This window comes from Streptomyces griseoflavus (assembly GCF_014649995.1).
GTDB lineage: Bacteria > Actinomycetota > Actinomycetes > Streptomycetales > Streptomycetaceae > Streptomyces > Streptomyces griseoflavus.
This window is the reverse complement of sequence record NZ_BMUC01000017.1, coordinates 1-55250: the sequence shown is the minus strand read 5'-3', so window position 1 is coordinate 55250 and position 55250 is coordinate 1. Positions and strand designations below refer to the sequence as shown.

General features: G+C 72.0%; 60 protein-coding genes (1 of these 60 running past the window's edge). 29 read left to right on the top strand and 31 right to left on the bottom strand.

Annotation, left to right across the window (positions count from 1 at the left end):
• Nucleotides 1-654, bottom strand: the 5' portion of a protein-coding gene (locus IE172_RS28565; protein WP_190100209.1) for a GntR family transcriptional regulator. 261 nt of this gene lie to the left of the window's left edge; only the first 654 of its 915 coding nucleotides appear in the window; the start codon lies at nucleotides 652-654; the stop codon falls past the left edge of the window.
• Nucleotides 655-827: 173 nt separating this feature from the next.
• Here IE172_RS28565 and IE172_RS28560 point away from each other — a divergent pair, with 173 nt between their 5' ends.
• The gene (locus IE172_RS28560; RefSeq protein WP_190100208.1) at nucleotides 828-1013 is read left to right on the top strand and encodes a hypothetical protein; all 186 of its coding nucleotides are present in this window, start codon (nucleotides 828-830) and stop codon (nucleotides 1011-1013) included.
• Nucleotides 1014-1202: 189 nt separating this feature from the next.
• On the opposite strand, the gene IE172_RS28555 is transcribed toward IE172_RS28560, so the two are convergent.
• Together IE172_RS28555 and IE172_RS28550 are read right to left on the bottom strand one after the other, a co-directional pair.
• The gene (locus tag IE172_RS28555) at nucleotides 1203-2459 is read right to left on the bottom strand and encodes a GNAT family N-acetyltransferase (RefSeq protein WP_190100207.1); all 1257 of its coding nucleotides are present in this window, start codon (nucleotides 2457-2459) and stop codon (nucleotides 1203-1205) included.
• Between the two features lie 69 nt (nucleotides 2460-2528).
• Nucleotides 2529-3161 carry an RsiG family protein gene (locus IE172_RS28550; protein WP_190100206.1) on the bottom strand — a complete coding sequence of 211 codons (633 nt, stop codon included), beginning with the start codon at nucleotides 3159-3161 and terminating at the stop codon, nucleotides 2529-2531.
• 177 nt (nucleotides 3162-3338) lie between these two features.
• On the opposite strand from IE172_RS28550, the gene dtd reads away from it, so the two are divergent.
• A complete protein-coding gene (gene dtd, locus IE172_RS28545; protein WP_190100205.1) occupies nucleotides 3339-3764 on the top strand; it encodes a D-aminoacyl-tRNA deacylase in 426 nt (141 codons plus the stop codon).
• Nucleotides 3765-3770: 6 nt separating this feature from the next.
• Here dtd and ygfZ read toward each other — a convergent pair whose 3' ends face one another.
• The 6 genes from ygfZ to IE172_RS28515 all read right to left on the bottom strand — a co-directional run bounded on the left by ygfZ (nucleotide 3771) and on the right by IE172_RS28515 (nucleotide 8612).
• The gene (gene ygfZ / locus IE172_RS28540; protein ID WP_190100204.1) at nucleotides 3771-4736 is read right to left on the bottom strand and encodes a CAF17-like 4Fe-4S cluster assembly/insertion protein YgfZ; all 966 of its coding nucleotides are present in this window, start codon (nucleotides 4734-4736) and stop codon (nucleotides 3771-3773) included.
• A 9-nt stretch (nucleotides 4737-4745) separates the two neighbouring features.
• On the bottom strand, nucleotides 4746-5183 hold the full coding sequence (locus IE172_RS28535) for a Fur family transcriptional regulator (RefSeq protein ID WP_190100203.1): 438 nt from the start codon (nucleotides 5181-5183) through the stop codon (nucleotides 4746-4748).
• Nucleotides 5184-5227: 44 nt separating this feature from the next.
• Nucleotides 5228-5803: a heme-binding beta-barrel domain-containing protein gene (locus tag IE172_RS28530; RefSeq protein ID WP_189561038.1), complete on the bottom strand. Its 576-nt coding sequence runs from the start codon at nucleotides 5801-5803 to the stop codon at nucleotides 5228-5230.
• Nucleotides 5804-6028: 225 nt separating this feature from the next.
• The gene (locus IE172_RS28525; RefSeq protein WP_190100202.1) at nucleotides 6029-6922 is read right to left on the bottom strand and encodes a hypothetical protein; all 894 of its coding nucleotides are present in this window, start codon (nucleotides 6920-6922) and stop codon (nucleotides 6029-6031) included.
• Entirely contained in the window at nucleotides 6919-7767 is an 849-nt protein-coding gene (locus IE172_RS28520) for a hypothetical protein (RefSeq protein ID WP_229886504.1), read from the bottom strand. The genes IE172_RS28525 and IE172_RS28520 overlap by 4 nt, the downstream gene beginning before the upstream one ends.
• Complete coding sequence (locus IE172_RS28515; RefSeq protein ID WP_229886502.1) at nucleotides 7764-8612, bottom strand: hypothetical protein; 849 nt, start codon at nucleotides 8610-8612, stop codon at nucleotides 7764-7766. The genes IE172_RS28520 and IE172_RS28515 overlap by 4 nt, the downstream gene beginning before the upstream one ends.
• Nucleotides 8613-8713: 101 nt before the next feature.
• On the opposite strand from IE172_RS28515, the gene IE172_RS28510 reads away from it, so the two are divergent.
• Complete coding sequence (locus IE172_RS28510; protein WP_190100200.1) at nucleotides 8714-9076, top strand: DsrE family protein; 363 nt, start codon at nucleotides 8714-8716, stop codon at nucleotides 9074-9076.
• Here IE172_RS28510 and IE172_RS28505 read toward each other — a convergent pair.
• The 9 genes from IE172_RS28505 to IE172_RS28470 all read right to left on the bottom strand — a co-directional run bounded on the left by IE172_RS28505 (nucleotide 9070) and on the right by IE172_RS28470 (nucleotide 14706).
• On the bottom strand, nucleotides 9070-9456 hold the full coding sequence (locus IE172_RS28505; protein ID WP_190100199.1) for a VOC family protein: 387 nt from the start codon (nucleotides 9454-9456) through the stop codon (nucleotides 9070-9072). The two genes, IE172_RS28510 and IE172_RS28505, sit on opposite strands and share 7 nt — an antisense overlap.
• A 10-nt stretch (nucleotides 9457-9466) precedes the next feature.
• Complete coding sequence (locus tag IE172_RS28500) at nucleotides 9467-9727, bottom strand: DUF3099 domain-containing protein (RefSeq protein ID WP_190100198.1); 261 nt, start codon at nucleotides 9725-9727, stop codon at nucleotides 9467-9469.
• A gap of 94 nt (nucleotides 9728-9821) precedes the next feature.
• Nucleotides 9822-10109, bottom strand: coding sequence for a DUF1416 domain-containing protein (locus tag IE172_RS28495; RefSeq protein WP_190100197.1), 288 nt, complete (start codon nucleotides 10107-10109; stop codon nucleotides 9822-9824).
• 42 nt (nucleotides 10110-10151) lie between these two features.
• Nucleotides 10152-10997 (bottom strand): sulfurtransferase, encoded by an 846-nt coding sequence (locus IE172_RS28490; RefSeq protein ID WP_190100196.1) that lies wholly within the window; start codon nucleotides 10995-10997, stop codon nucleotides 10152-10154.
• Nucleotides 10998-11120: 123 nt separating this feature from the next.
• Nucleotides 11121-11228 carry a putative leader peptide gene (locus tag IE172_RS35370; RefSeq protein WP_351803474.1) on the bottom strand — a complete coding sequence of 36 codons (108 nt, stop codon included), beginning with the start codon at nucleotides 11226-11228 and terminating at the stop codon, nucleotides 11121-11123.
• 203 nt (nucleotides 11229-11431) lie between these two features.
• The gene (locus IE172_RS28485) at nucleotides 11432-12172 is read right to left on the bottom strand and encodes an LmeA family phospholipid-binding protein (RefSeq protein WP_190100195.1); all 741 of its coding nucleotides are present in this window, start codon (nucleotides 12170-12172) and stop codon (nucleotides 11432-11434) included.
• 177 nt (nucleotides 12173-12349) lie between these two features.
• Entirely contained in the window at nucleotides 12350-13555 is a 1206-nt protein-coding gene (locus IE172_RS28480; protein ID WP_190100194.1) for a hypothetical protein, read from the bottom strand.
• A complete protein-coding gene (locus IE172_RS28475) occupies nucleotides 13552-13812 on the bottom strand; it encodes a MoaD/ThiS family protein (protein WP_190100193.1) in 261 nt (86 codons plus the stop codon). The genes IE172_RS28480 and IE172_RS28475 overlap by 4 nt, the downstream gene beginning before the upstream one ends.
• A gap of 48 nt (nucleotides 13813-13860) precedes the next feature.
• Complete coding sequence (locus IE172_RS28470; protein ID WP_190100192.1) at nucleotides 13861-14706, bottom strand: alpha/beta hydrolase; 846 nt, start codon at nucleotides 14704-14706, stop codon at nucleotides 13861-13863.
• Between the two features lie 248 nt (nucleotides 14707-14954).
• Here IE172_RS28470 and IE172_RS28465 point away from each other — a divergent pair, with 248 nt between their 5' ends.
• The 6 genes from IE172_RS28465 to IE172_RS28440 all read left to right on the top strand — a co-directional run bounded on the left by IE172_RS28465 (nucleotide 14955) and on the right by IE172_RS28440 (nucleotide 20536).
• The gene (locus IE172_RS28465) at nucleotides 14955-15734 is read left to right on the top strand and encodes a winged helix-turn-helix transcriptional regulator (RefSeq protein WP_190100191.1); all 780 of its coding nucleotides are present in this window, start codon (nucleotides 14955-14957) and stop codon (nucleotides 15732-15734) included.
• Nucleotides 15735-15841: 107 nt separating this feature from the next.
• The gene (locus IE172_RS28460; protein ID WP_190100190.1) at nucleotides 15842-16864 is read left to right on the top strand and encodes a LacI family DNA-binding transcriptional regulator; all 1023 of its coding nucleotides are present in this window, start codon (nucleotides 15842-15844) and stop codon (nucleotides 16862-16864) included.
• Between the two features lie 117 nt (nucleotides 16865-16981).
• Nucleotides 16982-17971, top strand: a complete 990-nt coding sequence (locus tag IE172_RS28455) for a S1C family serine protease (protein ID WP_190100189.1) — start codon at nucleotides 16982-16984, stop codon at nucleotides 17969-17971.
• 92 nt (nucleotides 17972-18063) lie between these two features.
• Nucleotides 18064-18798 (top strand): response regulator transcription factor, encoded by a 735-nt coding sequence (locus tag IE172_RS28450; protein WP_190100188.1) that lies wholly within the window; start codon nucleotides 18064-18066, stop codon nucleotides 18796-18798.
• A complete protein-coding gene (locus IE172_RS28445; protein WP_190100187.1) occupies nucleotides 18795-20243 on the top strand; it encodes a sensor histidine kinase in 1449 nt (482 codons plus the stop codon). Before IE172_RS28450 ends, IE172_RS28445 begins: the two co-directional genes overlap by 4 nt.
• Before the next feature lie 113 nt (nucleotides 20244-20356).
• Nucleotides 20357-20536, top strand: coding sequence for a DUF1737 domain-containing protein (locus IE172_RS28440; RefSeq protein ID WP_190100186.1), 180 nt, complete (start codon nucleotides 20357-20359; stop codon nucleotides 20534-20536).
• A gap of 66 nt (nucleotides 20537-20602) precedes the next feature.
• Here the strand turns inward: IE172_RS28440 and IE172_RS28435 are convergent, their stop codons facing one another.
• Nucleotides 20603-22423 carry a bifunctional metallophosphatase/5'-nucleotidase gene (locus IE172_RS28435; protein WP_190100185.1) on the bottom strand — a complete coding sequence of 607 codons (1821 nt, stop codon included), beginning with the start codon at nucleotides 22421-22423 and terminating at the stop codon, nucleotides 20603-20605.
• Between the two features lie 158 nt (nucleotides 22424-22581).
• Here IE172_RS28435 and mshD point away from each other — a divergent pair, with 158 nt between their 5' ends.
• Nucleotides 22582-23529, top strand: coding sequence for a mycothiol synthase (mshD, locus tag IE172_RS28430; RefSeq protein WP_190100184.1), 948 nt, complete (start codon nucleotides 22582-22584; stop codon nucleotides 23527-23529).
• On the opposite strand, the gene IE172_RS28425 is transcribed toward mshD, so the two are convergent.
• The 5 genes from IE172_RS28425 to IE172_RS28405 all read right to left on the bottom strand — a co-directional run bounded on the left by IE172_RS28425 (nucleotide 23489) and on the right by IE172_RS28405 (nucleotide 28260).
• The gene (locus IE172_RS28425) at nucleotides 23489-24184 is read right to left on the bottom strand and encodes an ABC transporter (RefSeq protein WP_229886500.1); all 696 of its coding nucleotides are present in this window, start codon (nucleotides 24182-24184) and stop codon (nucleotides 23489-23491) included. The two genes, mshD and IE172_RS28425, sit on opposite strands and share 41 nt — an antisense overlap.
• 35 nt (nucleotides 24185-24219) lie before the next feature.
• Nucleotides 24220-25746: an ABC transporter permease gene (locus tag IE172_RS28420; RefSeq protein ID WP_190100183.1), complete on the bottom strand. Its 1527-nt coding sequence runs from the start codon at nucleotides 25744-25746 to the stop codon at nucleotides 24220-24222.
• Nucleotides 25743-26603 (bottom strand): ABC transporter ATP-binding protein, encoded by an 861-nt coding sequence (locus IE172_RS28415; protein WP_190100182.1) that lies wholly within the window; start codon nucleotides 26601-26603, stop codon nucleotides 25743-25745. The genes IE172_RS28420 and IE172_RS28415 overlap by 4 nt, the downstream gene beginning before the upstream one ends.
• Nucleotides 26604-26857: 254 nt before the next feature.
• Nucleotides 26858-27712: a cupin domain-containing protein gene (locus IE172_RS28410; RefSeq protein WP_190100181.1), complete on the bottom strand. Its 855-nt coding sequence runs from the start codon at nucleotides 27710-27712 to the stop codon at nucleotides 26858-26860.
• Nucleotides 27709-28260 (bottom strand): RNA polymerase sigma factor, encoded by a 552-nt coding sequence (locus IE172_RS28405; RefSeq protein ID WP_190100180.1) that lies wholly within the window; start codon nucleotides 28258-28260, stop codon nucleotides 27709-27711. Before IE172_RS28405 ends, IE172_RS28410 begins: the two co-directional genes overlap by 4 nt.
• 118 nt (nucleotides 28261-28378) lie before the next feature.
• Here IE172_RS28405 and IE172_RS28400 point away from each other — a divergent pair, with 118 nt between their 5' ends.
• The 10 genes from IE172_RS28400 (at nucleotide 28379) to pstB (ending at nucleotide 39219) form a co-directional block, all read left to right on the top strand.
• Nucleotides 28379-28834 (top strand): GntR family transcriptional regulator, encoded by a 456-nt coding sequence (locus IE172_RS28400; protein ID WP_190100179.1) that lies wholly within the window; start codon nucleotides 28379-28381, stop codon nucleotides 28832-28834.
• Complete coding sequence (locus IE172_RS28395) at nucleotides 28831-29721, top strand: ABC transporter ATP-binding protein (protein WP_190100178.1); 891 nt, start codon at nucleotides 28831-28833, stop codon at nucleotides 29719-29721. The genes IE172_RS28400 and IE172_RS28395 overlap by 4 nt, the downstream gene beginning before the upstream one ends.
• The gene (locus IE172_RS28390) at nucleotides 29718-30713 is read left to right on the top strand and encodes an ABC-2 membrane transporter-related protein (protein WP_229886498.1); all 996 of its coding nucleotides are present in this window, start codon (nucleotides 29718-29720) and stop codon (nucleotides 30711-30713) included. Before IE172_RS28395 ends, IE172_RS28390 begins: the two co-directional genes overlap by 4 nt.
• Nucleotides 30714-30898: 185 nt before the next feature.
• The gene (locus tag IE172_RS28385; protein ID WP_190100177.1) at nucleotides 30899-33265 is read left to right on the top strand and encodes an RNA degradosome polyphosphate kinase; all 2367 of its coding nucleotides are present in this window, start codon (nucleotides 30899-30901) and stop codon (nucleotides 33263-33265) included.
• Nucleotides 33246-34412, top strand: coding sequence for a CHAD domain-containing protein (locus IE172_RS28380; protein ID WP_190100176.1), 1167 nt, complete (start codon nucleotides 33246-33248; stop codon nucleotides 34410-34412). Before IE172_RS28385 ends, IE172_RS28380 begins: the two co-directional genes overlap by 20 nt.
• An 11-nt stretch (nucleotides 34413-34423) precedes the next feature.
• On the top strand, nucleotides 34424-34858 hold the full coding sequence (locus IE172_RS28375; RefSeq protein ID WP_229886496.1) for an NUDIX hydrolase: 435 nt from the start codon (nucleotides 34424-34426) through the stop codon (nucleotides 34856-34858).
• Nucleotides 34859-35081: 223 nt separating this feature from the next.
• A complete protein-coding gene (gene pstS, locus IE172_RS28370; protein ID WP_190100175.1) occupies nucleotides 35082-36212 on the top strand; it encodes a phosphate ABC transporter substrate-binding protein PstS in 1131 nt (376 codons plus the stop codon).
• A gap of 132 nt (nucleotides 36213-36344) precedes the next feature.
• Nucleotides 36345-37352 (top strand): phosphate ABC transporter permease subunit PstC, encoded by a 1008-nt coding sequence (pstC, locus tag IE172_RS28365; RefSeq protein WP_190100174.1) that lies wholly within the window; start codon nucleotides 36345-36347, stop codon nucleotides 37350-37352.
• Nucleotides 37349-38410, top strand: a complete 1062-nt coding sequence (gene pstA, locus IE172_RS28360; protein WP_190100173.1) for a phosphate ABC transporter permease PstA — start codon at nucleotides 37349-37351, stop codon at nucleotides 38408-38410. Before pstC ends, pstA begins: the two co-directional genes overlap by 4 nt.
• Before the next feature lie 32 nt (nucleotides 38411-38442).
• Nucleotides 38443-39219, top strand: a complete 777-nt coding sequence (gene pstB / locus IE172_RS28355; RefSeq protein ID WP_190100172.1) for a phosphate ABC transporter ATP-binding protein PstB — start codon at nucleotides 38443-38445, stop codon at nucleotides 39217-39219.
• A 104-nt stretch (nucleotides 39220-39323) separates the two neighbouring features.
• Here the strand turns inward: pstB and IE172_RS28350 are convergent, their stop codons facing one another.
• Both IE172_RS28350 and IE172_RS28345 read right to left on the bottom strand, forming a co-directional pair.
• Entirely contained in the window at nucleotides 39324-40322 is a 999-nt protein-coding gene (locus IE172_RS28350; RefSeq protein ID WP_190100171.1) for an inorganic phosphate transporter, read from the bottom strand.
• A gap of 7 nt (nucleotides 40323-40329) precedes the next feature.
• Nucleotides 40330-40950, bottom strand: coding sequence for a DUF47 domain-containing protein (locus IE172_RS28345; RefSeq protein WP_037930976.1), 621 nt, complete (start codon nucleotides 40948-40950; stop codon nucleotides 40330-40332).
• 239 nt (nucleotides 40951-41189) lie between these two features.
• On the opposite strand from IE172_RS28345, the gene IE172_RS28340 reads away from it, so the two are divergent.
• Nucleotides 41190-41537, top strand: coding sequence for a metal-sensitive transcriptional regulator (locus IE172_RS28340; RefSeq protein ID WP_190100170.1), 348 nt, complete (start codon nucleotides 41190-41192; stop codon nucleotides 41535-41537).
• An 8-nt stretch (nucleotides 41538-41545) separates the two neighbouring features.
• On the opposite strand, the gene IE172_RS28335 is transcribed toward IE172_RS28340, so the two are convergent.
• The 4 genes from IE172_RS28335 to IE172_RS28320 form a co-directional block, all read right to left on the bottom strand.
• A complete protein-coding gene (locus tag IE172_RS28335) occupies nucleotides 41546-41725 on the bottom strand; it encodes a hypothetical protein (protein WP_190100169.1) in 180 nt (59 codons plus the stop codon).
• Between the two features lie 96 nt (nucleotides 41726-41821).
• Entirely contained in the window at nucleotides 41822-42673 is an 852-nt protein-coding gene (locus tag IE172_RS28330; protein ID WP_190100168.1) for an SCO4651 family lipoprotein, read from the bottom strand.
• A gap of 393 nt (nucleotides 42674-43066) precedes the next feature.
• Nucleotides 43067-43759 (bottom strand): phosphatase PAP2 family protein, encoded by a 693-nt coding sequence (locus IE172_RS28325; RefSeq protein WP_190100167.1) that lies wholly within the window; start codon nucleotides 43757-43759, stop codon nucleotides 43067-43069.
• 213 nt (nucleotides 43760-43972) lie between these two features.
• Nucleotides 43973-44920: an NlpC/P60 family protein gene (locus tag IE172_RS28320; RefSeq protein WP_229886526.1), complete on the bottom strand. Its 948-nt coding sequence runs from the start codon at nucleotides 44918-44920 to the stop codon at nucleotides 43973-43975.
• Between the two features lie 446 nt (nucleotides 44921-45366).
• On the opposite strand from IE172_RS28320, the gene IE172_RS28315 reads away from it, so the two are divergent.
• From IE172_RS28315 to IE172_RS28290, 6 genes are all read left to right on the top strand, one after another.
• A complete protein-coding gene (locus IE172_RS28315) occupies nucleotides 45367-45675 on the top strand; it encodes a DUF8827 family protein (RefSeq protein WP_030829533.1) in 309 nt (102 codons plus the stop codon).
• A 199-nt stretch (nucleotides 45676-45874) separates the two neighbouring features.
• Entirely contained in the window at nucleotides 45875-46681 is an 807-nt protein-coding gene (locus IE172_RS28310) for a DUF8175 domain-containg protein (RefSeq protein ID WP_190100166.1), read from the top strand.
• Nucleotides 46671-47990, top strand: coding sequence for a hypothetical protein (locus IE172_RS28305; RefSeq protein ID WP_190100165.1), 1320 nt, complete (start codon nucleotides 46671-46673; stop codon nucleotides 47988-47990). The genes IE172_RS28310 and IE172_RS28305 overlap by 11 nt, the downstream gene beginning before the upstream one ends.
• Entirely contained in the window at nucleotides 47987-49546 is a 1560-nt protein-coding gene (locus IE172_RS28300) for an SCO6880 family protein (RefSeq protein WP_190100164.1), read from the top strand. The genes IE172_RS28305 and IE172_RS28300 overlap by 4 nt, the downstream gene beginning before the upstream one ends.
• Before the next feature lie 13 nt (nucleotides 49547-49559).
• Complete coding sequence (locus IE172_RS28295) at nucleotides 49560-50969, top strand: ATP-binding protein (RefSeq protein ID WP_190100163.1); 1410 nt, start codon at nucleotides 49560-49562, stop codon at nucleotides 50967-50969.
• A gap of 11 nt (nucleotides 50970-50980) precedes the next feature.
• Nucleotides 50981-52528, top strand: a complete 1548-nt coding sequence (locus tag IE172_RS28290; protein WP_190100162.1) for a type IV secretory system conjugative DNA transfer family protein — start codon at nucleotides 50981-50983, stop codon at nucleotides 52526-52528.
• Here the strand turns inward: IE172_RS28290 and IE172_RS28285 are convergent.
• Complete coding sequence (locus IE172_RS28285; RefSeq protein WP_190100161.1) at nucleotides 52517-53098, bottom strand: GNAT family N-acetyltransferase; 582 nt, start codon at nucleotides 53096-53098, stop codon at nucleotides 52517-52519. The two genes, IE172_RS28290 and IE172_RS28285, sit on opposite strands and share 12 nt — an antisense overlap.
• A gap of 130 nt (nucleotides 53099-53228) precedes the next feature.
• On the opposite strand from IE172_RS28285, the gene IE172_RS28280 reads away from it, so the two are divergent.
• Both IE172_RS28280 and IE172_RS28275 read left to right on the top strand, forming a co-directional pair.
• Nucleotides 53229-54503, top strand: a complete 1275-nt coding sequence (locus IE172_RS28280; protein ID WP_229886524.1) for a sensor histidine kinase — start codon at nucleotides 53229-53231, stop codon at nucleotides 54501-54503.
• Entirely contained in the window at nucleotides 54500-55174 is a 675-nt protein-coding gene (locus IE172_RS28275; RefSeq protein WP_190100159.1) for a response regulator, read from the top strand. Before IE172_RS28280 ends, IE172_RS28275 begins: the two co-directional genes overlap by 4 nt.
• Nucleotides 55175-55250: the final 76 nt, after the last annotated feature.

The following is a 55250-nucleotide window of genomic DNA, read 5'->3' as shown; positions in this document are numbered from 1 at the left end:
CCGGAACGAGACGCTCACGTCGATGCCGTGGGTGGCGCGCAGGGCGAGGAGATTGTGGCGGAGCACCTGGCCCTGGGCGTTGCGCATCGACAGCCACCGCTCGTGCACCGGGTCGTCCGCGCCCCCGCGCCCCTCGACCGGCACCGGGAAGGCGAGGTCGATGTGCCGGCTGGGCAGCAGGACCCGGACGTCGACCTTGGCCGGTTTCAGTCGTCCCGCGTGGATCCGGCGCAACGGCTCCCCCATGGCGAGCGTGAGGGAGATGGAGGTCAGGCAGACGGCGTCGATCTCGACGTGCTCGGCCTCGAAGGCGGCGGCGATCCGCGGCGCGAGGCCCACCGTGGTGGGCAGCGGCGGCGCGGTGGGGCCGGCCGGGACCCCGCGGGGCCGGGCCGCGACGGTCGCCGGGGCTCCCTTGGAGACATTGGTGAGCAACTGCTCGGACTGCAGGATGCGCAGCGCCCGGCGTATCGCGGGGCGCTCCACACCGAACTCTGCGGCCAGCCGGGCCTGGGTGGGCATGCGCTCGCCCGGCCGCAGCGCGCCGGTCCGGATCCGCGCGCGCAGCTCGTCGGCCACCTCGCGATGCGTCCTCCGTGGCCGCTGCGACGTCTCCCGACCCTTGACGGGGGCATGTTCCGGGTCCACAGCCACACAGTACAACTTCTCGCCATCTTGGGGCAGTTCAGCGAAGGATGGTTATAAGCCTCGTCCAAGTGGAGATAACTGAAGACAAGTTGGTCACCAACTTGCGCAACCTGGTCGCTCGGCTGAGAGGTTGGCCACCGGGGGTGACGATTGGGGGCCATGGACACAGGGGGACCGTCATGCCGTTCATCGCCATCGCCCTCGCGGCCCTGGCCATGGGATTCGAGCAGCTCGTCCAGTGGAGGTACGGGCCGATGGGGCTCATCGCCTTCGTCGCCCTCACCGTGGGCATCAAGGCGAGGAACACCGTGATCAGCGGCATCGGCGCGGTCATCCTCGTGATGCTGTTCGCCCAGTCCGGCTGACGGCACCGTACGGACCGCCGGCCGGGTTCCCTTCCGGAGGGGAGCCGGGATCCCGCCGGCGGAGCACCACCCGCACCACGCACCACCCGCACGACCACCACAACCACAACTGAACAGCTCGCTACGGATGAGCGCTCACCCGTCGTCGGCGGAAGGAGACAGCAGCAAAAGCGCGTACGGAGACCGCGCTCAGAAGATGTCCGGGCACCACGGTCGCCTGGACGTACGCAGCAGGGCGTCGGCCTGACGGGCGGCGCCCGCTCGTTCTTCCCGCACCCGGCCCAGCGCCGCCAGCCGCACCGCGGACTCGTCGCCCAGCCACAGCGCCGCCAACTCCGCCACGTCCAGGGACAGATCGGCACTCTCGGTGGTGCGCACACAGGACCCGGCCCCGTCCGCCGACGCCTCCAGCCGGAACCGTCCGCCGGTCAGTCCCGCCCCGTCGGCGACCTCCAGCACCAGTGACCCCGCCGCCTGGTACGTCCGCGCCTCCAGTGCCCGCACGACGTCCAGGATCCGCACCCACAGCCAGTCCGCCTGAGTGGTGACGGCCGCGGCGCGCGGGTCCGGCAGCAGGTGCGGAAGCAGGTCGTCGGGGGCCCGCCAGCCGCTGCGCACCGCCACCACCCAGTCGATCGAGCACAGGTAGTGCCACAGCGCCCGCTCCGCGGCCGGGGTCACCCCGATCAGCCACTTCACCCGCGCCGTGTTCAACGGCTGCTTCGCGTCACCCCAGTTGTCGTCCGCCGTGTAGGCGGCCATGCCCTCGACCTCGCCGCCGGCCGAGCGGTACACCGCGTGGAACGGCTCGTGGAACGTCGCGTGGAAGCGCACCGCCCCGGTGGCGGTCCTCCACCACAGCTCGTCCCGGGTCACCGCCCCCGGCTGCTGCCGGCGCAGCCGCTCGTGGAGCTCCGGGCCGAGCTTGCGCACGTCCTCCCCGTCCACCAGGTCGATCCGCCCGCCGTCCCCGGGCCCGGACCGGCGCGGGTCGAGACCGGTGCGCGGCACGTCGACCGTCCACTCGGTCGCCGAGGTGGCCGGACCGAAGCCGTAGCGCCCGTAGATGGGGTACTCGGCGGCGATCAGCGTGGCGACGACGTCCCCGCGCTCCTTCGCCGCGGCGAGGTCCCGCTCCATCATGCGGGTGAGCAGCCCGCGCCGCCGGTGGGTGGGGGCGACGGTGACGTTGGTGACCGCGTCGGCGGGGACCGTCGCCCCGCCGACCACGGTGAGCTCCTGCGCGAAGGAACGGAACGTCGCCACACAGCGCCCGCCGTCGAACGCCCCGGTCGACCGGCCGGGCGTGAACTGCTCCCGGCGCGCTTCCAGCATCTCCTCGGACAGGGTGGGTTCGCGCAGGAACCCGATGTTCATGGCCCGTTGCCAGTCGGCGAACTCGGACTCGGTGACGGTGCGGACGTCGAGGGCGGGGCGGGAGGTCATGGGCACACGGTAGGTCGGCCGCGCGCCGGGTGTCGACGGGATTCTTCCCTCCCCCGCCCCGTCCGGGACTCACACCAGCAGGTCGTCCACCTGCGCCTCCCCCTCCCGGTACCGGCGTGTGATCTCCGCGCCGCACGCGTCGGCCGTACGCTGCAGCCGCTGCCGCCGCCGGGACACCTGCTGCTCGTACCGCACCAGCCGTCCCATCGCCGTCTTCAGCTCGCCGTCCGTGCGGGCCCCGAGGTCGGACAGCTCCACCTCGCCGAGCATCTCGGCCGCCAGCCGCCGGTACTCCTCGCTCCGCGGCGTCCCCAGCGTCACGTGGCGGGCGGAGGAACGGTGCCGGGCCGGGCCGTCCCGCAGGATCTCCGACAGCCGCTCCACGACCGACGCGTCCCCCGACGCGAGAACCGGCGGCACGCCCCGCGGAACCCGCCGGGCCAGCTCCGCCCGCAGGATGTCGATGCGGCCCTGGAGCAGCCGCCGCACATAGCTGAGGTCGGCCTCGTCCCGCTGTGCGTCACGGCGCACCGCGCGCAGCTCCGGCAGACCCAGCACGTGCAACCCGGCCGCCCGCTCCTCCTCGGGCAGCACCGGACTGTCGGTGCGCTGTGTGGGCGGCCGGTGGAACTCCCGCTCCCCGATGCCCGCTTCGGCGGGCGGAACGGCCGTGACCGGCCGTCCGATTCCCGGTGTGCTCATGTGCCTCAACCGTCCCCTCGACCGGCATGTGCCAGCATCGTGCCACCCCGACCGGCCGCTATGTGAGCGAGTGTCCCCGATCCGCCCCAGATGGGCGCTAAGGAGTAAAAATAGCCCGACCGGGGTCGTGCGCGGGCCGCCGTCGGCCGACTGTTCGCCGACCGGCATCATGGTCGTATGCGAGCGGTGGTGCAGAGGGTCGACGGCGCGAGCGTCGAGGTGGACGGCGAGACGGTGGGCTCGATCGAGGGCGAGGGACTGTGCGTCCTCGTCGGCGTCACCCACGAGGACACCGAGGAGGACGCGGCCCGGCTCGCCCGCAAACTGTGGTCGGTGCGGATGCTCCAGGACGAGAAGTCCTGCAGCGACATCGGCGCCCCGCTCCTGGTGATCAGCCAGTTCACTCTTTACGGCGACGCCCGCAAGGGCCGCCGCCCCACCTGGAACGCCGCCGCCCCGGGTGACCTCGCCGAGCCGCTGGTCGACGAGGTGGTCACGCAGCTGCGCGCGCTGGGCGCGACGGTGGCGACGGGCCGCTTCGGCGCGAGGATGCGGGTGTCGCTGACCAACGACGGCCCGTTCACCGTCCTGCTGGAGATCTGACCGGGCTCAGGGTTCGACGACCGTCTCCTGCGCGGCCGCCGTGTCCCCGGCGATCAGCCGCGCGTCCACCGGCACGTTCCGCTTCACCAGGGCCAGGGCGACCGGCCCCAGCTCGTGATGGCGCACGGACGTCGTGACGAACCCGATCTTCCGCCCGTCCGGACCGTCGTCGGCCAGCCGGATCTCCGTCCCCGCGACGGGCAGATGGACCTCGCTGCCGTCCAGGTGCAGGAACACCAGCCGCCGCGGCGGCTTGCCGAGGTTCTGCACCCGGGCGACCGTCTCCTGCCCCCGGTAGCAGCCCTTCTGCAGGTGCACGGCGCCGCCGATCCAGCCCAGCTCGTGCGGGATGGTGCGGTGGTCGGTCTCGAACCCCAGCCGCGGCCGCTGCTGCTCGACCCGCAGCGCCTCGTACGCGAGGAGCCCGGCGGGCGGTCCCGCCTTCTCCACGTACGACTCCAGCTCGCCCCGGGGCAGGAACAGGTCCCGTCCGAACGGCGTCTCACGGACGACGGCCTCCTCGGGCGCCTCCGCGATGGACCCGGCCGGCAGGTGCACGACCGCGATGTCGGCGGTGCGGTCGGCGACCTCGACCCGGTAGAAGAACTTCATCGACTCCAGGTACGCGACCAGCGCCTCCTGGGTGCCGGGCTCGACGTGCGCCCAGACCGTCCCGCCGTCGTCGACGAGGTACAGGGCGTGCTCGATGTGGCCGTTGGCGGAGAGGATCAGGGCCTCGGTGGCCTGGTGCGGCGGCAGGTCGCTGACGTGCTGGGTGAGCAGCAGATGCAGCCAGCCGAGCCGCTCCGGTCCGGTGACGGTGACGACCCCGCGGTGGGACAGGTCGACGAAACCGGTGCCGTCCGCGAGGGCGCGCTGCTCGCGGAACAGGTCGCCGTAGTGCGCGGCCACGCCTTCGTCCACGCCCTCGGCGGGGACGGCGCCGGGCAGGGTCAGCAGGGGGCTCTTCATACGCCAAGCCTACGACTCGGCGGCCGCGGCCTTCCCGGCGCAGTCCTCGCACCGGCCGAAGATCGCGAAGTGCTTCATGTCGGTGTCGAAACCGAAGGTGTCCCGCAGTTTCGCGGTGAACTCGGCGGCCACCTCCACGTCCGCCTCGATGACGTTCGTGCAGTCACGGCAGACCAGGTGCAGATGGTGGTGCCGGTCCGCGAGGTGGTACGTCGGGGCGCCGTGCCCGAGGTGGGCGTGGCTGACCAGGCCCAGCTCCTCCAGCAGCTCCAGTGTGCGGTAGACCGTGGAGATGTTGACCCCCGACGCCGTCTTCCGCACTTCGCCGAGGATGTCGTCGGGGGTCGCGTGCTCCAGGGTGTCCACGGCTTCGAGCACGAGTTGGCGCTGCGGCGTCAGCCGGTAGCCGCGCTGCCTGAGATCGCTCTTCCAGTCGGTGCTCACCACACCACGAGTCTAGGGGGTGCGGTCGGGACCGGGCCGGAGCCGGCCTACTTGAAGAAGGCGATCCCGTCGTCCGGCATGTCGTCGGGCAGGGCCTTGGCCCAGCGCTCGACCTCCTCCGGGGTGACGACCTTCTTCAGGTGCGCCGACATGTAGGGGCGCAGCTCGACCTCGGGGGTCTGCTTCTCGCCCACCCACATCAGGTCGCTCTTGACGTAGCCGTAGAGCCGCTTGCCGCCGCTGTAGGGGCCCGAGGCGGCGGTGCGGGCCACCGCGTCCGTGACCAGGTCGATCTGCGGCTTGCCCTCGGCCATCTCGCCGTACCAGATCTCGATGACGCCGTCGTCGCGGGTCATCGTCACCTCGACCTTGCGGCCGGCGTCGATGCGCCAGAAGCCGTGCTCGGACTCCAGCGGCCGCACCTTGTTGCCCTCGCCGTCCAGCACCCAGGTGTGGGAGCTGTACTCGAGGAAGTCCCGGCCGTCGTGGGCGAAGGTGACCTCCTGGCCGAAGTTGCACTTCTCGGAGCCGGGGAAGTCGTGCACGCCCGCGCCCGCCCAGTTGCCGAGCAGGAAGGCGAGGGGGACGAGGTCCTTGTGCAGGTCGGACGGGATCTCGATCATGAGCGGAACTTCCTGGCGTCGGTGATCAGCGCTGGCCCTGGTACAGCTTCTTCACGGTCAGCCCGGCGAAGGCGAGAACGCCGACGGCGACGAGGACCAGCAGAATTTCGAAGAAGAGGATCACAGGGTGCTCCTTGAGCGGGGTGCGGTGGTGTACGCAGGGCCGCGCCCCAGCTTACGCGGTCGGGGCACGGCCCTGTCGTGCGAGGTCGCGCCTGCCGCGCCTCAGCCCAGCAGCTGGCTCTGCAGCACCACCGTCTGCTGGAAGGGCACGGCGTGCGCGGTCCCCTTCCGGGACTGCAGCACCACGGCGAGCACGTCGCCGGCGGCGAGGTAGGCCTGCCGGTCGTGCTCGGCGCCGCGCGGCGCGGTCTCGTCGTAGACGGACCGCTGCACCCCCGGCACGGCCGCCTTCTCCTCCGGGAAGGAGGCGTCGTCCTCGACCTGCTCGGCGCCCCGCAGGGGCCGGGCGGGGTCCTTGTAGGAGAAGTACGGCAGGAAGAGTCTGGTCTCCACCACCGCCGCGGTGTCGAAGTGCAGCAGGTAGATCCGGGTGCGGGTGCCGTCCCCGGTCGTCCAGCCGCGGGCCGCGATGTGCCGCAGACCGCTGTCGGTGAGGTGCTGCCCGAAGTCCTCCCGGTCCTCCTTCTCCGCGTACTCCTTCAGGAATTCCCCGGTCGGCAGCCAGCCGTCGGTGCCGCGCAGTGCCTTGTTCTCCTTCGCGCCCTTCGGGAGCGGCAGCAGGAGGGCGCGCAGGTCGGCGTGGTGGGTGCCGGCCGGGTTGGACTCCGCCGCGGGGCCGGGGCTGCCGGACGGCAGGGGCGGCTTGGCCAGCGGGGGGTAGTCCCATCGTCCGTCGGACTGTGTCGCGAGGCCGGGTACGTCGGTGCGTTCCATCCGGGTGATGCCGTACGCCGTCCCCGCGCCCGCCACGGCGAACACCGCGACGGCGGCCGTCCAGCGCAGGGCGGCGCGCAGCACCCTCCGGTCCTTGGGCGCGGGCGGCTCCTGGGCCGGCTCCTGGGCGGCCGACTCCTGGGCGGGCGGCTCCTGAGCGGGCGGCTCCTGGGCCGGACCCTCCGTCGTGTCGGCGGCGAGGGCCTGCTGGTGCTCGGTCATACGGCCTTCCCGGGTTCGTCGATACGGTCGAGCTGCCGGCCGAGCAGCACGGCGACACTCTTGGTGTCGAGCGGCTTCCCGCCGTCCGCGGTGAGGGTGACGAGGACGTTTCCGGCATGAGCCGTGCAGCGCATCGCGTCGAGATCGGACGCCTCGTCCTTGGGTGGCAGGAAGCACCTGGCGTTCTTGTGCCCCTTGACCCGAGGGCCCTTGCGGAAGCCGTCGACGGCGTCGAGCAGCCCGGTCTGGAACTTCGCCAGATCCCGCACGGCACCCCGGTCCTCCATACGGGTGAGCACGATGCTCACCGAGAAGGCGTCCTCCTCGCTGTAGAGGCTGACCGATCCGCTGACGTAGCTGCGCATCGCCATGCCCTCGACGCGCCATCCGTCGATTTCCTTCTCCAGCCGCTTGCGTTGGGTGCGCGGCAGGTCGCTCAGCGTCTTCTTGAGCAGCGCTGCGGCGTCGGCACCGTCGAGCTGCGCGTCCGGGCCGAACTCCGCGAGGTCGGGCCCGCGGAGCCAACCGTCCTCTCCGTACGGCATGAGCGTCGCGGCCAGTCCTTGCGCCTTCGGCGCCTTTCCCTCGGCGGCCGCCTTGGGGATCTTCCACAGGGGTGCGCCCGCGTCCCGGTCCGCGTCCTTCACCGTCACGACGGTGTAGCCGGCTGCGGCGACGACGGCCCCGGCCAGCAGCACGGAGCCGACGGCGGCGGCGACCCGCCCCCGCCGCGCGGTCCGCTTCCCGGCCGGCTCATCGGACGCGGCCGGGACCTCGGGAGCCTCCTCCACCTCGGGGGTGACCGGATCGGACGGCTCGGGCGCCCGCATCTCCGCCTCGCTCACAGTCGCTCCATCTGCCGTTCGGCCAGGTCCATGATCAGCTTCTTGCTGATGCGCTTGCTCCCGTACACCCAGATCTCCATCGCGACGTCCCCCCGGGAGGCGAACGCCTCCGCGCTGTAGAGGGGCTCGTAGCCGGGTTCGGTCTCCGGACGGTTGTGGACGTACGCGCGGCCGTCCCCGGTGCCGGGCACGGCCCAGCTGTCCGTGTCCTCCGCGTCCGCCCAGTACTGGTTGTCGTCGACGGCGTCGCCGGCCGCCAGGGTCTCTTCCTGGCGGAACTGGACCAGCCGGATCTCCACGGTGTGGTCGTTCTCGGACCAGGCGGTGACGGCCGCACGACGGAACTCGTCCATGGTCAACTGGCCGAACATCTGATCGGACTCTTCGAAGTTCCCTGCGTACTCGGCGAGATCCATCCAGCCGTCGGCGCCCACCGGCCAGTCGGTCTCATCGGCCTGCTTCGCCCCGCGCGGCTTCTTGAGCAGCAGGGCGCGCAGGTCGCCGTCGGTCTTCACGCGCCGGTCCTGGGCGGCCGGCAAGGGGGCGGGCGCCTTGCCCGTCGCCTGGGGGAGCACCGGCTGTGACAGCGGCGGCAGCCGGGTGGGTTCGCGGTCGGCCTGGACGAGATAGCCGGTGCAGGTGCCGGCGATCAGGCCCAGCACCAGGGCGGTACCGATCAGCGCGGCGGTCCGGACCCGGCCGCGCCGCCCGGCCGGGTCCGGAGCCGGGTCCGGAGCCTGAGCCGGGTCCGGAGCCTGAGCCGGGTCCGGAGCCTGGGCCGTGTCCGGCACATCGGCCGAACTGGTCCCATCCGGCGCATCGTTGGCCTTATCGGGTTGTTCCAAGACGTCCCCCACAGAAGGTGAAGCGCGCATTCCGACTGCGCGCGCCCAGGAGACCCCCGGCCGCCGGACGAGGTTGTGGCGATCGTGATTACGATTCGGGCATGGCGAAAAAGCTCGTGATCAAGGTGACTGCCGGTACCGACGCCCCCGAACGCTGCTCGCAGGCGTTCACGGTGGCCGCGGTGGCCGCGGCCAGTGGCGTCGAGGTCTCCCTGTGGCTCACCGGGGAGTCCGCGTGGTTCGCCCTGCCGGACCGTGCCGCCGAGTTCGAGCTGCCGCACTCCGCGCCGCTGCCGGATCTGCTGGACTCGATCCTGGCGGGCGGGCGGGTCACCCTGTGCACGCAGTGCGCGGCCCGCCGCGACATCACGGAGAAGGACGTCCTGAAGGGCGTGCGCATCGCCGGCGCGCAGGTCTTCGTGCAGGAGGCGATGGCGGACGGCACCCAGGCGCTCGTCTACTGAGCGGACGGCACCCACAGGCAGAACGGATGCCCGGAGGGGTCGAACAGCACCCGCACGTCGTCCTGCGGCTGCTCCCCGGCGAGCGTCGCCCCCTCCGCCACCGCGCGGGCGGTCCCGGCCTCCAGGTCGTCGACCTCGATGTCGAGGTGCAGCATCATCTGCTGGTCGCCGGGGTTCCGCGTCGGCCAGACCGGCGGGACGTACTCCGGCTCGGTCTCGAAGGCGAGCGACGTGCCCGCGGCGCCGTCCGGCGGTCCGATCAGCACCCAGTGGGGTTCCTCGGCGCGCACCTCGTAGCCGAGGAGCCGGGTATAGAAGCGGGCCAGCTCGTGCGCGTCACGCGCGTCGAGCACGACGGTGGAGAGTTTCGCAGCGCACATGGCCCCCTTCCTACCGGGGGCCCTTCTTGCCGTCCAGCTCGTCCCACCACTCGTCGGACTTCGGGTCGCCGGAAGGGTCGTCCCACCAGCGGTCGTCGGGCCCGCGCCGGTTGGCGACGATCGCGGCGAGCGGCGGGATGACCATGGCGACCAGGCACATCGCGACGGCGGCCGGCACCGACCAGAGCCGTACGACGCCCCACGCCAGGACGAACAGTGCGATGCAGCTGCCCATCATGACGAAGTAGGTGTGCCGCCTGCGCGCGTACATGTCTCCAGCGTAGGTCCGCGGGTCCGGACGTGCCGGAGGGCCGCGTCCCGGGAGTCCAACCCGTGGGATGCGGCCCTCCGGCCCGACCGTGTCCTCAGACCGCGATCGCGACCTCGGCCAGACCGCCCGGCTGGGCGACGACCGTGCGGTCGGCGGTGCGGCCGGGCACCAGGGCGCGGACGGTCCAGGTGCCCTCCGCCGCGTAGAAGCGGAACTGTCCGGTGGCGGAGGTCGGGACCTCCGCGGTGAACTCTCCGGTCGAGTCCAGCAGACGGACGTAGCCCGTCACCGGCTCGCCGTCGCGGGTCACCTGGCCCTGGATGGTGGTCTCACCGGGCTTGATCGTCGAGGCGTCCGGGCCGCCGGCCTTCGCACCGCACATGTCGTACTCCTGAAGTGGTCTGGAAAGGTCGGTCGGGGGGACTTACTTGGCGGGGCCGAGCTCGATCGGCACGCCGACGAGGGAGCCGTACTCGGTCCAGGAGCCGTCGTAGTTCTTGACGTTCTCCACGCCGAGCAGCTCGTGCAGCACGAACCAGGTCAGCGCGGAACGCTCACCGATGCGGCACAGGGCGATGGTGTCCTTGGACAGGTCGACCTGCTCGTCCTCGTAGAGGGCCTTGAGCTCCTCGTCGGACTTGAAGGTGCCGTCGTCGTTGGCGTTCTTGGACCACGGGATGTTGCGGGAGGACGGCACGTGGCCGGGGCGCTGCGACTGCTCCTGCGGCAGGTGGGCCGGGGCGAGCAGCTTGCCGGAGAACTCGTCGGGGGAGCGCACGTCGACGATGTTCTGGTTGCCGATCGCGGCCACGACGTCGTCGCGGAAGGCGCGGATGGACGCGTCCTGCGGCTTGGCCTTGTAGTCGGTCTTCGGGCGCTCCGGCACCTCGTCGCCGGGGACCAGCTCGCGGGCGTCCAGCTCCCACTTCTTGCGGCCGCCGTCGAGGAGCTTGACGTTCTCGTGGCCGTGCAGCTTGAAGTACCAGTACGCGTACGAGGCGAACCAGTTGTTGTTGCCGCCGTAGAGGACGACCGTGTGGTCGTTGCCGATGCCCTTGTCCGACAGGAGCTTCTCGAAGCCGGCCTGGTCGACGAAGTCACGGCGGACCGGGTCCTGGAGGTCCTTGGTCCAGTCGATCCGGATGGCGTTCTTGATGTGGTTCTTCTCGTAGGCGGTGGTGTCCTCGTCCACCTCGACGAGGGCGATGGTGGGGTCGTCCAGGTGCTCCTGGAGCCAGTCGGCGTCGACCAGGACGTCGCTGCGGCTCATGTTTTCTCCTCCGGGGCAGTTGGCGGGGGGGGTACGAACAAGGGGTGCGCGGCGGCCGGGGCGGGCCGGCGCACGGGTGCCCTCGACGGGCGGGGGTGAGGATGCGGACGCCGACGCGTCCGCTCAGAAAGTGCGACAGAGCATGGCGGCGACACGGCACAGGTCCACTGCCCGCCGCTTCGTGAGATCCGCCCGTCCCCGCGACTGGGGGACGCTTGTCTGACACCGCATGGGGTCGATCGTAAGGAGGACAGGGCGGACATGTCACCGGCATGTCGCATGCTGAGACGAGATCGTCCACCCATCGAGACGCGAGCGCCCTCGAGTCACCCCGGGCCCTGCGCCGGGACCCGGACCGCCGCCGTCACATCTGCAGTGCGGACGCCCCCGTCTCGCCTGACGGACACCGGACCCCGCGGGACACTCCCCGGTCCTTACCCGACCAGACGGACGTCGGAACCCTTCACCACGATGTCCACGCCGCCTCGGCCCGCCTCGACCTTGTCCAGGCGGATCCCGCCGGGGAGGCCGTCGATCCTCTGCTCGAAGTCGGTGATCCGCCGCACCCGCGACTCGGCGAGCGCGACCCCGCCGAACTCGGGCAGCGCGTCGGCCTTCACCCGCACGGTGTTCCCGTCCACGACGGTCACCGAGCTGAGCACGGAGACCGGCTCGGGCAGCTTGGTGCCGAGCACGGTGGCCTCCACCGCGACCTTGATCTTCCCGTTGCCGCCGTCGGAGAGGCCGACGACCTCGGCCGTGACGCCGGGGGCGACCTGGGTGGACTCGGACTTGGCCTTCTTCAGCAGCTCGTCGTAGGCCACGGTCGCGGTGCCGGTGGCGCTGTCGGCGACGGCGGAGCTGAAGTCGCTGGAGAAGTCGACGCCCTTCATGTCGGCGCGCAGGTCGCCGATGCGGATCTTCTCGCCGCCGTCACCGGTGCTCGCCTCGTAGCCCTCGATGCCGACCCGCACCTCGTCGAGGGTGCCGCCGACGACCTGGGTCAGGAAGGGGAAGCCCTCGATGGACACGTCGGGGGTGGACGCGAGGTTCTCGTTCGCCTTCAGGCGGTCCGCGGCCTCGCCCTCGGCGAAGTTGACCGCGACACGGTCCACGATCACGAAGATCCCGCCCAGTATCACGACGACGATGAGCAGTATTCGCAGTGCGCGCATGCGGTGTTTCCCCCACCTGTACGGGTGACGACGGCGTTGCCCGACGACCGGCAGGCCGTCCAGCGCGAGGGTAACGCGCTGGTGTGCGGGGACCGGGCGATTGTCGATCACTTGTGACAGGTGCACGGCCGCCTCCCGCGAGCGTGTCCGCGGGAGGCCGGCCCCGTACCGGCTCGGTCAGGCGAACACGCGGCCCAGCACGTGAACCGCGGGCCCGGCCGCCGCCAGCGGCAGCGCGACACCCGCCGTGAAGTGCACGAACCGCGACGGGTAGTCGTAGGCGGCGACCCGGTGGCCGATCAGCGCGCAGACGGCCGCTCCGGCGCCCGTAGCCGCGCCGGACGCGTCCATGCCCCCGACCGCGAACCCGGCTCCCGCCGCGACCGCCAGCGCGGCCACCACGGACGCCGCGGTCGGCAGCGGCAGCGCCCGCGCCACCATCGCCACCGCCACGCCGACCGCTCCCACGGTCACCGCGTCGGCGTCCGCCGCCAGGTATCCGCCCGCCGCGATCGCCAGCGCCGCCGCGGCGACCGTCGCCATCAGGCCGTACATCCGCTCGTCGGGGTCCGCGTGCGACCGCAGCTGCAGCACCAGCGACAGCAGCACCCACACCCCCAGCGTCCCGAGGATCGCCGCGGGCGACCGGTCCGACGCCAGCAGCGCCACGTCCGCGGCCACCGCGCCGAGGAAGCCCAGCGCGATGCCCTGGCGGGCCGGCCACATCCCGTTCAGCCGGAACCAGCCCGCCGCCGTGACGGCCTGCAGCACCACCAGCGGCACCAGCAGCGCGTACGTGCCCAGCGCCGCGCCGCCCGCGAGCAGCAGTCCCAGCGCGGCGGTGAGCAGGGCGGGCTGCATGCCGGGGTCGATGATGGGCGACCGTCCCTCGGCCCGCGCCCGCTGCGCGTCGGTGACACGGGAGTTCCCCGCCAGGGTGGCCGGCCCGTACTCGGGTCCTGCCTCCTGACGCGGCGCGGGCCGCGGCTGCGGCCGGTGCGCCGGCTGCGGTTGCGGCAGCGGCTGTGCCTGGTGCGCCGGGGGCTGAGACTGTGGCGCCGGCTGCTGCGGGGGCAGGTACGAGGTCTCCTCGGCGGCCGCGGGCACCGGGGGCTGCATCTGCGTCTCCCAGGTCTGCCCCTGCCACTGCTGGGTGTACTGCTGATCGGCGTACGGGTCGTCGTACCCCTGCTGCTGCCCGGGCCAGGCCTGCGGCTGCTGATGCTCCGGCTGCTGCTGTCGATACGGCTGCTGTGCCTGATACGGCTGCGGCTGCGGCTGCTGTGCCTGATAGGGCTGCGGCTGATACGGCTGAGGCTCCTGCGGCGGGTACGGCCGAGGCTCCTGGTAGGGGTCGTATCCCCCGTACGGCTGGTTCGTCATCGACACCCTCCTGCGAACGGCGGAAGCACCTCGACCGTGCCGCCGTCGGCCAGCCGTACCGCGTCGTGCGCGCGCTTGCCCACGGGATCACCGTCGACCAGGAACGAGCAGCGCAGCAGCACGCGCGTCAGTTCGCCGGAGTGCCGCTCCCGCACGGAGTCGAGCGCCTCGGCGAGCGTGGCCGCCTCGTACGCCTCCTCGGCCACCCCGGCCGCGGCCTTGGCGGCGGCCCAGTACCGCACCGTGACCTTTGCCATCTGCTGGTTCCTCAATCGGAAATCGGTTTGACGGTGAACACCGTCAGGCTAGCCCGCCCGGGCGGCCACCCAGTCCCCGATCCGCCCGAGCAGCGGCTCCGGGGCCGCGTTCTCCGCGTGCCCCATGCCGGCCTCGACCCACAGTTCCCCGTGCTCGCCCGCGGCGGCCGCCAGCATCCGCGGGTGGTCGAGCGGGAAGTACCCGTCCTGGTCCCCGTGCACGATCAGCAGCGGGGTGGGCGCGATCCGCGGCACCGCCTCGACCGGCGACAGCGGCACCGGGTCCCACTGCCGGTGGTGGATCCGCGTGCGCAGCCCGTACCGGCCCACCAGCCTCCCGGACGGCCGGGTCACCAGCCAGTGCAGCCGCCGCATGGGCGCGGTCCCCCGGTAGAACCAGCGCGCGGGCGCGCTCACCGAGACCACGGCGTCCACGCCCGTCTCCCGGCTGATCGCGGCGTGCCGCAGCACCACGGAACCGCCCATGGAGAACCCGACGGTGGCCACCCGCGCGTACCCGAGTCCGCGCGCCCACCCCACGACCGCCGCGAGGTCGAGCACCTCCCGGTCGCCCACGGTCGACCGGCCGCCCGACGCCCCGTGTCCCCGGAACGAGAACGTGATGACGCTCCCGTGTCGGGCGAGGGCCCGCGCCGCCCGCCGTACGTGGGGCCGGTCCGCGTCCCCGGTGAAACCGTGCGCGATCACGAAAACGAGATCGCGGGAAGAATCGGTTCCCGGTTCGTATACGGAATCGATCGCCACGCCGTCCGCCGTGCGCAGGAACGCCCGCAATGACGCGCCGTTCCGTGTTACGCCGACCGTCCCGGAATTCGGACCCCTTGCGGATCGCCCCGTGGATCGCGCCACATGACCTGCCCCACCGGTGCTCATGTCGGCTATTCTGCTGCGAAGAGGACTCGGGCAGCGAAGCCCCCGGGTCCTTTTGTGCTTTCGGAAGCGTTGTATACGAACGCGGGAAACCGCCGCGTGTACGGGCCGTCGGACGCACGCAGCAATGCCGCATACGTCCTCGCAGGGACCGAGGAGGAACCAGACGTCATGGGCGAGCGAACCGTGCACGACAGCAGGACGGCCCCGCACCGGGCACCCCGGACGATTCCGGCAGGTGAGGAGACACGATGAGTTCACTGCTGCTCCTGACCAACGCACTCCAGCCGTCGACGGAGGTGCTCCCCGCCCTCGGTCTGCTCCTGCACACCGTGCGCGTGGCGCCCGCGGAGGGCCCGGCCCTGGTCGACACCCCCGGCGCGGACGTCATCCTCGTCGACGGCCGCCGTGACCTCCCCCAGGTGCGCAGCCTGTGCCAGCTGCTGCGCTCCACCGGCCCCGGCTGCCCGCTGGTCCTGGTCGTGACGGAGGGCGGCCTCGCGGCCGTCACCGCCGACTGGGGCATCGACGACGTGCTGCTGGACACCGCGGGCCCGGCCGAGGTCGAGGCCCGGCTGCGCCTGGCCATGGGACGCCAGCAGATCGTCAACGACGACTCCCCGATGGAGATCCGCAACGGCGACCTGTCCGTCGACGAGGCGACCTACTCCGCGAAACTCAAGGGCCGGGTCCTCGACCTGACCTTCAAGGAATTCGAACTCCTCAAATACCTCGCGCAGCATCCCGGCCGCGTCTTCACCCGCGCCCAGCTGCTCCAGGAGGTGTGGGGGTACGACTACTTCGGCGGCACCCGCACGGTCGACGTGCACGTACGGCGCCTGCGCGCCAAGCTCGGCCCCGAGCACGAGTCACTGATCGGCACCGTACGGAACGTCGGTTATCGATTCGTTACGCCTGAAAAGGCGGAGCGCGCGACCGACGACACGAAGGCCAGGAGCGACCGGCGAAACCCGGCGGATGCGGACGAGACGGCCACGAGGGAGCCGGCGGACGCGCCGACGCGGGCCTGACCGGCGCACGCATGAGCGTTGCGTTCGCACAGACGAGCCGTTTCCGTGCTGTTCGGAACCCTTTTCGCTCCCTGCCCGGACGGAATATATCCGCGTAGACTCCGCGCGTGGCCAAGGTAACCAGGGATGATGTGGCACGGCTGGCGGGTACGTCGACCGCCGTCGTCAGCTATGTCATCAACAACGGACCCCGGCCGGTCGCCCCGGCCACGCGCGAGCGCGTTCTCGCCGCGATCAAGGAGCTGGGGTACCGGCCCGACCGTGTCGCCCAGGCGATGGCGTCGCGGCGCACGGACCTCATAGGCCTGATCGTGCCGGACGCGCGCCAGCCCTTCTTCGGGGAGATGGCGCACGCCGTCGAACAGGCCGCGTCCGAGCGCGGGAAAATGGTGCTCGTCGGGAACTCCGACTACATCGGCGAGCGCGAGGTCCACTATCTGCGCGCGTTCCTCGGCATGCGCGTCTCCGGCCTGATCCTGGTCAGCCACGCGCTGAACGACCTGGCCGCCGCGGAGATCGAGGCGTGGGACGCCCGGGTCGTGCTGCTGCACGAGCGCCCGGAGGCGATCGACGACGTCGCGGTCGTCACGGACGACCTCGGCGGCGCCCAGCTCGCGGTGCGCCACCTGCTGGAGCACGGGAACGCGTACGTCGCCTGCGTCGGCGGCACCGCGGAGACCCCCGCCGTCGGCGACCCCGTCTCCGACCACGTCGAGGGCTGGCGGCGCGCGATGGACGAGGCCGGCATACCGACCGAGGGCCGCCTGTTCGAGGCCCCGTACAACCGCTACGACGCCTACCGCGTCGGCCTGGACATCCTCTCCGGCCCCGACCGCCCGCCGGCCGTCTTCTGCTCCACCGACGACCAGGCGATCGGCATCCTGCGCGCCGCGCGCGAACTGCGCATCGACGTGCCCGGGGAACTGGCGGTCGCCGGGTTCGACGACATCAAGGAGGCGGCGCTCGCCGATCCGCCGCTGACCACGGTCGCCTCCGACCGTCCGGCGATGGCCCGGGCCGCGGTCGACCTGGTCCTCGACGACGGTGTGCGGGTGGCGGGCTCCCGCCGCGAGCGCCTGAAGGTCTTCCCGTCCCGCCTGGTCGTCCGCCAGTCCTGCGGCTGCGCGTAACCGGACACCCCGGCGGCACATCCGGCGGCAGGTCTTTATATCGGGCATACGCGGTTCTGTCGGACTTCTCAGCGGTCCCTCAGGATGCTCTCATCGTCCGGCGCGAGGCTCATGAACATGACCGAGAGCCCCCGCCCCAGCGGCGCGTACGACAGCCCCCACCAGGTGAACCCCGAGTGGCCGCCCCCGCCGGCGTACGCGCCGACGCCCGCGGCGGCCCCCGCCGCGGGAAGGCGGAAGCGCACCCGCGGCCCCGCCGGCCTGCTCGCCGCCGTGGCGATCGTCGCGGCGGCCGTCGGCGGCGGCACCGCCTACGGCATCCAGGAGCTGACCGGCACCGCCACGGTCGCCTCGGCCGGCTCGACCAGCACCAACGTCGTGCCGTCCAGCCAGAAGGGCACGGTCTCCGGCGTCGCCCGGGCGGTCAGCCCGAGCATCGTCGAGATCAGCGCGGCCTCCGGCAGCGGCTCCTCCACCGGATCCGGCGTGATCATCACCGACGACGGTGAGATCATCACCAACAACCACGTCATCGCCGGGGCCTCCTCGGTCGAGGTGCGCACCGACGACGGCACGACCTACTCCGCGAAGGTCGTCGGCACCGACAGCTCCAAGGACCTGGCGTTGATCAAGCTGGAGAACGCCTCCGGCCTGAAGGCGGCCACCCTCGGCGACTCCGGCGGTGTGAGCGTCGGCGACCAGGTCGTGGCGATCGGCTCCCCCGAGGGCCTGACCGGCACGGTGACCAGCGGCATCGTCTCCGCTCTCGACCGGGACGTGACCGTCTCCACCGACCAGAGCCAGGGCCGTCAGCAGGAGCAGCAGGGCGGCTGGCCGTTCGAGTACGGCGGCCGGCAGTTCAACGGCGACACCGGCGGCTCGACGACCACGTACAAGGCGATCCAGACCGACGCCTCACTGAACCCCGGCAACTCCGGCGGCGCGCTGATCGACATGAACGGCGGCATCATCGGCATCAACTCCGCCATGTACGCGCCGAGCGGCGCGGACTCGTCCGCGGCGGGCAGCGTGGGCCTGGGCTTCGCCATCCCGGTCGACACCGTCAAGGCGGACCTGCCGGCCCTGCGCTCCGGTTCGATGAACTGACGCGCCGCCCGCGAAACGTGCGACGCTGAAGACCCGTACGACCGGCCCCCGCCGAGCCGCATCCCGTCGCAGCCGAAGGACCCCGCCTCCCCATGAGCCCCGCAGATGGTGACCGTGCCCCCCAGCGCATCCTGATCGTCGACGACGAACCGGCCGTGCGCGAGGCGCTCCAGCGCAGCCTGGCCTTCGAGGGGTACGGCACCGAGGTCGCCGTCGACGGCGCGGACGCCCTGGAGAAGACGGCGGCGTACCGGCCGGACCTGCTGGTCCTCGACATCCAGATGCCCCGCATGGACGGCCTGACCGCCGCCCGCCGCATCCGCGCCACCGGCGACACCACGCCCATCCTGATGCTGACGGCCCGGGACACCGTCGGCGACCGGGTGACGGGGCTGGACGCCGGGGCGGACGACTACCTGGTCAAACCGTTCGAGCTGGACGAGTTGTTCGCCCGTATCCGCGCGCTGCTGCGCCGCAGTTCGTACGCGGCGGCGGTGGCCGCCTCCGCCGAGTCCGACGACGTCCTCACCTTCGCCGACCTGCGCATGAACCTGGCCACCCGGGAGGTCGAGCGCGGCGGCCGGCACGTGGAGCTGACCCGCACCGAGTTCACCCTCCTGGAGATGTTCATGGCGCACCCGCGCCAGGTGCTCACCCGTGAGCAGATCCTGAAGGCGGTCTGGGGCTTCGACTTCGAGCCCTCCTCCAACTCGCTCGACGTGTACGTCATGTACCTGCGCCGCAAGACCGAGGCCGGCGGGGAGCCGCGCCTGGTGCACACGGTGCGGGGGGTGGGGTACGTACTGCGGCAGGGCGGCGCGGAGTGACGGGTCCGGTGCGCCGCTTCCGCGCGCTGCCCATCAGGGCGCGGCTGTCGCTGCTGGTGGCGGCGGCGGTGGCGTTCGCGGTGGCGGCGGTGTCGGTGACCTGCTGGTTCCTCGTGCGGGACAAGCTGTACGACGAACTCGACGACGATCTGCGCTCGTCGGTGCTCGAACTCCAGCGGGAGCAGTTCGAGCAGTTCACCGACACCTGTGTGCCGGAGCCGTCCGACACGGGCACGCGCAGCAATCAGTACGCCCAACTGGTGCGCGCCGACGGCCGCGTGTGCGTCCTGCCCTACTCGGCGGCCGCCGTCGACGTCACCGGCGCGGACAAGGCGGTGGCCGCCCACCCCGACCCGGAGAAGGGCACCGTCCGGGACGGGACCGACAGCGACGGCGAACGGGTACGGGTGCTGACGACGGCCGTCGTGATCAAGACCGGCCCGCTCAGCCGGGCCGTGGTGCAGGACTACGCCTTCGTCGTCGCCCTGCCGCTCGGCAACACCCAGTCCACGCTCAACGAACTGGCCCTGCTGCTGCTCCTCGTCTCCGGTGTGGGTGTCCTCGGCTCGGCCGCCGCGGGACTCGCCGTCGCCCGCACGGGCCTGCGCCCGGTCGACCGGCTCACCGAGGCCGTCGAGCACGTCGCCCGCACCGAGGACCTGGGCGTCCGCATCCCGGTGGAGGACGACTCCGAGGACGAGATCGCCCGCCTCTCCCGCTCCTTCAACTCCATGACGTCCGCCCTCGCCAGTTCCCGCGACCTCCAGCAGCAGCTCATCGCGGACGCCGGCCACGAACTGCGCACCCCGCTCACCTCGCTGCGCACCAACATCGAACTCCTCACCCGCAGCGAGGACACGGGCCGGCCCCTGCCCGCCGAGGACCGCAGGGCGCTGCTCGCCTCGGTCAAGGCCCAGATGACGGAACTCGCCTCACTCATCGGCGACCTGCAGGAACTGTCCCGTCCGGACACCGACCCGCACGCCGGCCGCACCCAGATCGTGGCGTGGCACGACACCGTCGAGTCGGCGCTGCGCCGCGCCCGGCTGCGCGGCCCGGAACTGACCCTCACGGCGGACCTCCGCCCCTGGTACGTACGGGCCGAACCGGCGGCGCTGGAACGGGCGGTCGTCAACGTCCTCGACAACGCGGTGAAGTTCAGCCCGCCCGCCGGCACCGTCGACGTCCGCCTCGCCGACGGCGTCCTCACCGTCCGCGACCACGGCCCCGGCATCGCCGCGGACGAACTGCCCCACGTCTTCGACCGGTTCTGGCGCTCCCCCACCGCCCGCGCCCTCCCCGGCTCCGGCCTCGGCCTGTCCATCGTCGCCCGCACGGTCCAGCAGGCGGGCGGTGACGTGGCCCTGACCCCGGCCGAGGACGGCGGCACCACGGCCACCATCCGACTGCCGGGCGCCCCCGACCCTCCCCCGGAGATGCCGTAGCGGCCGGACGGCAGCCAGGCGGCCGATCAGGAGAGCACCGGCTGGCCGGCGGGCTGGACCGCCACGGCGTCCTGACCCCCTCGCGGAAGAGGGGGTGTGACACGCTCCCGGGTATGTCGACACCACCGGACGGGCTGCCCGTCTACCGCGTCCTGACCGGTCCCGACGACCCGGCCTTCTGCCGCCGGGTGAGCGAGGCGCTGGAGAAGGGGTACCTGCTGCACGGAGGGCCGGCGGTCACCTTCGACGGTGAGCGGGTGATCGTCGCGCAGGCGGTCGTATGGCCCGGGTAGCGGGACGGACATGCGGCGGGGCCGGTACGGGGCGGTGAACACGCCTCGTACCGGCCCCGCCGGCGGTCACCTCACGATGGTGATGCGGTCCGCCTTCGGCGGGGCGATCGGGGTCGTGGGAGTCGAGTGGGCGGTCAGGTACTGCTCCAGGGCCGTCAGGTCGTCCTCGCCGACCAGGTCGTTGGTGCCCTGGCCCAGGGTCGGGAAGCCGTCGCCGCCGCCCGCGAGGAAGCTGTTGGTGGCGACGCGGTAGGTGGCGGAGGGGTCGATGGGCGAGCCGTTGAGCAGGATCGAGTCCGTGACGACGCGGTCCGCGCCCGACGTGGTCAGGTCCAGGGTGTAGGTCAGGCCGGAGGAGATCTGGAGGATCTTCGGGGCCGCCTCGTTCGGGCCGCTGACCTGCTCCTTCAGGGCCTGGATCAGCTGGGCGCCGGTGAAGTCCTGGAGGTTGACCGTGTTGGCGAACGGCTGGACGGTGAAGGCCTCGGCGAAGGTGACCACGCCGTCGCCCTCCTTGCCGCCGGCCGCGTGGGTGAGGGAGGCGCGGATGCCGCCGGGGTTCATCAGCGCCAGGTCGGTCTCCGCGTCCAGCGTCCTGCCGTACTCCAGTTGCGCGTCGGCGATCAGGTCGCCGAGCGGGGACTCCGTGCCGTCGCGCACGATGTCGCCGGAGATGTAGCCGATCGGGCGGCTGCCGATCGGGGTGGCAAGGGTGTTCCACTTGCGGATCAGACGGGTCATGTCGCGCGCCTCGCGGACGTCCCGGGTGACCACGTGGTTCACGGACTTCACGGCCGTACGGGCGATGTCACCCGTCCAGCGGTCGTACGTCAGCGTGGTGTCCGTGTAGAGGCGGCCGAAGGACGCGGCCGAGGTGACCGTGCGCGGCTTGCCGGACGGGTCCGGGATGGTGCAGGCGTACGCCGCGTGCGTGTGACCGGTGACCAGCGCGTCCACCTGCGGCGAGACGTTCTTCGCGATGTCCGCGATCGGGCCGGAGATGCCGTCGCCGGCGCCCGGGGAGTCGCAGTCGTAGTTGTAGGAGGACGAGGCCGGGAAGCCGCCCTCGTGAATCAGCGCCACGATCGACTTCACGCCCTGGCGCTGGAGCTCCTGGGCGTACTTGTTGATCGTCTCGACCTCGTCCTTGAAGGCGAGGCCCTTCACGCCCTCCGCCGAGACGATGTTCGGGGTGCTCTCCAGGGTCACGCCGATGAAGCCGACGTTGACGCCGTTCCGCTTCCACACCCAGTACGGCTTGAGGAGCGGCTTCTTCGTCTTCTCGTCGAGGACGTTCGCCGCCAGGTACGGGAAGTCGGCGCCCTTGAACTCCTGGTCCGTGTAGCAGCCGTCGACCGGGTGACAGCCGCCGTACTGCAGGCGGCGCAGTTCGGCGGCGCCCTCGTCGAACTCGTGGTTGCCGACGGAGGTGACGTCCAGGTCGAGCTTGTTCAGCGCCTCGATCGTGGGTTCGTCGTGGAAGAGGCCCGAAATCAGCGGGGACGCGCCGACCATGTCGCCGCCGGCCGCGGTGATGGAGTAGCGGTTGCCCTTGCGGGCCTTGCGCAGGTGGGTGGCGAGGTACTCGACGCCGCCCGCGTCGACGGACTTCGTCGTGCCGTCCGGCTGGATCTCGGTGACCCAGCCGGAGGAGCCCGTCGGCGGCTCCAGGTTGCCGTGCAGGTCGTTGAAGGACAGCAGCTGCACGTCCTGGTAGCGGCCGGGGTGGGTCCCGCCCTTGCTCCCGTGGTTCTCGCCCGCGGTCGCCGACCCCGGCAGGGCGGCCGCGGCCAGCGCGCCGGCGGTGAGCACACCGGCGGCGGTCGCGAGGAGACGGTTGGTGCGGCGGCTTCGGCGCGGGTGGTGCGCCGGGGATGTGGCTGGCATACGCCCCCCTGAGGGTCCGAGTGGGTACCGGCGCAGCCTAGGGTCAACGCGCGTAGCGCGACAGGGTCTTCAGGGTTACGAGCTGGTTTAGCTTTCGCCGACACCGTTGCCGTCCGTCGTACGGCCCCCTTCCGCACGGTCCCCTTACCCTCGTAGGCATGACCAGCGACGACTTCGTACGGCCCGGCCGCCCCCGCTCGCTCCAGACGTACACCGCGCTCTCCCCCGAGCAGACGGAGGCGGTCCTCGCCCTGCTCGCGGAGGCCGCCCGGGCCGACGGTCAGCAGGCGGTGTCCGAACAGGGGCGGCTGCAACTGCGCGGCGGGGAGCGCGAAGGGGTGTCGCACCTGCTGCTGTCCGTGGGCGACGAACTAGTCGGGTACGCCCAGCTGGAGGACACCGATCCCGTGGAGCCGCCGGCCGCCGAACTGGTCGTGCACCCGTCCCACCGGGGCAACGGGCACGGACGGGCGCTCGGGTCCGCGCTGCTCGCCGCCTCCGGCAAGCGGCTGCGGGTGTGGGCGCACGGCGGACACTCCGCCGCCCGGCACCTGGCGCAGGTGCTGGGGTTGACGCTGTTCCGGGAACTGCGCCAGATGCGACGCCCGTTGACCGGGCTCGACCTGCCGGACCCGGTCCTGCCGGACGGCGTACGCGTCCGGACCTTCGAACCCGGCCGGGACGACGCCGCCTGGCTCGCGGTGAACGCCGCCGCCTTCGCCCACCACCCGGAACAGGGCTCACTCACCCAGCGCGACCTCGACGACCGCAAGGCCGAACCGTGGTTCGACCCGCAGGGGTTCTTCCTCGCCGAGCGCGGTGAGGGCGACGGGGACGGCGACGGCCGGCTCGTCGGCTTCCACTGGACCAAGGTGCACGAGGCGGACGGGCTGGGCGAGGTGTACGTCCTCGGGGTGAGCCCCGACGCCCAGGGCGGCGGCCTCGGCAGGTCCCTCACCACGATCGGGCTGCGGCACCTGGCGGACAGGGGACTGCCGACGGCCATGCTGTACGTAGACGCCGACAACAAGGCCGCCGTCTCCGTCTACGAGCGGCTGGGGTTCGTCACCCACGAGACGGACCTGATGTACCGGACGGAGACCTGAGCCCCCGTCGCCCGTAGCGCCGTGCCGGCTCGGTGAGGCAGAGCGCGCCCGCCAGGAGCAGCGCGCCCAGCAGCACGGTCCAGCGGTCGTGGGCGACCGCCCACGACTCGTCCTCCGGGGTCACGAACAGGGCCCAGTCCTCGGGGCACAGCAGCGGGGCCAGGACCGCGGTGACCAGCAGGAACCCGGCGACCGCCTGCCCCGGCCGGGCGGCCTCCCGGCGGTGGACCGCGAACGCGGCCCCGGTCAGGGCGAGGGCCAGGGCCGTCGCCGCCTCGACGGTGACGCCGGCGGCCGGGGGGCGCAGCGGCCGCGGGACCAGGAGCAGGGCCGCGGTCCACCACAGGGCGGCGACCGGGGCGAGGAGGGCGAGGCGCAGGCCGTGGCGGAGGGCGCGCCGGGCGGGGACGACGGCCGTGGTGTGCCGGGCCGGGTCGTCCAGCCAGAAGGCCGCCCCCAGGGCGAAGGCGAGGGCACCGGCGCGCAGCGCGGTCAGCGCCGGCCAGCCGCCCGCGTCGCCGCCCGTCAGCCTGGGGACCGCGGCGATCAGCAGGCCCAGCCCGCCCCCTGCCGCGAGGGCCCGCCAGGGCACGGTCCGCGCCACCGCCCGCACCAGCTCCGCCACCGGCACACCGCCGGCCGTCGCCCCGGTCACGGGCACTCGTCCTCCTCCTCCGGCCGTCGCGCCGTTCACTGGCACTCGTCCTCCCCCTCCGGCGCGCCCAGGCCCAGCACCTGCGCCACCCGTCGCGTCGTCACCTCCGGCGCGGTCAGCTCGGCCCAGTTGCCCTTCACCCTGGCGGCGGCCTCGTCCCTGGGCAGGTCCAGCAGCGCGCGCAGCACTTCCGTGTGCGCAGCCGTCATCTGCAGCGTCTCCGTCTGCGAGAGGACGACCGCCCCTCCCGTGGCGCTGTCGTCCAGCCGCACCCGCCGCAGGTCCGTCACCGGGTCGGGCCGGCCGGCGAGCGCCGTCCACATCACGGTGACGATCCGGCCGTCGCACATCGCGCCCGCCGCCTCCTCCCGTCCGGTGACCAGGACCACGGCGACGGCGACGGCGAACTCGGGGGTCCGGTTGCCGCCCCAGGAGGTGCCGACGGTCACCTCACCCGGGCGGGGGGACGCGGCGAGCGCCGCGTCGCCGTCGAGGCCGTGGCGCGCCTCGATCCGCTGGCGCACGGTCAGCGGCCGCTTCTCCGCGCCGCCTCCGGCCAGGGAGCGCACGTCGTCCACGACCGCCGCCCACTCACCGGTGCGCGGTTCCCACTCGGGGAAGGCGCAGTACACCGTGGCGTCCCGTGCGACGCACCGCTGCGTCTTCTCGGGGGCGACCGTGGCACGGACGCGCGCCTCGGCCGTCTCCTCCGGCACGCCCCGCGACTGGCCCACCGCGCCGACCAGCGTCAGCGCCACCGCCGCGGCGGCCCCCGCCCGGACGCTCCACAGCCGGGCACCGCCGGAGAACAGCAGCGCCGCCAGGGCCACGCTCAGCGCGAGGCCCGCGAGGTAGAGGGCGTGCCAGGCGGCGGGGCGGCCGATCAGGTCGGAGGGGAGGGTGGCGAAGCTGTTCTCGCCGACCGACGGCACCAGCCACCGCGACCAGCCCGCCGCCCCCGGGGGCCCCGAGGCGAACACGGAGAACAGGAGCAGGGAGACGATCAGCAGCGGGGCCGCGAGGGGCACGGGCAGCAGCCGGCCCAGCAGTACCCCGAACGCGCCGAACAGCAGGACGGACAGCGGCCCGACGAGGAGTTCGGCCGGGGAACCGTGCCCGACGGCGGTGGGCTTGAGCGCCTGCCAGGCGAACTGGGCGCCCACGCACACCGCGACGAGCAGCGCCACCGGTACGACGGACAGCAGGTGCGCGGCCGTACGGCGCCACGGCTGCACCACCAGCACGGACAGGTGCCGGTCGGTGTCGTACCGGCGGGAGCGCAGCACGGCCTGGTGGACGCCGAGCAGCACCGCGAGACCGACGAGGACGGGTGGGCCCTGGGTGGCGCGGTCGACGTCCTGCAGCGCCGGATGGCCGTCGTACGCGCCGTGGGTGCGCCACACGGTCCAGACCAGGTAGACCGCGAAGGCGACGAGGACCGGCACCCGGCACAGGAGTCTGCGTCCCTCGAAGGCGGCGAGGGCGAACACGGCCGTCCAGGAAGCGCGGGGCCCGTGCGTCGTCACGGCCGGGGACGGCGGCGCGGTCGTCGTGGCGGTCACGCCGTCACCTCCGCACCGGCGCCGTCGAGGGTGAGCAGGTAGCCGTCCTCCAGGGTGGGTGCGAGCAGCTCGGCGCCGGCGGGCGGGTCGCCGACGTTGCGGAAGGAACCCGTCCCGGTACGCCAGCCGGCCTTCGCGCCCGTCTCCCGCTCCGTGCTGCTCCACACCCGGCCGGCGGCCCGTGCGGTGAGCTCGGCGGGTGTGCCGTCGAAGCGGACGGTGCCGTCGGCGAGGACCACCACCCGGTGGCAGAGCATCGCCACGTCCTCGGTCTGGTGCGTGGACAGCAGCACGGTGCGGCCCTCACCGGCGTGGGCGATCAGCTCGCGGAAGCGCATGCGCTGTTCGGGGTCGAGCCCCACGGTGGGCTCGTCCAGGACGACGAACTCGGGGTCGCCGACGAGCGCGGCCGCCAGCGCCACCCGCTGCCGCATCCCGCCGGACAGCTTCTTGAGACGCTTGCCGCGTACGTCGCCGAGACCGACCTCGTCGAGTACGCGGCGCACCTCGCGGTGCCGGGCGGTGCGGTCGGTGAGTTCCTTGAGGATCGCCACGTAGTCGACGAACTCGAAGGCGGAGAAGTCGGGGTGGAAGCCGGGAGCCTGCGGCAGATAGCCGAGCCGGCGGCGGGCCTCCTGCCGGCCGCGCGAGGTGGCGGGGTCGTGGCCGAGCACGGTGAAGGCGCCCCGGTCGGCCGGTACGGCGGTGGCGAGCACCCGCAGCAGCGTGGTCTTGCCGGCGCCGTTGGGCCCGAGCAGTCCGGTGACGCCCGGGGACAGCCGCAGCGACACGTCGTCGAGGGCGCGGGTGCGCCCGAAGTGGAGACTCAGCCCGGAGGCGGAGACGGTCGGGGTCATGCACAACTCCGTACAGGTGGTGGATGGTCGGGGGCGCCGGGGCCTCCCGGTGGAAGGTGTCGCCGGGTGGAGGGGGCGCATGGCCCCGCGACGGGGCAGGTCAGGGGCGATCAGGCGGGGAGCCCCGCCCGGGCAGGCGACGGCCAGGCCGGACCGGGAGCCCCGGCGGACCGGAGTCACGGGCTCCCGGCCCGTGCCGCCCCGGCACACGGACCCGGAGCGGCGCCGGAGCGGGCCGGGGCGGTCCGGGGCGGTCACACCCCGCGGGTCCGGTCGACGTCGAAGCGGTCGCGGAACAGGGCCAGGAGCCCGGCGGCGAGTACGGCGACCGCCGCGGACGCCCCCTGTCCGGCCGCGGTGAACGGCGCGAGCGGGACGGCCGTGTCCTCGGCCCGTGCCGCGTCCGCCGCGAGCAGCAGCGCGACCCAGCCGCCGCCCACCAGGGACGGCGCGAGCACCGGGCCCAGCCGGGCCGTGAGCGTGAGCGCGAGCGCGGTGAGAGCGAGCGCGGGCAGCAGCCAGGCCAGGGCGCGCAGCCCGTAACCGGGCAGGGCGAGGGTGGCCAGCCCGTTGAGGCCGAGCCCGGCGGCGAGCACCGCGACCGTGCGGATCATCAGCAGCCGGAAGCCGTGCACCGGGGCGACGACGGCCATCTCGTACGTGGGGTCCAGGGCGGGCCCGTACGACAGGGCGACGCCGGCGAGCGGCAGCAGCGGTGCGAGGGCGAGGAAGAGGGTGGGCGGGCCCGCGGTACCCCGGTCGGCGGCGACGGCCACGGTGAGCAGGAGCACCGCGAGCACCGCGCCGAGCCAGGAGCGGCGCAGCGCGGGCGTGGCCGCGAGCAGCCGTGCGGTGTGGTCGGCGACGCCGAGCCGTACGAGCAGCGACTCCAGGAACCCCGGTCGCGGCGCGTCGAGTTCGGCGTCGAGGCGCTCCCAGCCGGCGTCCAGGACGACGGGGTCGAGGGCCCCGGCGAGGGCGGTCCGGCAGGTGGCGCAGGCCGTGAGGTGGGTGTCGGCGGACCAGAGCGCGGGTGGCTCCAGTTCGCCCCGGGCGTAGGCCCGCAGGTCGTCCTCGGGGACGTGCCAGCCCGTCGTCGCGTGCGTCATGCCAGCGCCTCCCTGAGTTGCCTGCGGGCCCGCATCGCCCGCGTCTTGACGGTGCCCGGCGGGATGCCCAGCAGGACGGCGGCCTCACGGGTGGTCAGCCCGTCGACGACCGTGGCCTGCAGCACCGCGCGCAGTTCCGGCGAGAGCCGGACCAGGGCGCCGGCGAGGTCGCCGTGCTCCACGCCCGCGAGGACGCGCTCCTCCGCCGACGCCTCGTCCCGGTACCGCAGCCGCGCCAGCGCCTGCCGCAGCCGGCCGCGCGCCCCGGCGCCGCGCAGGGCGTCGACCAGCCGGCGCGAGGCGATCCGCCACAGCCACCCGGCGGCGTCCGCGCCCGCCGTCTCCTCCCGGTAGCGGGCCGTGCCGCGCCACACCGCGAGGAAGGTCTCCTGCACGACGTCGTCGACGATGCCCGCGTCGGCGCACCGGCTGCGCATCCGGGCGGTCAGCCACGGCGCGTAGCGCCGGTACAGCTCCTCGAAGGCGCGCCGGTCGCCGTCCGCCGCGACGGCGCGCAGCAGCTCCCCGTCGCTTCTCGTTCCGCTCACGTCCCCTCATCGGCCGGGCCCGGCCGAACGGTTCACGCCCGGACCGGGAACATCGCTTGACTTTCCCGCCACCCCTGCACCACCCTTTCACTACTCAATTAGTGAAAGGGTGGTTCACGTGGTCGACTACCGCATCGACCGGCACAGCGGCATGGCCACCTACGTCCAGATCGTGCACCAGACCAAACAGGCCCTGCGCCTGGGCCTGTTGGCACCCGGCGACAAGCTGCCCACGGCCCGCGAGGTCGTCGAAGCCACCGCCGTCAACCCCAACACCGTGCTGAAGGCCTACCGCGAGCTGGAACGCGAAGGGCTGGTGGAGGCCCGGCGCGGCCTCGGCACCTTCGTACGGCGCTCGCTGGGCGCCGCCCCCGCCGACTCCCCGCTGCGCGCGGAGCTGGAGGAGTGGGCGTCCCGGGCCCGCGGGGCCGGACTGGAGCGGGAGGACGTGGCCGCGCTCTTCACCGCCGTACTCGAGACGCACTACCCGGCCGGCCCGGCACCACCGCCGCCCGCCCCGGCACCGACACACCCCACCGCACCCCCGAAGACCCCTCAGGGAGACCCGTCATGACCGTCCCGGCCATCGAGGCGGACGCGCTCGGCAAGCGCTTCGGCCGGCGCGCCGACTGGGCGCTGCGCGACTGTTCCTTCCGGCTGCCCGCGGGCCGCGTCTGCGCCGTGGTCGGCCCCAACGGCGCCGGCAAGTCCACGCTGCTGGCGATCACCGCCGGGCTGCTCGCCCCCACCGAGGGCCGGGCCACCGTCCTCGGCACGGACCCGGCGACGGCCCGCCCCCGGGTCGGCTTCGTCGACCAGACCAAGCCGCTGTACCCGCAGCTCAGCGTCGCCGAGACGCTGCGCATGGGCGCCGACCTGAACCCGGGCCACTGGGACGCGGACACCGCCGAGCGGATCGTGGCCGGCGGCGACCTGGACCCGGGCAGGCGGATCCGCGCGCTCTCCGGCGGCCAGCGCACCCGCGTGGCGCTCGCCCTGGCCCTGGGCAAGCGGCCCGAACTGCTCCTCCTGGACGAGCCGATGGCCGACCTCGACCCCCTCGCCCGGCACGAGCTGATGGGCGTCCTGATGGGGCAGGCGGCGGCACGCGGCACGACGATCGTGATGTCCTCGCACGTCGTCGCCGAACTGGAGGACTCCTGCGACCACCTGCTGCTGATCGGCGGCGGCCGGGTCCGCCTCGCCGGGGAGATCGACGACCTGCTGGCCGCCCACACCCGGGTGTCCGCCCCGGCGGAGACCGACCTGGCCGCGCACGAGGTCGTGGAGTCCCGCACCACCGGACGCCAGCTCAGCGCACTGCTCCGTCCGGCCGGCCCCCTGCCCGGCGACTGGCGCACCGGCACGCCGTCCCTGGAGGAACTCGTCCTGTCCTACCTGCGCAACCCCGGAGCCTCCGCCCCGGCCCCGGCGCCCGACACCACGGAGACCGCCGCGTGAACGCCACCCTGACCACCGTCCCGGCCACGACCGCCACCGGCCCCGCCCACGCGCCCCGCCAGCTGCGCTGGCTCCTGCGGCTGCACCGCCCGGCCCTCCTCGCCGGCGCGGCACTCGTGCTGCTGACCGGTGCGGGGCTGCTGTGGCTCGGCGGTCCCCTCGCCGACGCCTCGGCGGCGGCCTGGAAGCAGTACAACGCCTGCGCCTTCGACGAGCGCTGCTCCTACGACCAGGACGCCGTCATCCGCCACAAGGACGTGTACAACTACACGACCTACGCCGTGCTCGCCGTGCCGGTGCTGGTCGCCGCGTGGGCCGGCGGCTCGCTCACCGGCCGCGAGATGGAGTCCGGCACGGCCCGCCTGGCCTGGACGCAGGGCGTCTCCCCGGCCCGCTGGCTGGCCTCCCGGCTCGCCCTGCCGGCCGCACTGGCCTTCGCGGCGACCGGCCTGCTCACCCTGCTGCACCGCCTGGCGTGGACCGGGACCGAGGACCGCATCGACACCGCCCTGGTGTGGGACCACTACCCCACCTTCTACGCCAACGGCACCCTCCCCGCGGCCCTCGCCCTGGCCGGACTGGCCATCGGCGTCCTCGCGGGGCTGCTGCTGCGCCGCGCCGTCGCCGCGCTCGCCGTGGCCACGGCCGCGCTCGGGGCGCTGTGGGCGGCCGTCCACACCGCCCTCCCGCACCTGTGGCCCGCGGTCACCAAGGTGACCAGCCTGCGGGAGGGCCCGCGCGGGGAGGGCATCTGGGCCGGGCAGGGCGTGCTGACCGCCGACGGCGACCGGCTGGACGCTCCCTGCCTCACCAGCATGCTGCCCGGATGCGAGACGACACTGTCCGACATGGGCGCCGTCGGCTTCTACCGCGACTTCCACCCCGCCGCCCACTACTGGCCGCTCCACCTGGTCGCCTCCGGCATCGTGCTCGCCGTCGCCGCGCTCCTGGCCTACGCGGCCTTCCGCCTGCTGCGCCACCGCACCCCCTGACCACCCCTCCCCCCCCCGCGGCCCCCACCCGTCCCACGGGTCGGGGGCCGCCTCACGTCCCACCCCGCGCCCCACCCGGCGGACACACCACCCCCCGGCGCGACACCCCCGCGAGCCGCCGCCCGGCATCCCGCACGTCATGTCTCCGTAACCGCTGATTCAGACAGGCTTGCGACGCTCGGCCAATGCATCCCGCCGTGCCAGAGCCTGCACCGCCCCGACGGGTGAACGGGGGGAACGGGGACGCCTCAGGGCCACCACCGCTCCCACCCGCGCATTCCGACGCGCCCGTGATGCCCCCGGCGCGGAAGAATGGGGTCATGAGCCAGCCCGACGCCCAGGCACAGGTACAGCACCCGCAGCCCTCCGTGGGCTCCATAGCCGCCCACCGACCGCACACCGTGGCCGGAGTGGTCTCCGACCTGGAACCCGACATCGACGCGGACCTCGACGGGTACGAGGAGGCGCAGACCGACGGCGCCCCGCTCCCCCAGGGCCGCTTCCTCGACCGGGAACGCAGCTGGCTCGCCTTCAACGAGCGCGTGCTGGAACTGGCCGAGGACCCCGCCACCCCGCTCCTGGAGCGGGCGAACTTCCTCGCGATCTTCGCCAGCAACCTGGACGAGTTCTTCATGGTGCGCGTGGCCGGCCTGAAGCGCCGCATCGCCACCGGGGTCGCCACCCGCTCCGCCTCCGGCCTCCAGCCGCGCGAGGTGCTGGAGATGATCTGGGCCCGCTCCCGCGAGCTGATGGCCCGGCACGCCGCCTGCTACCACGAGGACGTCGCCCCCGCACTCGCGGAGGAGGGCATCCACCTGGTCCGCTGGAACGAGCTGACGGAGAAGGAACAGGCCCGGCTCTTCACCCTGTTCCGGCACCAGATCTTCCCCGTCCTCACCCCCCTCGCGGTCGACCCGGCGCACCCATTCCCGTACATCTCCGGCCTGTCGCTGAACCTGGCCGTCGTGGTGCGCAACCCGGTCACCGGACACCGGCACTTCGCCCGCGTGAAGGTGCCGCCGCTGCTGTCCCGCTTCCTGGAGAGCTCCCCCGGCCGCTACGTGCCCATCGAGGACGTGATCGCGGCCCACCTGGAGGAGCTGTTCCCGGGCATGGAGGTGCTCCAGCACCACGCGTTCCGGCTCACCCGCAACGAGGACCTCGAAGTGGAGGAGGACGACGCGGAGAACCTGCTCCAGGCGCTGGAGAAGGAGCTCATGCGGCGCCGCTTCGGGCCGCCGGTGCGGCTGGAGGTGGAGGAGTCCATCGACCGCGAGGTGCTGGACCTGCTGGTGCGCGAGCTGAAGGTCGGCGAGGCGGAGGTGTACCCGCTGCCGGGCCCGCTCGACCTCACCGGGCTCTTCCGCATCCACAGCCTGGACCGGCCCGAGCTGAAGTACCCGAAGTTCGTCGCGGGCACCCACCGCGACCTGGCGGAGGTGGAGTCGGCGTCCCCGCCGGACATCTTCGCGGCGCTGCGCAGCCGGGACGTGCTGCTGCACCACCCCTACGACTCCTTCTCGACGTCCGTGCAGGCGTTCCTGGAGCAGGCCGCCGCCGACCCGGACGTCCTCGCCATCAAGCAGACCCTGTACCGCACGTCCGGCGACTCCCCGATAGTCGACGCGCTCATCGACGCCGCCGAGTCCGGCAAGCAGGTCCTCGTCCTGGTCGAGATCAAGGCCCGCTTCGACGAGCACGCCAACATCAAGTGGGCGCGCAAGCTGGAGGAGTCGGGCTGCCACGTCGTCTACGGCCTGGTCGGCCTGAAGACCCACTGCAAGCTGTCGCTGGTGGTCCGTCAGGAGGGCGAGACGCTGCGGCGGTACAGCCACGTCGGCACCGGCAACTACCACCCGAAGACGGCCCGGCTGTACGAGGACCTCGGCGTGCTCACCGCCGACCCTCAGGTCGGCGCGGACCTCTCCGACCTGTTCAACCGCCTCTCCGGCTACTCCCGCCGCGAGACCTACCGGCGCCTCCTCGTCGCCCCCAAGTCCCTGCGGGACGGCCTGGTCTCGCGGATCGACAAGGAGGCGCAGCACCACCGTGCCGGGCGGCCCGCGTACGTGCGCATCAAGGTCAACTCGATGGTCGACGAGGCCGTCATCGACGCCTGCTACCGGGCGTCGCAGGCGGGCGTGCCGGTCGACATCTGGGTGCGGGGCATCTGCGCGATCCGGCCCGGCGTGGAGGGACTGTCGGAGAACGTCCGGGTACGGTCCGTCCTCGGCCGCTTCCTCGAGCACTCCCGCGTCTTCGCCTTCGGCAACGGCGGGGAGCCCGAGGTGTGGATAGGCAGCGCCGACATGATGCACCGCAACCTCGACCGCCGGATAGAGGCGCTGGTGCGGGTCACCGACCCCGCCCACCGTGCCGCGCTGAACCGGCTGCTGGAGACCGGCATGTCCGACACCACCGCGTCCTGGCACCTCGGCCCGGACGGCGAGTGGACCCGGCACGCGACGGACGCGGACGGCCAGCCCCTGCGCAACGTCCAGGAGATGCTCATAGACGCCCGGAGGCGCCGGCGTGGCACAGCGACACCCTGATCCGACGGCCGGTCCCGTCCCGGCGGACGCCCTGGCCCGCTATCTGCGGGACCGGGCGACCGAGTTCCTCCGCGCCCTGCGCCTGCACCGGGAGACCGGTGCGGGCGCGGCCGCGTCGGACGACTCCGCCGAGGCGGCCCGGGCGCTGCGCCGCGCGGCCCGCCGCATCAGCGCGGGCCTCCACACCTTCCAGCCGGTCCTCGACCCCGGCTGGGCGGAGGGACTGCGGCCCGAACTGGCCTGGGTCTCCGGCACCCTGGCCCAGGAACACGCCCACACCGCACGCCTGAACCAACTGCTCCTGGCCCTGCACCGCCTGTCCGGGGCGACCCCGTTCCCGGCCCCCGCCCGGGCGACGGCCGTCCGTCCCCCGGTCCCGGCCGCCGCCGGACAGCCGTCCGACGCGACGCGCGACGCACCGGGCGGCACCGCCGGCCCGGCGCGGCGCACCGCGACCGCCGTCGTCACCACCACCGCGACGGACCCGGCCCCCGACCGGACCGCCGTACGGTCCGTGCCCGCGCCGGACCGGGGGAACCTCACCGTCGGCGCCGCCAAGGCCGGTGCCCTGCTGGACCGGCAGCTCACCCTGGCCCGGACCCGGGCGCACTCCACCGCGCTCCAGGCGCTCGGCTCCTCCCGGTTCCACGGGATCGCCGACAAGGTCGCCCTCCTGGCCAGCGAGGTGCCGCTGGTCCCGGCGGCGGACGGCGCCGACCTGCGCCCGATGGCCGACGCCGCCCGCGAGCGGCTCGCCGACGCCGTCACCGCGCTGCCCCTGCTCACCGCCGGCAGCCCGTACAACGCGGAGGCGCTGATCCACGGGCTCGCCCCCGACCTCTCCCCGCACCCGCAGGACGCCCCCTGGCACCAGGTACGCCTCCTGCTGCGTCTGCACCGCTACGCCCGCGAGGTGCTGGGCACCGCCGCCGACCCGCGTCTGCTCACCGCCGGTGAGGCGCTCGACCGGCACCGCGACGCCTCCGAGGCGGCCGCCGCCGCGGCGCAGGCGGCCCGCACCCCGCGCATCGCCCCCGCCACGGCGTACGCGCTGGGCGTGCTCCACGCCGACCAGCGGCATGAGGTGGAGGCCGCGCGGTACGCGTTCCAGCGCGCCTGGCAGAAGGAAGCCCTGGACACCCCCTAGGGAGGCACCCGGTGGGCATCCCCGGCAAGCACCGCACCCTCGTCGTCCACGCCGCCGGCTGCGTCCTGTGGCGCCGCTCACCCGTGACCGGCACCCTCGAACTGTGCCTCGTCCACCGGCCCAAGTACGACGACTGGTCCTGGCCCAAGGGCAAGCTCAAGCGGGGCGAGGACCCGCTGGCCGGCGCCCTGCGCGAGGTCGCGGAGGAGACGGGGCACACCGCCGTCCCGGCCGCCGAGCTCCCCACCGCGCGCTACCTCGCCGGCGGCCGCCCCAAGCAGGTCCGCTACTGGGCGGCCGAGGCCGTCTCCGGCGGCTTCACCCCGAACGACGAGGTCGACCGCCTCCTCTGGCTCCCCCCGGACGCCGCCCGCGCCCGCCTCACCCGCCCCGGTGACGCCACCCTCGTGGACGCCCTCCTCGCCACGCTCCGCCCAGGGCACTGACCGTCCGGTATCACCCCGTGTCCTCGACGTGAGCGTTCCGTGACCTCACCGCACCGCCCTCAGGGGTTCACCCCCCGTTCATTTACGGCCATCGGCGGCTTCACCTGTTCTGCCTAATTTCGGCCTTACCGGATGCGGATCGCCCGAGGAACGGCAGGGGCGACCCCATCACCCGCTTCGCACGCCGCCGAATTCAGGACGGCGGCCACTGGAAGGAACTCAAGTGAAGCTTCAGCGCAAGAACCGGCGTGCCCTCGCTCTCGGTGCTCTCGCCGTCTCCGGCGCCCTGGCCCTCACGGCGTGCGGCTCCGACGACACCGGCGGCAGCGCGAGCGGCGACGGCGCCTCCGCCACCAAGCAGGCCGGCAACATCGACTGCGGTGACGCCAAGGGTCAGCTCGCGGCCTCCGGCTCCTCCGCGCAGAAGAACGCCATCGACGCCTGGGTGAAGCAGTACTCCGCGGCGTGCAAGGGCGTGCAGGTCAACTACAACCCGACCGGTTCGGGCGCCGGCATCACCGCGTTCCTCCAGGGCCAGACCTCCTTCGCCGGCTCGGACTCCGCGATGGACGCCGAGGAGATCAAGCAGTCCCAGCAGATCTGCAAGGACGGCCAGGCCATCGACCTGCCCATGGTCGGCGGTCCGATCGCCGTCGGCTACAACGTCGAGGGTGTCGACGAGCTCGTCCTGGACGCGCCGACCCTCGCCAAGATCTTCGACAGCAAGATCACCAACTGGAACGACGAGGCGATCGCCAAGCTCAACCCCGACGCCAAGCTCCCCGACCAGAAGATCCAGGCCTTCCACCGCTCCGACGAGTCCGGCACCACGGACAACTTCACCACCTACCTCCAGGCCGCCGCGCCCAAGGACTGGACGTACGAGCCCAGCAAGTCCTGGGAGGCCAAGGGCGGCCAGTCCGCGCAGGGCTCCTCCGGTGTCGCCCAGCAGGTCAAGCAGACCCCCGGCGCCATCTCCTACATGGAGCTGTCCTACGCCAAGGACGGCATGAAGACCGTCTCCATCAAGACCGAGGCCGCCGAGCCGGTCGCCGCCACCGTCGAGAACGCGACCGCCGCCATCGGCGCCGCGAAGGTCGTCGGCACCGGCAAGGACCTCGCGCTGGAGCTCGACTACACCCCGTCCGCCGACGGCGCCTACCCGATCGTCCTGGTGACGTACGAGATCGTCTGCGACAAGGGCAACAAGGCGGAGACCCTGCCCACCACCAAGTCCTTCCTGAACTACATGGCTTCCGAGGACGGTCAGGCGCTGCTGGCCGACGCGGGCTACGCCCCGATGCCCGAGGAGATCATCACCAAGGTCCGCGAGACCATCTCGAACCTCGCCTGACCCGAGAGTGCGGACCGGCCCCGACCAGGGAGCCGGTCCGCACCGTCCGGTGCACCGCCATCAGGAGCCCCCGGACCCCGGACGGCTCCACCGAGCCGCCGGCCCCGACGGCTCCGCAGACCGGAGAACCCGATGGACATCACGACACAGAAACCAGCCGCACCCCCCGCCGCACCCGGGCCGGCCGCGCCCGTGGACAAGCGCGCCGCACGCGGGGCCACCCGCCCCGGTGACCGGATCTTCCTCGGGCTCTCCCGCGGATCCGGCATCTTCGTCCTGGCCCTCATGGCCGCCATCGCGGCCTTCCTGACCTACCGCGCCTCCATAGCCATCAGCAAGAACGAGGCGAACTTCTTCACCTCGTTCGACTGGAACCCCAGCGGCACCCCGCCGGAGTTCGGCATCGCCGTCCTGGCGTTCGGCACCGTCGTGTCGTCGATCATCGCCATGGTCATCGCGGTCCCGGTCTCGGTGGGCATCGCCCTGTTCATCACGCACTACGCGCCGCGCCGCCTCGGCGGCCTCATCGCGTACGTGATCGACCTGCTCGCCGCGGTCCCCTCCATCGTCTACGGCCTGTGGGGCGCGCTCTTCCTCGTCCCGCACCTGGAGGGCCTGTACGGCTGGCTGGACGACTACCTCGGCTGGACCGGCGTCTTCGAGTGGAACGACGGCGCCCCGCGCTCGCTGTTCACCGTCGGCATCCTGCTCGCCATCATGATCCTGCCGATCATCACCAACGTGAGCCGCGAGGTCTTCCGGCAGGTTCCGCGGATGCACGAGGAGGCGGCCCTGGCCCTCGGCGCGACCCGCTGGGAGGTCATCCGCATGTCGGTGCTGCCCTTCGGCCGCTCCGGCGTCATCTCCGCCTCGATGCTGGGCCTCGGCCGCGCGCTCGGCGAGACGATGGCCGTGGCCATGGTGCTCTCCTCCAGCTTCGACATCAACGCCAGCCTGCTCGACACCGGCGGCGGCACCTTCGCCCAGAACATCGCCAGCAAGTTCAACGAGGCCACCGAGATGGGCCGCGACGCCCTGATCGCCTCCGGTCTCGTCCTGTTCGTCATCACGCTGCTGGTCAACGGCGCGGCCCGGCTGATCATCGCCCGCCGCAAGGAGTACTCGGGGGCCAACGCATGAGCCACGCAACCCTCACCCCGAAGCACGGTTCCCTGCGCGGCGCGACGCTGCCGAAGTGGTTCGCCTGGGCGGTCGCCGCGGGCTCCGTCGTGCTGGGCCTCGGCATCAGCACCGCGGCCGGCCTGGACAGCGACATCCAGTGGGCGCTCATCGCGGCCGTGCTGTTCGTCGCCGGCTCCTACGGCATCTCCGCGAAGGTCGAGGGCCGCCGTCAGGCCAAGGACCGCACCGCGACCAGCCTGGTGTGGGTCGCCTTCCTCATGGCCCTCGTCCCGCTGATCTCCCTCATCTGGGAGACGGTCAAGCGCGGTGTGAAGGTCCTCGACGGCTACTTCCTCAGCCACTCGATGGGCGTGGTCGCCGACACCGAGCCCGGCGGCGGCATCTACCACGCCATCGTCGGCACCCTGGAGCAGGTCGGCCTCGCCACCCTGATCTCCGTGCCGATCGGTGTGCTCACCGCGATCTACCTGGTCGAGTACGGCCGCGGCCGGCTCGCCAAGGCCGTCACCTTCTTCGTCGACGTCATGACGGGCATCCCGTCCATCGTCGCCGGTCTGTTCGTCCTCAGTGTGTGGATCCTGATGCTGGACATGGGCCCGTCCGGTTTCGCCGGCTCGATGGCGCTGTCCATCCTGATGATCCCGGTGGTCGTCCGCTCCACGGAGGAGATGCTCAAGCTCGTCCCGAACGAGCTGCGCGAGGCGTCCCTCGCGCTCGGCGTGCCGAAGTGGCGCACGATCCTGAAGGTGGTCCTGCCGACCTCCATCGGCGGCATCACCACCGGCGTGATGCTCGCGATCGCCCGCATCACCGGTGAGACCGCCCCTGTCCTGCTGCTGGTCTGGGTCACGAACTTCATCAACACCAACCCGTTCCAGGACCCGCAGGCGTCGCTGCCGATGTACATCTACCTCCAGTACCAGAACAGCGGCGGCTCCGGCGCGGCCTACGACCGTGCCTGGGCGGCGGCCCTGACGCTCATCGCGTTCATCATGATCCTCAACCTGGTGGCCCGCGGCATCGCCCGCTGGAAGGCCCCGAAGACCGGTCGCTGAGGCCCCCGGACCCGAAAGAAGAAGTGATACCCATGGCCAAGCGCATCGACGTCAGCGGCCTCAACGCCTACTACGGCTCCTTCCTCGCCATCGAGGACATCTCGATGACCGTGGAGCCCCGCTCCGTGACGGCCTTCATCGGCCCCTCGGGCTGCGGCAAGTCCACCTTCCTGCGCACCCTCAACCGCATGCACGAGGTGACGCCCGGCGGCCGGGTCGACGGCAAGGTCATGCTCGACGACGAGAACCTGTACGGCGCCGGCATCGACCCGGTGGCCGTGCGGCGTGAGGTCGGCATGGTCTTCCAGCGCCCGAACCCGTTCCCCACCATGTCGGTGTACGACAACGTGGCGGCGGGCCTGCGCCTGAACGGCAAGTACAAGAAGGCCGAGCTGGACGACGTCGTCGAGAAGTCCCTGCGGGGCGCCAACCTCTGGAACGAGGTGAAGGACCGCCTCAACAAGCCCGGCTCGGGCCTTTCCGGCGGTCAGCAGCAGCGTCTGTGCATCGCCCGCGCCATCGCCGTCGAGCCGAACGTGCTGCTGATGGACGAGCCCTGCTCCGCCCTGGACCCGATCTCCACCCTCGCCATCGAGGACCTGATCGGCGAGCTGAAGGAGCAGTACACGATCGTCATCGTGACGCACAACATGCAGCAGGCGGCGCGCGTCTCCGACCGCACCGCGTTCTTCAACCTCTCGGCGGTCGGCCAGCCCGGCAAGCTGATCGAGATCGACGACACGGAGCGCATCTTCTCCAACCCGTCGGTCCAGGCCACCGAGGACTACATCTCCGGCCGCTTCGGCTGACAGTCCCCTCGCGGTGCTGCATGGCGGTGCCACCGCGAGGCCAAAGGGCCCGCCCCCCGAGGGGGGCGGGCCCTTCCGTCGCTCCGCGGGCAGTCATGGCCCAGCTACAAGAACACCAGGTACACGACCCCGTAGGACAACGCGGCGACCGCCCCCGCGGCGGGCATGGTGATGAACCATCCGAGAACGATGTTCTTGGCGACCCCCCACCGCACCGCGTTGACCCGCTTCGTCGCCCCCACACCCATGATCGCCGAAGTGATCACATGCGTGGTCGAGATCGGCGCGTGGAACAGGAACGCCGACCCGAACATGATCGACGCACCCGTCGTCTCCGCCGCGAACCCCTGCGGCGGATCCAGCTCGATGATCTTCCGCCCCAGCGTCCGCATGATGCGCCAGCCCCCCGCGTACGTGCCCGCGGACAGCATCACCGCACAGGCGATCTTCACCCACACCGGGATCGGATCGCCGTACTCCTCGACATCCGCGATGACCAGCGCCATCACCACGATGCCCATCGTCTTCTGCGCGTCCTGGAGACCGTGCCCCAGCGCCATGCCCGCCGCGGACACCGTCTGCGCGATGCGGAAGCCGCGCTTGGCCTTGTGCGGGTTCGCCCGCCGGAAGATCCACATGATCGCGGTCATCACCAGGTAACCGGCGATCAGACCCACGACCGGCGACACGAACATCGGAATGACGATCTTGTCGAGCACTCCGCTCCAGTACACCGTCGTGCCACCGGCGAGCGCCGCGCCCACCATGCCGCCGAACAGCGCGTGGGACGAGGACGAGGGCAGCCCGAAGTACCAGGTGATCAGGTTCCAGACGATCGCCCCGACCAGCGCGGCGAAGAGGATCCCCATCCCGGTGGACCCCTCGGGTGTCTGGATGACCCCCTCACTGACGGTCTTGGCGACCCCGGACCCCATGAAGGCGCCGGCGAGGTTCATCACGGCCGCCATCGCGAGCGCGACCCGAGGTGTCAGCGCGCGGGTGGAGACGGACGTGGCGATCGCGTTCGCCGAGTCGTGGAATCCGTTGGTGTACGTGAAGAAGAGCGCGACCCCGATGGTCACGACCAGTGCGAAGGTGTCCATGAAGTGCTCAGGACTCCTTGACGGCGATGGTCTCCACCGTGTTCGCCACGTGCTCGAAGGCGTCCGCCGCCTCCTCCAGTACGTCCACGATCTGCTTGAGCTTCAGCACCTCGATGGCGTCGTACTTGCCGTTGAAGAGGTGGGCCAGCAGCTTGCGGTGGATCTGGTCGGCCTGGTTCTCCAGACGGTTGACCTCGATCCAGTACTCGGTGAGGTTCTCCATGGTGCGCAGGTGCGGCATGGCCTCCGCGGTGAGCTCCGCGGCGCGGGCCAGCACCTCGATCTGCTGCTCGACGCCCTTGGGCAGTTCCTCGACGTTGTAGAGGACGACGAGGTCGACGGCCTCCTCCATGAAGTCCATGATGTCGTCGAGGGACGACGCGAGGGCGTAGATGTCCTCACGGTCGAAGGGCGTGATGAACGAGGAGTTCAGCTGGTGGAAGATCGCGTGTGTGGCGTCGTCACCGGCGTGTTCCGCGGCCCGCATACGCTCTGCGATCTCGGCCCGGGCGGAGGTGTCCGCCCCGAGCAGTTCCATCAGGAGCTTGGAGCCCGTGACGATGTTGTCCGCGGACGCGGCGAACATGTCGTAGAAGCTCGTCTCCCTGGGGGTCAGACGAAAGCGCACGTGGGGTCCTCGGTATGCATCGGTTTCGGTCAGGCTGATGCTAGGCGCATCATCCGGCCACGTGTAACGGGCCGCCCTCCAGTGTCACCCATCAGGCACGGTGATGAGCACGGGGGCGGTCCGAGGCCCGCATCCGGCCGCAGCGCTTGTCATCGGCCACCATGCCTATACCCGGCGAAGTTCGGTACCATATACCCACCAGGGGTATATCTCGGCCATCATCATCACAGGAGGACGCGATGACGACCACCGAAACCGGCGCGGACGCGGCCTCCACCGAGATCGTGACCGATCACGACCGGGGTGTTCACGGCTACCACGACCAGAAGCAGGAACACCTCAAGCGGCTGCGTCGTATCGAGGGCCAGATCCGCGGACTCCAGCGCATGGTCGACGAGGACGTCTACTGCATCGACATACTCACCCAGGTGTCCGCCTCCACCAAGGCCCTGCAGTCGTTCGCGCTGCAACTGCTGGAGGAGCACCTGCGCCACTGCGTCGCGGACGCGGCCGTCAAGGGCGGGGACGAGATCGACGCGAAGGTCAAGGAAGCCACCCAGGCCATCGCGCGCATGCTCCGCACCTGACCGCGCCGTCAGCCGTCGCCGGGCTCCGCGCGGGTCTCGCCCACCCGCAGCACCTCGTCGATGCTCTCCAGGCTGAGCCGGTCCTCGGCGGCGGAGGCGGCGATGATCAGATCCCCGCACAGTTCGATCTCGGCGAGCGCCACGTGGTCCTGCACCGTCCCGCCCCTGACCGGAGCCACGCGCCTCACCTCTTCGCCGTCGTCACCGACTTCCTAGGGTAGGCAGCGCCCTACGCACCGCGCATGGCACGGAAGGGCTAGTTCGCGCCGGTCACTCCGGGCCGCTCACTCCTCGGCGATCCGGCCGGCGTAGATGTCCCCGTCCTGCGGGAGACGTACGTCGGCGGGGACCCCGAAGTCGTACAGCAGCGTCGTCGAGGCGACCCCGACGGGCGCGGCCCGGGGTCCGTTGACGAAGCTGAACCGGTGCCGGAGCTTGCGGATGCGCCCCTCGTCGTCGAGGTACACGTCGAACGGCACCCGCGCGGTGGCGAACCCTTTCGCCGCCGCGCCCAGCGTCACCCGGTTCGCCTCCGACGCCGCCCGCGCGGCCTGCCCCAGGTCGGCGGTCCCCCGATAGTGCCGCACCTTCGTCCCGGCGACCTCGGTCCGTCCGACGAACGCCGCCGACCGCGTCCCGCGCAGCACCTCGGCGGCCGTGAACGGATCGGTGGCACCGCCGGTGACGAGATTCCCGTCGGTCAGCGTCCCGGTGTCCACGCGCACCCACTTGTCGGCGGGCACTCCGGCCCCCCGGTTCTTCATGTACAGGGCCCCGGGGGCGAGCAGCTCGGTGATCGGCCGCCGTACGGTCTGGCCGGCCGGGTCCGGCGGCAGCAGCACCTTCAGCCGGCCGAGCCGGTTGCGGTAGTCGTAGACGCCCTCGCCGCGGATGGTGACCCGGGTACCGCCGGTGGCCATCTCCAGCGAGGTGCGCGCCTTGGAGCTGCCCGCCGCGACGAGCGCGTCCGCCGCCTCGCGCACCAGCGTCACGGCCGCCGGGCCGCCGGTCGGGCCGCCGGTCGCCGCCCCGCTGCTGCCGCACCCCGCGAGGGCGCCGAGCGCCAGACACCCGGCGGCGCCGAGAGCGACGGCGCGACCACCGGTCCACCGGCGCCGCGGTGCTCGTCCTGCCATGGCCGCCTACCCCCGCTAAATCCGACACGGGCCGTCTTTCCCCCGGTTAACGACCGGTGGTCGACGCCGTCACGCGGACACACCCGGAGCGGTACGGTGGTGAGGTGGAAGAGCAGGACGTCGCGGCACCCTCTCAGGAACACCGGACAACCACATCGGAGCGGGGGCCCTTCTGCGTCGCCTGCTGCACCTGCGGCTGGCGCGGCCCCGCGAGAAGAGCGAGAAGCCTGGCCCGCACGGACGCCAGGAACCACACCCCGGAGTGACGGCGACATCGCCAGGTACCGGCGGCCCGGCAGCGCGGTGACGAGCTGCGGATCATCGCCACTGGTCCACCGCCGTGGCCCAGCAGGCGAGTACCGCTGATCCAACGGTGAGCCCCGCGGACGGGGATCAGGCCGCCAGGTCGCGCTGTCCCGGCTCGGAGGGACGGTTCTCCTCCGGGGTGGTCCGCGCCTCGTACCCGCGCGCGCTGATCAGCCGGCCGCCTCGCGGCGACCGTTCGATCGCCCGCATCAGCGGCGTCAGCAGGGCCATGGCGAGCGGCGAGAGCAGCAGCGCGACAGCCGTGCCGAGGGCGAGCCCGCCCACCACGTCGGTCGGGTAGTGCACGCCCATGTAGACGCGGATGAACCCGCCGATCAGCCCGAGCACCAGGGCGAAGATCCCGAGCCGCCGGTTGGCCAGGAACAGCCCCACCGCCAGCGCCATGCAGAGCGTCGCGTGGTCGCTGACGAACGAGTAGTCGGTCTTGCCGGCGACCAGGACCTCGAGCCCTTCGTGGTCGTTGAAGGGTCTGGGCCGCTCGACGAACCCGCGTATCGGCACGTTCACCAGGACCGCGACGCCCGCCGCGAGCGGGGCCCACACCAGGGCCGCCACGGTCGGTGCCGCGTCCTCGCCGCCCCGCCGTCTGACGCCCCACCAGCACCACAACAGCATTCCCAACAGGGCGAACAGGATGCCGAACTCGCCCACGAACTCCATCACGTGGTCGAACCACGGCGGCGCGGCCTTGGCGAGGCCGTTGATGTCATAGAGCAGGTCGACGTCGGGGTTCGACCCGGAATCGGCGAGTCCAGCCATGGTGCTGCGGCCCCTTCGTCCTTGTCTCCGGGCGTGCGGTGCGCACGCCGTCTGCAACCACCCCCGTGGTCCGTAGATCCGCTCATCGGCTCGGCTACGACAACAGGAACGCACGACCCCCGCTGATACGTTCCACGCTCTACCGAATGATCACGCAGACGTTATCGAAGAGAGATGCATCTCCGCAGCTCAGGGGGAGGGTTAACGCTCCGCTCACACCGTCGTGGGGAGTGCTTTCGCGCCATCTTCGGTGACCCGGGTGGCACCAAAGTAGTCAGGAGTGTCGATCGGGTCGAATCGGATCACGGCCCCCGTCCGTGGCGCGTCGATCATGTACCCGCCGCCGACATAAATACCCACATGCCGGATGGCCCGCGAATTGGTGAGGTCGTCCGAGAAGAACACCAGATCGCCGGGGAGCAGTTCGTCCCGCTCCGGATGCGGTCCCGCGTTGTACTGGTCGTTCGCCACGCGCGGCAGCGTGATCCCCACACTCTCGTACGCCGCCTTGGTCAGCCCCGAGCAGTCGAACCGTCCTCCCTGCTCAGGAGTGCCGTTGCCGCCCCAGAGGTAGAGCGTGCCGAGCTTCTTCTGCGCGTAGGCGATGGCTCCCGCGGCCTGCTTCGACGGGTCGACCCGACCGACCGGCGCGGCGAAGCTCTTCTCCAGCGCCCGGATGCGCTTGACGTAGTTCTGCGTCTCCTTGTACGGCGGAACACCCCCGTACTTGATGACCGCGTACGCCCCCGCATTGTACGAGGCGAGCATGTTTTCGGTCAGATTCCCGCCGACGTCCTTCACGTAGCCGGCGAGGGTGCAGTCGTACTTCGCCGCCGAGGGGATCGCGTCCTTCGGGTCCCACACGTCCCGGTCCCCGTCGCCGTCGCCGTCGATGCCGTGCGTGGCCCAGGTGCCGGGGATGAACTGGGCGATGCCCTGCGCCGCCGCGTGGCTCTGCGCCTTCGGGTTGAAGCCGCTCTCCTGATAGAGCTGGGCGGCGAGCAGGGCGGGGTTGATGGCGGGACAGAGGTTGCCCCACGTCGCGACGAGCTGCTGGTACGCGGCCGGCACGCTGCCCTTGGCGAGCGTCTTGGCCGCCCCGCCGCCCACCCCGTTCACGAGGTTCCCGGCGATGACGTACACGCCGACGACCAGCAGCATCACGAAGGCGAGCACGGAGCTGACGGCGAGGGTCGCGCCGACCCAGACCTTACGCACCGTCAATCACCCCTCACTGTCCGGCAGTCCACCGCCGCCCGACAGTGTAAGGGCGGCACGCGGCCCGCGGGGTGATCCAGTACGACGAAATGCACGGTTACCCGCACGCCGCCCTCGGCGCACTCGAACACCCGTCAGAAACAACACTGAGCAGCCTCGTTGCCCGGCGTGACGCACCGTGATACACAGAGTGACGATACGACTCTTCACTCTTCGGAGCGCGCCCCTGCCGGGGCCCGGCGCGCGCCGGTGGCAAGCTATTCCTACGAAAACCGCCAACCGATGACGCCAAGTCGACATACACGGGCGCCATCGTCGGTGACAATGAGGCCTGAACTCTGCACTCCCGCAGAGGAAGCGGAACTACCCATACCAGGGCGGTGACTTACATGTTCTTCGCGGCCGACGAGGGAGACATCAACACCATCATCGGCGGGATCGCTCCCGACTGGGGCCCCTTCGGCAGCCTGGGCAACGAGGCCAAGATCATGATCGAAGTGGTCATGGCGGTCGCCATCCTCATCTGCCTGGGCATCGCCATCTGGGGGGCGGCCAAACAGCGCATCGGTGCCACCGCACTGAGGGACACGTTCAGCGCCGAGCAGGGCAAGGGCCTCATCATCGCGGGGCTCACGGGCGTCTTCATCATCGGTTCGCTCGGCACCCTGTTCACCATCGTGTACGGCATGGCCGTCTAGCCCCGCGCCACCGCTCCCGACCGGGCACGCCCGGCCCCCTCCCATCCCACCCGCCCGTCGTGCCCACCGGCTGAGGTTGCGTTTCCCTGATGTCCAGTCACCACACCGCACCCGAACGGGAGCCGGCCCGGCTACCGTCGTACGTGGAGTACCCGGAGTACGAGGTGTTTCCGCACGACGCTGAGGGGGCGTACGCGGCATGAGTCTCGGAGACGACACCGGTCAGACCCGCACCCGCCTGCCCGAAGGAGGCGGCGACCCGTACGGCGGGGCCCGCAGAGGCGCCCGTTCGTCCTCGCGCAGCCTCGTCACCGTCGTCGGCGTGGTGGTCGTCCTGATCGCCGCGATCGCCTTCGCGAACCGTGGAGGAGACGATTCCGCAGCGGAGGACGGCGGCTCCGTCGACTCCCCCAAAGCGGCGGCGACGGCCCCCTCGGGCAAGAAGCCGGTCGACACCAAGGCCGCGGGCATCCCGTCGGGCTTCTCCCACGACCGCCAGGGCGCGGAGAGCGCGGCGGCGAACTATGCGGTGACGCTCGTCTCAGCCGACATCCTCAAACCCGCACGGCGGACCGAGATCATCCAGCAACTCTTCGTCACCGACAGACAGACCGCCCTGGAGGACCGGTTCGACAAGGCGTACAGCGAAGAGTTCCTGAGCAACATCGGCCTCGACGAGAACGGCAACGCGGCGGCGGGCAACACGTATGTCTCCCGCACGGTGCCGATCGGCGCCAAGGTCACGAGCTACTCGGACTCCGCCGCTGCCGTCGAGGTCTGGTGCTCGGGCGTGTTCGGCACAGCCGGCGAAAAGACGACCAACCCGGTCAGCTCCGACTGGTTCACCATGACGTTCCAGCTGCGGTGGACGGACGACGACTGGAAGGTCGACAGCTTCTCGCAGAAGGACGGGCCCGCACCCGTGCCCGGGGACGACAAGGCATCCACCGCCGAGGAGATGGCCAAGGCCGTCAAGGAGTACGGAGGCTTCACCTATGCCCGGTAGCCCGCGTCGCGTACTCAACATCGCCGCCGCTCTCACGGCTCTGCAGGCCACGATGCTGATGGTGGCGACCCATGCCGCCGCCGCGCCCACGCCGACGCCCACGCCCACTCCGTCGGACGACAACTGTGACCTCATCGTCGGCCCCGCCAAGGACTACTGCGAACGAGGCGAAGCCGGATCCGAGGGCGCCAGCACCCTCAACGACCCCTCCGCCACCCTCGACCCCCTGGCCTCTCTCGCCCAGGGCTGCGCCGACGCCGCCTCCTGGACCATCAAGCAGCTCAGTGGCGCCGTCGAGGACACCGCGAACGTCGACTTCACCAACGACACGTTCCTCCAGCAGTACGCCGTCGTCTTCGCCGCGTCGACGATCCTCACCCTCCTCCTGTGGCTGCTCGCGGTCGCCAAGCGCGCGGTGCGGGGCGTCCCCCTCACCACCGCGATCTCCGAGGCGATCGGCTTCCTCTGGCTGACCGTCCTCGCCTCCGCCTTCACCCCGCTGATCCTCTACACCGTCGTCTCGGCCACCGACAGCGTCACCGACGTGCTCGCCAAGGCGACCGGCGACCAGACGGACACGTTCTTCGGCACGTTCGCCGGCGCGCTCGAGAAGGGCGACGACATCGGCGGCGGCCCGATCATGCTGATCGTCGTCTCCCTCGTGTCCATCCTCGCCGCCGGCATCCTCTGGCTGGAGCTCGTCATCCGTGCCGCCCTGCTCTACGTCGGCGCCCTCCTCGGCACGGTCGTCTACGCGGGCCTGGTCGACAAGAACCTGTGGGGCCACGTCCGCCGCTGGGCGGGCATCATGATCGCGGTGATCCTCGTGAAACCCGTCATCGTGATCGTCCTCGGCCTCGCGGGGGCGCTCTCCGCCGAGGAGGGGCCCGATGCCTTCTCCGCCGTGGTCTCCGGGCTGGCGATCATCCTGCTGGCCATCTTCGCCTCCGCGATGATCTACCGCTTCGTCCCCGGCTTCGGCGACGAGATCGCCGGCTCCCGCAACAACCGGCTCATGCAGGGCGCCGAGGGCAAGGCGGCCGCCGTCATCAGCTCGCCGGCGACCCTGGTCGCGCAGGGCATCAAGACCCACAGCACCCGAGCCGACAACAACGGCGGCGGAGGCCAGTCCTCCGGCGCCCGCTCCTCCAACCCCGCCTCCGGCGGAGTCGCCGCACACAGCTCACGCACGCCGAACAGCGGGGGCGCCGCCGCCCCCGCACCCCGGTCGAGCAGCCCGGTGAACACCCCCCACGCCAGCAGCACCCGCAACAGCAGTAACAACCGCACGGGAGGTGAAGGGCGTTGACGACCGAGACCCACCTGTCCCATCCGGTCACGCCCCGCCGTACGTATCTGATCGGCCGCGCCCGGCCGAACGCGATCGTCGGCCGCAATCGCGAGACCGGTGAGATCGCGCTGATCGTCGTGGGCGCGTTCCTCGGCATGATGTGCGGGCTCCTCGTCCCCGTCCTGACCGTGCGGATCGTGCTCCTCGCCGGACTGCCGATGATCGCCCTGGCCGCCGTGTACGTGCCCTACAAGGGCCGCACCTTCTACAAATGGTTCGAGATCAACCGCAGTTACAAGCGCACCGTGCGCCGCGGCACCACCTACCGCTCCGGTGTCGTCGAGGCGGGCACCCGCCTCGACGGGCGCGAGGTCGAGGTCGGGCCGCCGCCCGGGATCGGGCGCATCACCTGGCTCGCCGCCCCGTTCGGCCCGGACGAGATCGCCGTCCTGCTGCACGCGGACCGCAAAACCGTCACCGCCGCCATCGAGATCGAGGGCCCGGGCGTCGGCCTGCGCGACTCCGAGGACCAGGAAGCCCTCGTCGACCGCTTCGGCACGCTGCTCAAGCACGTCGCCAACGGCGACGGCTTCGTCACCCGCATCCAGATGCTGGCCCGCACCCTGCCCGCCGACCCCGACGCGCACGCCAAGGACGTCTCGCTGCGCGGCGACGACAAGTCACCGCCGTGGCTCCAGCAGTCCTACGAGCAGCTCCAGTCGATGGTGTCGACCAGCAGCGAGCAGCACCGCGCCTACCTGGTCGCCTGCATGCACTACACCCGCGAGCTGGCCTCCGAGGCCAACACCATGGCCCGCGCGATGCGCAGCCAGGGCGGCGGCAAGGTCGACCGGGACGCCGGCCTCGCCGTCGTCATGGCCCGTGAGCTGACGGACATCTGCTCCCGTCTCCAGGAGGCCGACATCCGCGTACGGCAGCCGCTCGGCCAGAGCCGGCTGTCCTCGCTGGTCCACTCCATGTACGACCCGGACCACCCGATCGACCACATCCAGGCGATGACGCAGCGCAACGCCTGGCCGGCCGAGCTGGACGCCATGGAGCCCACCTACCTCCAGGCCAAGACCCGCGAGTCCGCGACCCGCGCCCCCTGGTGCCACGCCACGGCCTGGGTCAAGGAGTGGCCGATGACCCCGGTGGGCGTCAACTTCCTCGCCCCGCTGCTCGTCCACACCCCGGACGTGATCCGCACGGTCGCCGTCACCATGGACCTCGAACCCACCGAGGTCGCCATCGAGCGGATGCTGACCGAGAAGACCAACGACGTGGCGGAGGCGTCCCGCGCCGCCAAGATGAACCGCACGGTCGACCCGCGCGACCTCGCCGCCCACAGCAGGCTCGACCAGCGCGGCGAGGACCTCGCCAGCGGCGCCGCGGGCGTCAACCTGGTCGGCTACATCACCGTCTCCTCCCGCACACCCGAGGCCCTGGCGCGCGACAAGCGGACCATACGGGCCTCGGCCGGAAAGTCGTACCTGAAGCTGGAGTGGTGCGACCGCGAGCACCACCGCGCGTTCGTGAACACACTCCCGTTCGCCACCGGCATTCGAAGGTAGGGGCTGAGTTCTGATGCGGGATCCGCTGTCCGTCGTCACCGACGCCTTCACGTCCTTCCTGTTCGGGAAGGTCGAGACGACACGGCTGCCGGTGCGCACGTCCACGGGCCAGGCGCAGGCGGTGTACCTGCCGACCGCCGCGCCCGGCCTCGGCGACTCCGGCGTCATCATCGGCCGCGAGGTCTACTCCGGCAAGGGCTACATCTACGACCCCTTCCAGCTCTACGGCCAGCAGCTGCCGGCCCCGCACTGGCTGGTGCTCGGCGAGTCCGGCAACGGCAAGTCGGCGCTGGAGAAGACGTACGTGCTGCGTCAGCTGCGCTTCCGCGACCGCCAGGTCGTCGTCCTGGACGCGCAGGGCGAGGACGGCGTCGGCGAGTGGAACCTCGTCGCGCGGGAGATGGGCATCACCCCCATCCGCCTCGACCCGATGGCCGCCCTGGACCACGGCATCCGGCTCAACCCCCTCGACCCGTCGATCACCACCACCGGACAGCTCGCGCTGCTCCGGACGATCATCGAGGTCGCGCTGGGCCACGGCCTGGACGAGCGTTCCGGCTTCGCCCTCAAGGTCGCGCACGCCTACGTCAACGAGACCATCGTCGAACGCCAGCCGGTCCTCTCCGACATCGTCGAGCGCCTGCGCCACCCCGAACCGGAGTCCGCGGAGGCGATGAACGTCGCCATAGACGACGTCCGGGCGTGGGGCCTGGACGTCGCCCTGGTCCTGGACCGGCTCGTCGACGGTGACCTACGCGGCATGTTCGACGGTCCGACGACCGTCGGCATCGACCTCGACGCGCCGCTGATCGTCTTCGACCTGTCCCACATCGACCGCAACTCCATCGCCATGCCGATCCTCATGGCGATCGTCGGCGTGTGGCTCGAACACACGTGGATCCGCCCCGACCGGAAGAAGCGCATCTTCCTGGTCGAGGAGGCCTGGCACATCATCAACAGCCCGTTCGTGGCCCAGCTGTTCCAGCGGCTGCTGAAGTTCGGACGGCGGCTCGGCCTGTCCTTCGTCGCGGTCGTCCACCATCTGTCCGACGTGGTGGACGGCGCGGCCGCCAAGGAGGCGGCGGCCATCCTCAAGATGGCGTCGACCCGGACCATCTACGCCCAGAAGGCCGACGAGGCGCGGGCGACCGGCCGGGTCCTCGGCCTGCCCAGGTGGGCGGTGGAGATCATCCCGACGCTCACCCCCGGCATCGCGGTCTGGGACGTCAACGGCAACGTCCAGGTGGTCAAGCACCTGGTCACCGAGACCGAACGCCCGCTGGTCTTCACGGACCGCGCGATGACCGAGTCCTCCGCCGACTTCAATGACGACGCCCTGCGCGCCGCCGAACGGGAGGCGGAGGAGCGGGCGGCGGCCTTCGTGGAGCAGCACGTCGGCGACTCCGAATCGACGGTGGCGTAGAGGGAGCACGTGTGAGACCGGACGATCACCGCGGGCCCGGCCGGGGCGCCGGCGGCCAGGGCGGCATCCCCGACGGGCTGCTGCTCGGCATCCTCGCCTTCCTCCTCGGCCTGACCACGATGGTGTGGACGGCCACCGGACTCGCGGGCCTCTTCGCCCACGGCCGCTGGCCGTCCGGTATCGCCTTCACCCGTACCCCGGTGGCCGTGCGCCACCTCGTCGCCGAGCCGCGGGACCTGCCCGCCGCCTGGCCGGACGCCCCGCCCGCCGACCTCTCGGGGTACGGCCTCTTCTGGGGCCTGTTCATCGGCCAGCTGATGATCCTGGCCGTCCTGACGGTGTTCGTCGTGGGCACCGTGGCCCGCTGGCGAGCCGTACGGGCCCGACGGCGCGCGGAACGGACGGGGGCGGTCCGGGAGCGGCACACGGAACCGGCACGGGAACCCCGGCCCGCCCCGGAGCCGGAACCGTCCCCGAAGCACCGGCACGAGGTACCGGTCCCGGAGCACCGGCACGAGGTACCGGTCCCGAGGACGCCCGTGCAGGAGCCACAGGCGCCCGGAGAGCCCGTCACCGCACGGGTGTCCGACGGAGAACGGACGACCGGCGGGTGGGGCATCGTCCCCCGCGCCGAGGGCGCGGGCCTGCGCTACGGTCCCCCGGCCACCCGCCACAGCACCGCCGCCCAGGCCGTACGGGACGCGGAGGGCCCCGCCCTCGTCCTCACCTCCAACCCGGCCCTGTGGCACGACACCAAGGACGCCCGCGCCAAGCTCGGCCCCACCCACCTCTACGACCCGACGCACCTCTGCGACACTCCGGCCCGCCTCCACTGGTCCCCCACCGCCGGCTGCGAGGACAAACGGACGGCCACCGCTCGCGCGGCAGCGCTCCTCGCCCCCGTCCGGCCCACCTCGCGGCTCGACCAGGCGGTCAGCGACACCGCCGAGACCCTGCTCCGCAGCTATGTGCACGCCGCCGCCGTCGACGGCCGCACCGTCCGCCACGTCCACCGCTGGGCCCAGGGCCTCCAGGTCCACGACGCGGTGCGCATCCTCCGCACCAGCCCCAAGGCCGCCCCGGGCTCCGCCGGCGAACTCGAAGCGGCCCTCACCGCGCATCCCGACCGCCGGGACATGGCCCAGCAGCTGACCACGCGCGCCCTGGCCGCCCTCTCCACCCTTCACGTCCGCGAGGCGTGCACTCCCCACCGAAATGATGCCCTCGCCTTGGATTCCTTCATCGACGAAGGGGGAACGCTTTACGTTGTGGGCGAATCCATCGAGGATCCCCGCACCAGTCCGGGCGCGATGCCTTTGCTGACGGCGCTCGCCTCGCACGTGGTCGAGCACGGCCGGCGCATGGCCGAACGGTCATCCTCCGGTCGGCTCGACCCACCACTCACCCTCGTCCTGGACGACGTGGCGGCCGTGGCGCCGCTCCCCCAGCTTCCCGAACTCCTCGCCGCCGGCACGGACCGGGGCATGCCGACGCTGGCCCTGCTCCGCTCCCGCGAACAGGCCCGGACCCGCTGGCCGCACGACGAACTACCGGTCTGACCCGGGCCGCCCGATCACCATCTCCAGCTCCCGCTCGTCCGGCTTGTCCGCCAACGGCACGGTCACCCCGCTCTCCACGAACCCCGCCTTGCGGTAGAAGCCGAGCGCCCGCGCGTTCTCCGCGTGCACGACGAGCCGCACCCGCTCCAGCTCCCGCTCCCACGCCCACTCCAGGGCCGCGTCGAACAGCGCCCGGGTCAGCCCGCTCCCCCGATGCCCGGGAGCCACGTACACCCCCACCAGGTGCCCCTGCCGCCGTTCGACGGGCATCCCGGCCCAGTCCGTCGTCCCCGCCTCCTCGACAAGCACGGCGACGGTGCCCACCCAGCTCCCGTCCTCCGCCTCCGCGACGAACTGCCGCGCCCCGCCCGCTTCCCGCGCCCCGTTCGCCGCCCGCTCCCGCCAGTACGAGTCCGGCCGGCCCACGGCCTCCTCGTACGTGTCCAGGAAGGCGAGGTCGGCGACCGGGTCCCGCAGCGCGGTGAGCCGCAGCTCCTTCACCGCGGCCCACTCCTCGGCCCGCACCTGCCGGATCACACAGTCCTCGAAGGTCACGACACCTGTCCTCATGGCCGCCACGGTAGTACCGGGGTACGACACCCCTCACCCCGATTACGGCTCCGGCCCGACGCCCACCGCATCCCCCGCGGGCGATGATCGACCCATGATTCGGCTCCGACCGGCGGACGGACCCGCCACCATGGACCCCGTGACGAACGACCAGGAGGCGGCGGCGTCGACGGACACCCGCACGACGGAGCCGCTCACCCAGCACGTGCAACGCGCCAACCAGTGGATCCGGGACTTCGACCGGCGCCACCCGCTGCTGTGGGACTCGCTCTTCACGGGGTTCTGGACGACGGCCGCCCTCATCGACTTCACCGGTGGCGGCTGGCGCAACGTCACCCACAACCCGGACGCCCCCGGCCCGCTCCTCCTCGTCCTGACGCTCGGCCTGTCGGTCCCCCTCCTGTGGCGCCGTACCCACCCCGCGACCGTGATGGTCGCGATGGCCCCGTTCGCCGTGGTCAACGCCTGGTCGGGCGCCACCCTCCAGGCGGCCCTGCTCCAGCTGGTCGTCATCTACCACATGGCCCTGTGCCGCCCCCTGCGCGACCTGTGGTGGGCGACGGCCCTGATGCTCACCCCGGTGACGGTCTCCACGGCCCGCTACGGCGAGGGCGAGTGGAGCCAGCAGATCGGCTCGTACCTGACGTCCGTCGGCGTGGCCGTCCTCATCGGCATCACCATCCGCACCCGCGAGAACTACACCGAGGCCCTGGAGGACCGCGCCCGCCGTCTGGAGATCGAACGCGACCAGCAGGCCCGGATCGCCACTGCCGCCGAACGCGCCCGGATCGCCCGCGAGATGCACGACATCATCGGCCACCATCTGTCCGTCGTCACGGGTCTGGCCGACGGCGGCAAGTACGCGGCCACCAGGTCCCCGGAACGTGCCGCGCAGGCCCTGGACGCCATCGGCACCACCAGCCGTCAGGCCCTCGGCGAGCTGCGCCGCCTGCTCGACGTCCTCCGTGACGACGAGTCGGCTCTCCCCGCCGAGCGGAACCCTCAGCCCGGTCTCACCGACCTGCACCGTCTCCTCGACGGCGTCCGTACCGCGGGCCTGCCCGTCCGGCTCACCACGGCCGGCCGGCCGGCCACCCTTCCCCCGGGCCGCGAGCTCACCGTCTACCGGGTCGTCCAGGAAGCCCTCACCAACACCCTCAAGCACGCCGGACCCGACGCCACCTCGGAGGTCGTCGTCGTCCACGGCGAGCGGGGCGCCGTCACCGTCACCATCACCGACACGGGAGAGGCCACACCGCCGACCGCTCCGTCCGACGGCCGCGGCCTCCCCGGAATGCGCGAACGAACGGCCCTCTACGACGGCACACTTGAGGCCGGCCCACGCCCTGACCCCGAACGGGGCTGGCGCGTCCACCTGCACCTACCGGAGGAATCCCCGCAGTGACCACCGTCCTCATCGCCGACGACCAGCCGTTGCAGCGCTTCGGCTTCCGCATGCTCCTGGAGAGCCAGGACGACCTCACCGTCCTGGGTGAGGCGTCGAACGGCGGCGAAGCGGTCCGCATGGCGGCGGAACTGCGCCCGGACGTGGTGCTGATGGACATTCGCATGCCCGGGATGGACGGCATCGAGGCCACCCGCCGCGTCGTCGCCTCCGGGGACCGCACCCGTGTCCTCATCCTCACCACGTTCGACCTGGACGAGTACGCCCACGCCGGCCTCCGCGCGGGCGCCTCGGGCTTCCTCATCAAGGACGCCCAGCCGGAGGAGCTCCTCTCCGGTATCCGCTCCGTGGCGACCGGCGACGCGGTCGTCGCCCCCAGCCTGACCCGCCGCCTCCTCGACGCCTACGCCCACCATCTGCCGTCGGGCAGCGGAACCGCGGCGCTCGCCCCGGAGGTGGACCCTCGCCTGTCCTCGCTCACGGAGCGGGAACGCGAGATCCTCACGGTCATCGGCCAGGGATGGACGAACACCGAGATCGCCGCCCGTCTGCATCTCGCGGAGTCCACGGTGAAGACGCATGTGGGCCGCATACTCGCCAAGACGGGTTCGCGCGACAGAATTCAGGCGGTGATCCTGGCGTACGACACCGGGCTGGTGAAGCCGTCCTGAAACGCAGAAAGCCCCGTGCCAATGGCACGGGGCTTTCCCAAAAATTGTTCGGCGGCGTCCTACTCTCCCACAGGGT

Excerpts from the sequence above, each read along its gene's own strand:
- pstA (WP_190100173.1), top strand. The coding sequence starts at position 37,349 with ATGAGCCACGCAACCCTCACCCCGAAGCACGGTTCCCTGCGCGGCGCG.
- IE172_RS28450 (WP_190100188.1), top strand. The coding sequence starts at position 18,064 with ATGAGCCCCGCAGATGGTGACCGTGCCCCCCAGCGCATCCTGATCGTC.
- IE172_RS28555 (WP_190100207.1), bottom strand. The coding sequence starts at position 2,459 with ATGACCTCCCGCCCCGCCCTCGACGTCCGCACCGTCACCGAGTCCGAG.
- IE172_RS28455 (WP_190100189.1), top strand. The coding sequence starts at position 16,982 with ATGACCGAGAGCCCCCGCCCCAGCGGCGCGTACGACAGCCCCCACCAG.
- IE172_RS28285 (WP_190100161.1), bottom strand. The coding sequence starts at position 53,098 with ATGAGGACAGGTGTCGTGACCTTCGAGGACTGTGTGATCCGGCAGGTG.
- IE172_RS28550 (WP_190100206.1), bottom strand. The coding sequence starts at position 3,161 with ATGAGCACACCGGGAATCGGACGGCCGGTCACGGCCGTTCCGCCCGCC.
- IE172_RS28440 (WP_190100186.1), top strand. The coding sequence starts at position 20,357 with ATGTCGACACCACCGGACGGGCTGCCCGTCTACCGCGTCCTGACCGGT.
- IE172_RS28340 (WP_190100170.1), top strand. The coding sequence starts at position 41,190 with ATGACGACCACCGAAACCGGCGCGGACGCGGCCTCCACCGAGATCGTG.
- IE172_RS28435 (WP_190100185.1), bottom strand. The coding sequence starts at position 22,423 with ATGCCAGCCACATCCCCGGCGCACCACCCGCGCCGAAGCCGCCGCACC.
- IE172_RS28530 (WP_189561038.1), bottom strand. The coding sequence starts at position 5,803 with ATGATCGAGATCCCGTCCGACCTGCACAAGGACCTCGTCCCCCTCGCC.
- IE172_RS28505 (WP_190100199.1), bottom strand. The coding sequence starts at position 9,456 with ATGTGCGCTGCGAAACTCTCCACCGTCGTGCTCGACGCGCGTGACGCG.
- IE172_RS28500 (WP_190100198.1), bottom strand. The coding sequence starts at position 9,727 with ATGTACGCGCGCAGGCGGCACACCTACTTCGTCATGATGGGCAGCTGC.
- IE172_RS28495 (WP_190100197.1), bottom strand. The coding sequence starts at position 10,109 with ATGTGCGGTGCGAAGGCCGGCGGCCCGGACGCCTCGACGATCAAGCCC.
- IE172_RS28280 (WP_229886524.1), top strand. The coding sequence starts at position 53,229 with ATGGACCCCGTGACGAACGACCAGGAGGCGGCGGCGTCGACGGACACC.
- IE172_RS28490 (WP_190100196.1), bottom strand. The coding sequence starts at position 10,997 with ATGAGCCGCAGCGACGTCCTGGTCGACGCCGACTGGCTCCAGGAGCAC.
- pstB (WP_190100172.1), top strand. The coding sequence starts at position 38,443 with ATGGCCAAGCGCATCGACGTCAGCGGCCTCAACGCCTACTACGGCTCC.
- IE172_RS28395 (WP_190100178.1), top strand. The coding sequence starts at position 28,831 with ATGACCGTCCCGGCCATCGAGGCGGACGCGCTCGGCAAGCGCTTCGGC.
- IE172_RS28305 (WP_190100165.1), top strand. The coding sequence starts at position 46,671 with ATGCCCGGTAGCCCGCGTCGCGTACTCAACATCGCCGCCGCTCTCACG.
- IE172_RS28315 (WP_030829533.1), top strand. The coding sequence starts at position 45,367 with ATGTTCTTCGCGGCCGACGAGGGAGACATCAACACCATCATCGGCGGG.
- IE172_RS28480 (WP_190100194.1), bottom strand. The coding sequence starts at position 13,555 with ATGACGAACCAGCCGTACGGGGGATACGACCCCTACCAGGAGCCTCGG.
- IE172_RS28510 (WP_190100200.1), top strand. The coding sequence starts at position 8,714 with ATGGCGAAAAAGCTCGTGATCAAGGTGACTGCCGGTACCGACGCCCCC.
- IE172_RS28415 (WP_190100182.1), bottom strand. The coding sequence starts at position 26,603 with ATGACCCCGACCGTCTCCGCCTCCGGGCTGAGTCTCCACTTCGGGCGC.
- ygfZ (WP_190100204.1), bottom strand. The coding sequence starts at position 4,736 with ATGAAGAGCCCCCTGCTGACCCTGCCCGGCGCCGTCCCCGCCGAGGGC.
- IE172_RS28350 (WP_190100171.1), bottom strand. The coding sequence starts at position 40,322 with ATGGACACCTTCGCACTGGTCGTGACCATCGGGGTCGCGCTCTTCTTC.
- IE172_RS28385 (WP_190100177.1), top strand. The coding sequence starts at position 30,899 with ATGCATCCCGCCGTGCCAGAGCCTGCACCGCCCCGACGGGTGAACGGG.
- IE172_RS28330 (WP_190100168.1), bottom strand. The coding sequence starts at position 42,673 with ATGGCAGGACGAGCACCGCGGCGCCGGTGGACCGGTGGTCGCGCCGTC.
- IE172_RS35370 (WP_351803474.1), bottom strand. The coding sequence starts at position 11,228 with ATGCGGTGTCAGACAAGCGTCCCCCAGTCGCGGGGACGGGCGGATCTC.
- IE172_RS28465 (WP_190100191.1), top strand. The coding sequence starts at position 14,955 with ATGAGTTCACTGCTGCTCCTGACCAACGCACTCCAGCCGTCGACGGAG.
- IE172_RS28320 (WP_229886526.1), bottom strand. The coding sequence starts at position 44,920 with ATGCTGCTGGTCGTCGGCGTGTACGTCATCGCCGGGAACCTCGTGAAC.
- IE172_RS28325 (WP_190100167.1), bottom strand. The coding sequence starts at position 43,759 with ATGGCTGGACTCGCCGATTCCGGGTCGAACCCCGACGTCGACCTGCTC.
- IE172_RS28410 (WP_190100181.1), bottom strand. The coding sequence starts at position 27,712 with ATGACGCACGCGACGACGGGCTGGCACGTCCCCGAGGACGACCTGCGG.
- IE172_RS28470 (WP_190100192.1), bottom strand. The coding sequence starts at position 14,706 with ATGAGCACCGGTGGGGCAGGTCATGTGGCGCGATCCACGGGGCGATCC.
- IE172_RS28295 (WP_190100163.1), top strand. The coding sequence starts at position 49,560 with ATGCGGGATCCGCTGTCCGTCGTCACCGACGCCTTCACGTCCTTCCTG.
- IE172_RS28310 (WP_190100166.1), top strand. The coding sequence starts at position 45,875 with ATGAGTCTCGGAGACGACACCGGTCAGACCCGCACCCGCCTGCCCGAA.
- IE172_RS28475 (WP_190100193.1), bottom strand. The coding sequence starts at position 13,812 with ATGGCAAAGGTCACGGTGCGGTACTGGGCCGCCGCCAAGGCCGCGGCC.
- dtd (WP_190100205.1), top strand. The coding sequence starts at position 3,339 with ATGCGAGCGGTGGTGCAGAGGGTCGACGGCGCGAGCGTCGAGGTGGAC.
- IE172_RS28485 (WP_190100195.1), bottom strand. The coding sequence starts at position 12,172 with ATGCGCGCACTGCGAATACTGCTCATCGTCGTCGTGATACTGGGCGGG.
- mshD (WP_190100184.1), top strand. The coding sequence starts at position 22,582 with ATGACCAGCGACGACTTCGTACGGCCCGGCCGCCCCCGCTCGCTCCAG.
- IE172_RS28525 (WP_190100202.1), bottom strand. The coding sequence starts at position 6,922 with ATGACCGAGCACCAGCAGGCCCTCGCCGCCGACACGACGGAGGGTCCG.
- pstC (WP_190100174.1), top strand. The coding sequence starts at position 36,345 with ATGGACATCACGACACAGAAACCAGCCGCACCCCCCGCCGCACCCGGG.
- IE172_RS28560 (WP_190100208.1), top strand. The coding sequence starts at position 828 with ATGCCGTTCATCGCCATCGCCCTCGCGGCCCTGGCCATGGGATTCGAG.